The sequence below is a fragment of the Amycolatopsis sp. NPDC051903 genome, from assembly GCF_044452505.1.
Lineage (GTDB): Bacteria > Actinomycetota > Actinomycetes > Mycobacteriales > Pseudonocardiaceae > Amycolatopsis.
The window spans coordinates 678917-732674 of record NZ_JBITBT010000002.1 but is presented as its reverse complement, the minus strand read 5'-3'; the positions used below and the strand labels follow the sequence as shown (position 1 = coordinate 732674).

At 72.0% G+C, this 53758-nt stretch carries 54 protein-coding genes (1 of these 54 only partly in view); 36 read left to right on the top strand and 18 right to left on the bottom strand.

Annotated elements, in window-relative coordinates:
- A partial coding sequence (locus tag ACIA77_RS07645; RefSeq protein ID WP_395884979.1) for an IclR family transcriptional regulator occupies window positions 1-828 on the top strand: 828 nt, incomplete at its 5' end.
- 6 nt (window positions 829-834) lie between these two features.
- Here the strand turns inward: ACIA77_RS07645 and ACIA77_RS07640 are convergent.
- Together ACIA77_RS07640 and ACIA77_RS07635 are read right to left on the bottom strand one after the other, a co-directional pair.
- On the bottom strand, window positions 835-2409 hold the full coding sequence (locus tag ACIA77_RS07640; protein WP_395884978.1) for a tannase/feruloyl esterase family alpha/beta hydrolase: 1575 nt from the start codon (window positions 2407-2409) through the stop codon (window positions 835-837).
- Window positions 2410-2591: 182 nt separating this feature from the next.
- Window positions 2592-3656: a YeiH family protein gene (locus ACIA77_RS07635; protein ID WP_395884977.1), complete on the bottom strand. Its 1065-nt coding sequence runs from the start codon at window positions 3654-3656 to the stop codon at window positions 2592-2594.
- A gap of 130 nt (window positions 3657-3786) precedes the next feature.
- Here ACIA77_RS07635 and ACIA77_RS07630 point away from each other — a divergent pair, with 130 nt between their 5' ends.
- Entirely contained in the window at window positions 3787-4542 is a 756-nt protein-coding gene (locus tag ACIA77_RS07630; protein ID WP_395884976.1) for a GntR family transcriptional regulator, read from the top strand.
- On the opposite strand, the gene ACIA77_RS07625 is transcribed toward ACIA77_RS07630, so the two are convergent.
- The gene (locus ACIA77_RS07625) at window positions 4529-5341 is read right to left on the bottom strand and encodes an IclR family transcriptional regulator (RefSeq protein ID WP_395884975.1); all 813 of its coding nucleotides are present in this window, start codon (window positions 5339-5341) and stop codon (window positions 4529-4531) included. The two genes, ACIA77_RS07630 and ACIA77_RS07625, sit on opposite strands and share 14 nt — an antisense overlap.
- A gap of 110 nt (window positions 5342-5451) precedes the next feature.
- Between ACIA77_RS07625 and ACIA77_RS07620 the strand changes: the two genes are divergently transcribed.
- The 10 genes from ACIA77_RS07620 (at window position 5452) to ACIA77_RS07575 (ending at window position 14561) form a co-directional block, all read left to right on the top strand.
- A complete protein-coding gene (locus ACIA77_RS07620; RefSeq protein WP_395884974.1) occupies window positions 5452-6627 on the top strand; it encodes an FAD-dependent monooxygenase in 1176 nt (391 codons plus the stop codon).
- 37 nt (window positions 6628-6664) lie between these two features.
- Window positions 6665-7678, top strand: a complete 1014-nt coding sequence (locus ACIA77_RS07615; RefSeq protein ID WP_395884973.1) for a dihydrodipicolinate synthase family protein — start codon at window positions 6665-6667, stop codon at window positions 7676-7678.
- Window positions 7679-7707: 29 nt separating this feature from the next.
- Window positions 7708-9111: an MFS transporter gene (locus ACIA77_RS07610; RefSeq protein WP_395884972.1), complete on the top strand. Its 1404-nt coding sequence runs from the start codon at window positions 7708-7710 to the stop codon at window positions 9109-9111.
- A gap of 159 nt (window positions 9112-9270) precedes the next feature.
- Window positions 9271-10665 (top strand): Rieske 2Fe-2S domain-containing protein, encoded by a 1395-nt coding sequence (locus tag ACIA77_RS07605; RefSeq protein WP_395884971.1) that lies wholly within the window; start codon window positions 9271-9273, stop codon window positions 10663-10665.
- On the top strand, window positions 10662-11258 hold the full coding sequence (locus ACIA77_RS07600) for a 3-phenylpropionate/cinnamic acid dioxygenase subunit beta (protein ID WP_395884970.1): 597 nt from the start codon (window positions 10662-10664) through the stop codon (window positions 11256-11258). Before ACIA77_RS07605 ends, ACIA77_RS07600 begins: the two co-directional genes overlap by 4 nt.
- Complete coding sequence (locus ACIA77_RS07595) at window positions 11255-11566, top strand: hypothetical protein (RefSeq protein ID WP_395884969.1); 312 nt, start codon at window positions 11255-11257, stop codon at window positions 11564-11566. Before ACIA77_RS07600 ends, ACIA77_RS07595 begins: the two co-directional genes overlap by 4 nt.
- The gene (hcaB, locus tag ACIA77_RS07590; RefSeq protein WP_395884968.1) at window positions 11563-12366 is read left to right on the top strand and encodes a 3-(cis-5,6-dihydroxycyclohexa-1,3-dien-1-yl)propanoate dehydrogenase; all 804 of its coding nucleotides are present in this window, start codon (window positions 11563-11565) and stop codon (window positions 12364-12366) included. Before ACIA77_RS07595 ends, hcaB begins: the two co-directional genes overlap by 4 nt.
- Before the next feature lie 55 nt (window positions 12367-12421).
- Entirely contained in the window at window positions 12422-12619 is a 198-nt protein-coding gene (locus ACIA77_RS07585) for a ferredoxin (protein ID WP_395884967.1), read from the top strand.
- The gene (locus ACIA77_RS07580) at window positions 12616-13839 is read left to right on the top strand and encodes an NAD(P)/FAD-dependent oxidoreductase (protein ID WP_395884966.1); all 1224 of its coding nucleotides are present in this window, start codon (window positions 12616-12618) and stop codon (window positions 13837-13839) included. Before ACIA77_RS07585 ends, ACIA77_RS07580 begins: the two co-directional genes overlap by 4 nt.
- The gene (locus tag ACIA77_RS07575; RefSeq protein ID WP_395884965.1) at window positions 13836-14561 is read left to right on the top strand and encodes a class II aldolase/adducin family protein; all 726 of its coding nucleotides are present in this window, start codon (window positions 13836-13838) and stop codon (window positions 14559-14561) included. Before ACIA77_RS07580 ends, ACIA77_RS07575 begins: the two co-directional genes overlap by 4 nt.
- Here ACIA77_RS07575 and ACIA77_RS07570 read toward each other — a convergent pair.
- A complete protein-coding gene (locus ACIA77_RS07570; RefSeq protein ID WP_395884964.1) occupies window positions 14558-15352 on the bottom strand; it encodes an IclR family transcriptional regulator in 795 nt (264 codons plus the stop codon). The two genes, ACIA77_RS07575 and ACIA77_RS07570, sit on opposite strands and share 4 nt — an antisense overlap.
- 284 nt (window positions 15353-15636) lie before the next feature.
- On the opposite strand from ACIA77_RS07570, the gene ACIA77_RS07565 reads away from it, so the two are divergent.
- Genes ACIA77_RS07565 through ACIA77_RS07535 form a run of 7 tightly spaced genes read left to right on the top strand, consistent with a single transcriptional unit; the run spans window position 15637 to window position 21822 of the window.
- Entirely contained in the window at window positions 15637-16824 is a 1188-nt protein-coding gene (locus tag ACIA77_RS07565) for an ABC transporter substrate-binding protein (RefSeq protein ID WP_395884963.1), read from the top strand.
- 8 nt (window positions 16825-16832) lie between these two features.
- Window positions 16833-17711: a branched-chain amino acid ABC transporter permease gene (locus ACIA77_RS07560; RefSeq protein WP_395884962.1), complete on the top strand. Its 879-nt coding sequence runs from the start codon at window positions 16833-16835 to the stop codon at window positions 17709-17711.
- Window positions 17708-18691: a branched-chain amino acid ABC transporter permease gene (locus tag ACIA77_RS07555; RefSeq protein WP_395884961.1), complete on the top strand. Its 984-nt coding sequence runs from the start codon at window positions 17708-17710 to the stop codon at window positions 18689-18691. Before ACIA77_RS07560 ends, ACIA77_RS07555 begins: the two co-directional genes overlap by 4 nt.
- Entirely contained in the window at window positions 18688-19461 is a 774-nt protein-coding gene (locus ACIA77_RS07550) for an ABC transporter ATP-binding protein (RefSeq protein WP_395884960.1), read from the top strand. Before ACIA77_RS07555 ends, ACIA77_RS07550 begins: the two co-directional genes overlap by 4 nt.
- The gene (locus ACIA77_RS07545) at window positions 19458-20216 is read left to right on the top strand and encodes an ABC transporter ATP-binding protein (protein ID WP_395884959.1); all 759 of its coding nucleotides are present in this window, start codon (window positions 19458-19460) and stop codon (window positions 20214-20216) included. The genes ACIA77_RS07550 and ACIA77_RS07545 overlap by 4 nt, the downstream gene beginning before the upstream one ends.
- A gap of 20 nt (window positions 20217-20236) precedes the next feature.
- Window positions 20237-20947: an alpha/beta fold hydrolase gene (locus ACIA77_RS07540; RefSeq protein ID WP_395884958.1), complete on the top strand. Its 711-nt coding sequence runs from the start codon at window positions 20237-20239 to the stop codon at window positions 20945-20947.
- A complete protein-coding gene (locus ACIA77_RS07535) occupies window positions 20944-21822 on the top strand; it encodes an alpha/beta fold hydrolase (RefSeq protein WP_395884957.1) in 879 nt (292 codons plus the stop codon). The genes ACIA77_RS07540 and ACIA77_RS07535 overlap by 4 nt, the downstream gene beginning before the upstream one ends.
- Here ACIA77_RS07535 and ACIA77_RS07530 read toward each other — a convergent pair.
- Window positions 21791-22903, bottom strand: a complete 1113-nt coding sequence (locus ACIA77_RS07530) for a hypothetical protein (RefSeq protein ID WP_395884956.1) — start codon at window positions 22901-22903, stop codon at window positions 21791-21793. The two genes, ACIA77_RS07535 and ACIA77_RS07530, sit on opposite strands and share 32 nt — an antisense overlap.
- Before the next feature lie 293 nt (window positions 22904-23196).
- On the opposite strand from ACIA77_RS07530, the gene ACIA77_RS07525 reads away from it, so the two are divergent.
- Both ACIA77_RS07525 and ACIA77_RS07520 read left to right on the top strand, forming a co-directional pair.
- Window positions 23197-24684 (top strand): alkaline phosphatase family protein, encoded by a 1488-nt coding sequence (locus ACIA77_RS07525; RefSeq protein ID WP_395884955.1) that lies wholly within the window; start codon window positions 23197-23199, stop codon window positions 24682-24684.
- A 104-nt stretch (window positions 24685-24788) separates the two neighbouring features.
- Complete coding sequence (locus ACIA77_RS07520; RefSeq protein WP_395884954.1) at window positions 24789-25169, top strand: hypothetical protein; 381 nt, start codon at window positions 24789-24791, stop codon at window positions 25167-25169.
- Here ACIA77_RS07520 and ACIA77_RS07515 read toward each other — a convergent pair.
- Window positions 25117-25500: a hypothetical protein gene (locus ACIA77_RS07515; RefSeq protein WP_395884953.1), complete on the bottom strand. Its 384-nt coding sequence runs from the start codon at window positions 25498-25500 to the stop codon at window positions 25117-25119. The genes ACIA77_RS07520 and ACIA77_RS07515 overlap by 53 nt on opposite strands.
- A 101-nt stretch (window positions 25501-25601) precedes the next feature.
- On the opposite strand from ACIA77_RS07515, the gene ACIA77_RS07510 reads away from it, so the two are divergent.
- Window positions 25602-26432, top strand: coding sequence for a helix-turn-helix transcriptional regulator (locus ACIA77_RS07510; RefSeq protein WP_395884952.1), 831 nt, complete (start codon window positions 25602-25604; stop codon window positions 26430-26432).
- Here the strand turns inward: ACIA77_RS07510 and ACIA77_RS07505 are convergent.
- Both ACIA77_RS07505 and ACIA77_RS07500 read right to left on the bottom strand, forming a co-directional pair.
- Complete coding sequence (locus ACIA77_RS07505; protein ID WP_395884951.1) at window positions 26429-27262, bottom strand: EamA family transporter; 834 nt, start codon at window positions 27260-27262, stop codon at window positions 26429-26431. The two genes, ACIA77_RS07510 and ACIA77_RS07505, sit on opposite strands and share 4 nt — an antisense overlap.
- 113 nt (window positions 27263-27375) lie before the next feature.
- Entirely contained in the window at window positions 27376-28266 is an 891-nt protein-coding gene (locus ACIA77_RS07500; RefSeq protein ID WP_395884950.1) for an oxidoreductase, read from the bottom strand.
- A 263-nt stretch (window positions 28267-28529) separates the two neighbouring features.
- Between ACIA77_RS07500 and ACIA77_RS07495 the strand changes: the two genes are divergently transcribed.
- From ACIA77_RS07495 to ACIA77_RS07465, 7 genes are all read left to right on the top strand, one after another.
- Window positions 28530-29864, top strand: a complete 1335-nt coding sequence (locus ACIA77_RS07495) for a purine-cytosine permease family protein (RefSeq protein ID WP_395884949.1) — start codon at window positions 28530-28532, stop codon at window positions 29862-29864.
- 23 nt (window positions 29865-29887) lie between these two features.
- A complete protein-coding gene (locus ACIA77_RS07490) occupies window positions 29888-31438 on the top strand; it encodes a hydantoinase/oxoprolinase N-terminal domain-containing protein (RefSeq protein ID WP_395884948.1) in 1551 nt (516 codons plus the stop codon).
- Window positions 31438-32508 (top strand): DUF917 domain-containing protein, encoded by a 1071-nt coding sequence (locus ACIA77_RS07485; protein WP_395884947.1) that lies wholly within the window; start codon window positions 31438-31440, stop codon window positions 32506-32508. The genes ACIA77_RS07490 and ACIA77_RS07485 overlap by 1 nt, the downstream gene beginning before the upstream one ends.
- Window positions 32505-33608, top strand: coding sequence for a DUF917 domain-containing protein (locus ACIA77_RS07480; RefSeq protein WP_395884946.1), 1104 nt, complete (start codon window positions 32505-32507; stop codon window positions 33606-33608). Before ACIA77_RS07485 ends, ACIA77_RS07480 begins: the two co-directional genes overlap by 4 nt.
- A 65-nt stretch (window positions 33609-33673) precedes the next feature.
- The gene (locus tag ACIA77_RS07475; protein ID WP_395884945.1) at window positions 33674-34744 is read left to right on the top strand and encodes a DUF917 domain-containing protein; all 1071 of its coding nucleotides are present in this window, start codon (window positions 33674-33676) and stop codon (window positions 34742-34744) included.
- The gene (locus tag ACIA77_RS07470; RefSeq protein ID WP_395884944.1) at window positions 34738-36237 is read left to right on the top strand and encodes a helix-turn-helix domain-containing protein; all 1500 of its coding nucleotides are present in this window, start codon (window positions 34738-34740) and stop codon (window positions 36235-36237) included. The genes ACIA77_RS07475 and ACIA77_RS07470 overlap by 7 nt, the downstream gene beginning before the upstream one ends.
- A 140-nt stretch (window positions 36238-36377) precedes the next feature.
- Entirely contained in the window at window positions 36378-36956 is a 579-nt protein-coding gene (locus ACIA77_RS07465; RefSeq protein WP_395884943.1) for a dihydrofolate reductase family protein, read from the top strand.
- Window positions 36957-37033: 77 nt separating this feature from the next.
- Here ACIA77_RS07465 and ACIA77_RS07460 read toward each other — a convergent pair whose 3' ends face one another.
- Complete coding sequence (locus tag ACIA77_RS07460; RefSeq protein ID WP_395884942.1) at window positions 37034-37558, bottom strand: CHAP domain-containing protein; 525 nt, start codon at window positions 37556-37558, stop codon at window positions 37034-37036.
- A gap of 162 nt (window positions 37559-37720) precedes the next feature.
- Entirely contained in the window at window positions 37721-38608 is an 888-nt protein-coding gene (locus ACIA77_RS07455) for an XRE family transcriptional regulator (RefSeq protein ID WP_395884941.1), read from the bottom strand.
- A 140-nt stretch (window positions 38609-38748) separates the two neighbouring features.
- Between ACIA77_RS07455 and ACIA77_RS07450 the strand changes: the two genes are divergently transcribed.
- On the top strand, window positions 38749-39699 hold the full coding sequence (locus ACIA77_RS07450; protein ID WP_395884940.1) for a DUF3152 domain-containing protein: 951 nt from the start codon (window positions 38749-38751) through the stop codon (window positions 39697-39699).
- 27 nt (window positions 39700-39726) lie between these two features.
- Here the strand turns inward: ACIA77_RS07450 and ACIA77_RS07445 are convergent, their stop codons facing one another.
- The gene (locus tag ACIA77_RS07445) at window positions 39727-40104 is read right to left on the bottom strand and encodes a hypothetical protein (protein WP_395884939.1); all 378 of its coding nucleotides are present in this window, start codon (window positions 40102-40104) and stop codon (window positions 39727-39729) included.
- Between the two features lie 115 nt (window positions 40105-40219).
- On the bottom strand, window positions 40220-41062 hold the full coding sequence (locus tag ACIA77_RS07440; RefSeq protein ID WP_395884938.1) for a sigma-70 family RNA polymerase sigma factor: 843 nt from the start codon (window positions 41060-41062) through the stop codon (window positions 40220-40222).
- A gap of 67 nt (window positions 41063-41129) precedes the next feature.
- Here ACIA77_RS07440 and ACIA77_RS07435 point away from each other — a divergent pair, with 67 nt between their 5' ends.
- Window positions 41130-41783, top strand: coding sequence for an FMN-dependent NADH-azoreductase (locus ACIA77_RS07435; protein WP_395884937.1), 654 nt, complete (start codon window positions 41130-41132; stop codon window positions 41781-41783).
- 50 nt (window positions 41784-41833) lie between these two features.
- On the opposite strand, the gene ACIA77_RS07430 is transcribed toward ACIA77_RS07435, so the two are convergent.
- The 4 genes from ACIA77_RS07430 to ACIA77_RS07415 form a co-directional block, all read right to left on the bottom strand.
- Window positions 41834-44491: a glycoside hydrolase family 3 protein gene (locus ACIA77_RS07430; protein WP_395884936.1), complete on the bottom strand. Its 2658-nt coding sequence runs from the start codon at window positions 44489-44491 to the stop codon at window positions 41834-41836.
- Window positions 44492-44707: 216 nt separating this feature from the next.
- Complete coding sequence (locus tag ACIA77_RS07425; RefSeq protein ID WP_395884935.1) at window positions 44708-44854, bottom strand: hypothetical protein; 147 nt, start codon at window positions 44852-44854, stop codon at window positions 44708-44710.
- 24 nt (window positions 44855-44878) lie between these two features.
- On the bottom strand, window positions 44879-45625 hold the full coding sequence (locus ACIA77_RS07420; protein ID WP_395884934.1) for an acetamidase/formamidase family protein: 747 nt from the start codon (window positions 45623-45625) through the stop codon (window positions 44879-44881).
- Window positions 45626-45852: 227 nt separating this feature from the next.
- Window positions 45853-46680 (bottom strand): DUF4436 family protein, encoded by an 828-nt coding sequence (locus tag ACIA77_RS07415; RefSeq protein ID WP_395884933.1) that lies wholly within the window; start codon window positions 46678-46680, stop codon window positions 45853-45855.
- A gap of 284 nt (window positions 46681-46964) precedes the next feature.
- Here ACIA77_RS07415 and ACIA77_RS07410 point away from each other — a divergent pair, with 284 nt between their 5' ends.
- The 3 genes from ACIA77_RS07410 to ACIA77_RS07400 are packed head-to-tail and all read left to right on the top strand — an operon-like array spanning window position 46965 to window position 49373.
- Entirely contained in the window at window positions 46965-48023 is a 1059-nt protein-coding gene (locus ACIA77_RS07410) for an agarase (protein WP_395884932.1), read from the top strand.
- On the top strand, window positions 48016-48576 hold the full coding sequence (locus ACIA77_RS07405; protein WP_395884931.1) for a TetR/AcrR family transcriptional regulator: 561 nt from the start codon (window positions 48016-48018) through the stop codon (window positions 48574-48576). Before ACIA77_RS07410 ends, ACIA77_RS07405 begins: the two co-directional genes overlap by 8 nt.
- A gap of 50 nt (window positions 48577-48626) precedes the next feature.
- A complete protein-coding gene (locus ACIA77_RS07400; protein WP_395884930.1) occupies window positions 48627-49373 on the top strand; it encodes a dienelactone hydrolase family protein in 747 nt (248 codons plus the stop codon).
- A gap of 57 nt (window positions 49374-49430) precedes the next feature.
- Here ACIA77_RS07400 and ACIA77_RS07395 read toward each other — a convergent pair whose 3' ends face one another.
- The gene (locus tag ACIA77_RS07395; RefSeq protein ID WP_395884929.1) at window positions 49431-49697 is read right to left on the bottom strand and encodes a GlsB/YeaQ/YmgE family stress response membrane protein; all 267 of its coding nucleotides are present in this window, start codon (window positions 49695-49697) and stop codon (window positions 49431-49433) included.
- A gap of 263 nt (window positions 49698-49960) precedes the next feature.
- Here ACIA77_RS07395 and ACIA77_RS07390 point away from each other — a divergent pair, with 263 nt between their 5' ends.
- The gene (locus tag ACIA77_RS07390) at window positions 49961-51202 is read left to right on the top strand and encodes an acetyl-CoA carboxylase biotin carboxylase subunit family protein (protein WP_395884928.1); all 1242 of its coding nucleotides are present in this window, start codon (window positions 49961-49963) and stop codon (window positions 51200-51202) included.
- A gap of 29 nt (window positions 51203-51231) precedes the next feature.
- Complete coding sequence (locus tag ACIA77_RS07385; protein ID WP_395884927.1) at window positions 51232-53253, top strand: hypothetical protein; 2022 nt, start codon at window positions 51232-51234, stop codon at window positions 53251-53253.
- Here ACIA77_RS07385 and ACIA77_RS07380 read toward each other — a convergent pair.
- A protein-coding gene (locus ACIA77_RS07380) for an SDR family NAD(P)-dependent oxidoreductase (protein WP_395884926.1) crosses the window boundary here: on the bottom strand, window positions 53247-53758 show its 3' portion. 208 nt of this gene lie beyond the right edge of the window; the window shows 512 of its 720 coding nt (coding positions 209-720); its start codon lies off the right edge, out of view — the gene reads right to left on this strand; it ends in the stop codon at window positions 53247-53249. The two genes, ACIA77_RS07385 and ACIA77_RS07380, sit on opposite strands and share 7 nt — an antisense overlap.

Sequence of the window (53758 nt, the reverse complement as noted above, 5' to 3'; positions counted from 1 at the left end):
GATCCATTCCGAACGCGATGCCGAGATCACCTGCACAACTACATGATCAACGATCAGCGCGACCGAGCTCAAACCGGGTTACGAGACATCACTTACCCCGTGGAGTCCGCCGACAACGTCCTCCAGCTGCTGCTCCTGCTGGCCGAACGGCAGCAGGTGCGCGTGACCGACGCGGCCGAGCTCCTCGGCGTCGCGCGCTCGACCGCGCACCGCTTGCTCGGCGCGCTGAGCTACCGCGGGTTCGCGGTGCAGGACGTGCGCAAGGCCTACCGGCCCGGCCCCGCCTTCGACCGGATCGCCCTGTCGGGACGGTCCACTCCGGACTTGCGCGCGGTGCTGCACAAGCACGTCCAGGGGCTGCACGAGCAGGTGGGGGAGACGTGCCACCTGATGGTGCTGGAGGGCAACGGCGTTCGCTTCGTCGACTGCGTCGAAGCCACGCACGTGCTGCGCATCGGCGCCCGCACCGGCATGCTCCTGCCGGCCCACTGCACGTCCGGCGGCAAGGCCCTGCTCGCCGAACTCTCCGGCGACGAACTGCGTGCGCTGTACCCGCGTGACTTCCTCGACTCACCCGCCGGCCCCGCGATGCGCCGCGAAGCTCTGCAACGCCAGCTGGCGACGGTTCGCCGCCGCGGTTACGCCACCAACTTCGAGGAGAGCGAACGCGGCATCGTCGCGGTCGGCGTCTGCGTGCGCGACAGCGCGGGCCGCGCGGTGGCCGGTCTGGCGACGGCCGTGCCTTTGGCGCGGTGCACGCGCGCCGACGTGCCGGTTCTGGCGAAGGCCGTCCGGGCCGCCGCCGAAGCGGCGACCGCGGACCCGTGACCTGCCTCAGCGGAAGTCCTTCGCGCAGGTGAAGTTGCGCGCCTGGTCGGGATCACCGCCGCGGTAGCGGGCGACCATCGGGAACGCGCAGATCGGCCGCGTCATGACGACCTGGCCCGTCGCGTCGGTCTTCGCGCCGTCGAGCTGCGCCGGCGCCTTGCCGTGCTCGACCCAGTCGACGACCGCCTGGAACTGGTTCACCGGCGCCGCACCGGCACCGCCACCGCAGTGCGCGACGCCGGGTGCGAAGAAGAACCGCAGGAACCGGTCCGTCTGCCGGGGCCCGCCCGTCGCCGCCTGCACGCGCCGCACGTAGTCGAGGTCGCCCAGCTGGTACACGAGCTGGTCGTAGGTGCCCGACCACATCACGATCCGCCCGCCCGCGCCCTCGAACGCCCCCAGGTCCGGCGCGGCCGCCGACGTCACGTCCAGGTCCGCGAACTCCGATGACGACTGCTGGAAGAACCCGAGGAACTGCTCGTAGGTCATGGTGTGCCAGTCGAAACCGGGGTCGCGCGTGAGGAAGTACCGGTACCACTCGTCCGAAGAGCCGAACGGGCTGCCGTCGGTCGTCCCGTCGGGGGAGGTCACCGTGTTGTCCAGCCCGCTGAACGAAGCGCCCGGCTGCAAACCGAACCACAGTGGAGCGCCCTTCGCGTCGACCGGTCCCTGCCAGATCTTGGTCACGATGTCCGCGTCGGTCGCGGTCACGGTGCCGCAGGGCGTGACCGTGCCGATCACCCGGCGCGCGTCGAAGTGACAGCCTTGCCAGTCGCTGATGATGCCGTCCGCGACGCCGTCGAGCTCGTCGCACGCCGCGGTGGCCGCGGCGTTGAACGCGGCCAGTTTGCACTGCGGCACGAAGTCGCCGGCCAGCCGCATCTGCAGCTCACCCCACATCTGGGCGGCGCGCAGCTGGGCCGAGTTGATGGCAGGCGAGCCCGCGGAAATCCCGTTGTAGTCGTGGGGGTAGCGCTGCGCCTCGATGAGTCCCTGGCGACCGCCCGTGGAGCACCCGCTGAAGTACGAGTACTGCGGCTGCCGTCCGTAGTAGGCGCCGGTCAGCTGCTTGGCCAGCACCGTCATCTCGTGGATGCCGAGGTAGCCGAAGTCGTCGATGCCCTGCCAGTTCGGCGTGCCGTCGGGATGAAGCGCGAAACTGCCCGACGCCCCGGCGTGCCCGGTGTCCGAACCCGCGGTGACGTACCCGGCGGCCAGGGCCGTCGCGTCCGGGTTGGCCGGATCGCCCCCGCTGAACCCGCCCCCGCCGATCCCCTCGAACCGCCCGTTCCACCCGCTGACCGGCAGGAACACGCCGACTTTCACGCTGTCGGCGTATGCGGGCGGGTTCGTGACGCTCGCCTGCACGTCGCAGTACGCCGGCGTGGCACCCGACGCCGCCACCACTGTCGCGCTGGTGATGGTGGTGTCCGGGAACTTCGCCGCCACCAGGCTTTCGCACGACCGCTGGGGCGGGTGCGCCACCTGCCCGGACGCCTGTGCGCCCGCCGCCGTTGCCGTCGCCGAGACCACCGCCAGCACGACGGCGCCGATGCGTCTCCACCGCTGGATCTTCCCCACTCCGGACCTCCGACAGTCCTCAGTGGACGCCGGAGTAATCGCCGGCGTCCTCGCCCGCAGCCATCGAGCGATGAGGTTAAGCGCGTGAGGTGCGAGCGAACGGAGAGCGGCGAGAAGTTCTTCTGTGCGGAACGCGAACCGGGCCGATCCGACCCTGATGGCCTACAACGGCCGACGGCGGCTCAGAGGGAGCCGGTGGCGGCCTGCAGGCCGAGGCTCGTGGCGGCGACGGCGATCCACAGCAGCCCGCCGAGCAGCAGCGGGCGGGGGCCGGCGCGGCGCATGTCGGCCAGGCGCAGGGAAAGCCCGATGCCCGCCAGCGCGGTCGTGATGAGGAACGTGCCCAGCGTGGACAGCGCGGGGTGCCAGGATTCGGGCACGACACCGAGGCTGTCGAGCGCGGCGGCGGCGATGAAGCCGAGCAGGAACAGCGGGACGATGCGGCGCCACGGCATCGTGCGGATGCTGAACTCCCCGGAACCCGCGCTCTGCCGCGCTTCGCGGCGGGCGGTGAGGAACGCCAGCACGATGACGATCGGGATGAGCGTGAGCGTGCGGGTCAGTTTGACGACGATGCCGTACGAACCGGCGTCCCCGCCGTAGGCGAAGGAGGCGGCGACGACCGAGGAGGTGTCGTTGATCGCCGTGCCGGCCCACAGGCCGAAGTTGTGCGAGCTCATGCCGAGCAGGTGGCCCAGCGGCGGGAACAGCAGCACGGCGGCGATGTTGAAGGTGAAGATCGTGCCGATGGCGTAGGCGACGTCGGTTTGCTTCGGCTTGATGACGGCGGTGGTGGCGGCGATCGCGGACGCGCCGCAGATGCCCGTGCCCACGCCGATGAGGGTGCGGGTGTCGCCCTTCACCCCGAGCCAGCGGCCCATTAGCCACGCCCCGCCGAGGGCGACGGTGAGGGTGCCGAGCATGACGGGCAGCGATTGCACGCCGACGCGGACCACCTGCTGCAGGGAAAGGCCGGTGCCGAGCACGACGATCGACAGCTGCAGCACGGGCTTCGACGCCACGCCGTAGCCCGGTGCCCACCGCTGAGCGCGCAGTCCCGGTACGACGGCCGCGGCCAGCGCGCCGAGCAGGATGCCGAACACGGGGCCGCCGACGATGGGGACGAGCAGCCCCAGCGCGGTGGCGACGCCGGCGACGACCAGCGCCACCAGCAGTCCGGGAGCGACTTCGCGCACGCGGGTCCGGGCGGGGTGCGGGTCGACGGCCCGGTCCTGGGTGGCGGTCACCGGCTCGCCCGTTCGTTCGCGTGCCCCATCGGCGCTCCCTCCACGGCGGCAAATGTACGTACATTGAACGTAGACTATGTCCGCACATTTGGCTACGGGTAGTGTCGGGCCAGACAGCCCGGAGGAACCGATGGCCCCACGAACGCTGAGCCGGTCCGGCTCCGAGCCGCTCTGGCGCCAGCTCCAGCGCGAGCTGCTGACCAGGCTCGACGCCGGTGAGTTCACCGACCAGTTCCCCGGTGAGCTCGCGCTCGCCGAGGAGTACGGCGTCAGCCGGCACACCGTGCGCCAGGCGCTGCGCCAGCTGCGTGCCGACGGCGTGGTGGTGGCCGAGCGCGGCCGGCAGCCGCGGGTCGCTCCGCCGGCTGAGATCGCGCAGCCGCTGGGTGCGCTCTACAGCCTCTTCACCTCCGTCGAGGCGGCCGGCCTCGCGCAGCACAGCATCGTGCGCACCTTCGACGTGCGAGCCGACGCGCTCGTCGCAGAACGGCTCAGCCTCGAGGCCTCGACTCCGCTCGTCTACCTCGAACGCCTCCGCCTGGCGGGCGACGAACCGCTCGCGCTGGACCGCGTCTGGCTCCCGGCCGAGGTCGCGAAACCGTTGCTGCAGGCCGATTTCACGCACACCAGCCTCTACAACGAGCTCGCCCGCTGCACCGGGATCCGCCTCGACCACGGGCGCGAAGAAGTGCACGCCGTCATCCCCACCGCCGCCGAACGCACGCAGCTGGCCTGCGCCCACGACGTCGCGGCTTTCGCCATCAACCGCTTGAGCCACTCGAAGGGCCGTCCGGTGGAGTGGCGCCACACCCTCGTCCGCGGCGACCGCTACGCGCTGACGGCCGAGTTCTCCGCCGCCGGGTACCGGCTGGTCAGCCAGACCTGACGGCGCCGCGCACCGGGAGGTCGGCGTCGCGCACGCCGATCCCCGGCCGCCAGCCGAGCCGGCGCGAGATGCTGAACGCGCTGGCCAGCACGGGCGCCACGGCCGTGGACAGGTCGAGTGAGCCCGTGCGCACGACCACCGAGAGCGCCGCGACGACGCGGCCGTGGCCGTCGGTGATGCGGGCGCCCACGGAGTCCGCGCCCTCGGTCATCTCGCCGCGCACCGCGGCGGTGCCGGAACGCCGGCAGGCCGTCAGCTCGGCCCGCAGGTCCGCGGGATCGGTGACGGTCCGCGCCGTGAACCGCGCCGGCCCCGCGGCGAGGTAGGCCTCGATCAGCGTGCGCCCGGCGTGCGCGAGCAGCACCTTCCCGACGGCCGAGCTGTGCAGCGGCAGCCGCCCGCCGACGTGGGAGGCCAGGTCGACGGCGTCGCGCGCGGAGAAGCGTTCGACCACCACGGCTTCGTGGCCTTCGAGGACGGCGAGCTGCACGTGCTGGTGGAGCGCGGCGTGCAGGTCCTCGAGGAACGGCAGCGCGACGGTGCGCAGCGGCACCGACAGCGGCGCGAGCGTGCCCAGCTCCCACAGGCGCAGGCCGACGGTGAAGCGGCCGTCCGGCGTGCGGTCCAGCGCGCCGGCGGTGCGGAGCTCGTGCACGAGCCGCCGGACCGTCGCGTGGGGGAGCCCGGTGCGGCGGGTCAGGTCCGCGAGGGTCAGGGCGCTGTCCTCGGGCGTGAAGGTGAACAGCACTTGCAGCAGCCGGGAGCTGACACTGCGGCCGGGTTCGGTCGTGCGGGGCATGGTGCTCGCAGCTTACGCGGATTGTCCATTGGATGAACATCGACGTTCCTGGGTGGGCGCCGGTGCGGTCACACTCACCGGCACCTGAACACGACTGGAGGGAAACGCCGGTGTCTGAGCTGCGGATCGCCATCGTCGGAGGGGGTATCGGGGGGCTGGCGGCCGCCGCGTTCCTCACCCGGGCCGGGCTGGGGTGCACGGTCTACGAGCAGGCAGCCGAGCTCGGCGAGGTCGGTGCGGGGCTCGTCGCGAGCCCCAACCTCGTGCGCCTCCTGCGCCGGCTCGGGGTCGTGGACGAACTGCTCGCGCGGGCCGTGGCGATCGACGTCGGGTGGGAGTTCCGCCGCTGGGCCGACGGGCGCGTCCTGTCCGCGGAAAACCTCGCCGAGGCCTGCGAACGGCGCTACGGAGAGCGCACGTACACCGTGCACCGCGCGGATCTGCTCGGAGTCGTCCACAGCGCGGTGCCGCCGGACACGATCCGGCTCGGCGCGAAGTGCGTGGGCCTCGAGGTCTCGGACGACGGCGCGGTCCTGTCGTTCGCCGACGGCACCACCACGACCGCCGACGTCGTGATCGGCGCCGACGGCGTGCACTCGACGATCCGCAACGCCCTGCTCGGCCCGTCACCCGCGGCGTTCTCGGGCCTGTGCGCGTTCCGGGCCCTCGTCCCGGCCGCCGACGCGCCCGCGTTCGCCCTCCGCACGGCCCACACCCTGTGGCTCGGGCCCGGCCACCACCTCGTCCACTACCCGATCTCGGCGGGCAAGCTCATCAACATCGTCGCCTTCGCCCCGGCCGGCGAGGACGTCGTCGAATCCTGGAGCGCCACCGCGACCCACCCGGAGTTCGCGGCCGAGTTCGAGGGCTGGGACCCGCGCCTGCGCGAGCTCATCGCCGCGGCCGGCACCCCGGGCCGCTGGGCGCTGCTGGATCGCGCGCCGCTGGCGCGCTGGAGCCACGGTCCCGTGACGTTGCTGGGCGACGCCGCCCACCCCATGTTCCCGTTCTTCGCCCAGGGCGCCGCGCAGGCGATCGAAGACGCCGCTGCCCTCGCGGTGTGCCTCGCGTCCGACCGCACCGATCCGGTCCGCGCGCTGGGGCGTTACCAGGACGCCCGCCGCGACCGCACCGCGCGCCTCCAGACGGTGTCCCACGAGCGCGAGCACCTCAACCACCTCCCCGACGGCCCCGAGCAACAAGCCCGCGACGAGGCGTTGTCGGGGCAGGACCCGCTGGCCGCCAACGCCTGGATCTACGGCCACGATGCCGAACTCGTCCCCTGACAGTCCTTTGTGGACCCCGGAAAGATCGGAAAACCGCATGACCGAGTACACCCCGTTCCGGCAGCTGTTCATCACGCCGGTGCTGCCGTTCCTGCGCGACGGCTCGATCGACGAAGCCGGCTACCGCGCGCTGTTGCGCCGGTTCCTGACGCCGGAGAACCTCGACGCGGGCGTCGCGATCGTCGCGAACCCCGAAGCGGGCGAGATCTACACACTCGACCGCGCCGAGCGCAACCGCGTCGTCGAGCTCACCCTCGAAGAAGTGGCTGGCCGGACGCCGGTGCTGGGCGGGGTCGCGCACGTGACGACCGCCGGCATGGTCGAATGCGCGAAGGACGTCCAGGCCGCGGGTGTCGACGGCCTGTTCATCCTCCCGCCGATCGGGTCGGCCGACATCACGCTGTCGTGGAACGCCGACGCCTACCCGGAAGTGTTCCTCGACGTCCTCACGGCGATCGCGGACGCGGTCGACCTGCCGCAGGTGATCCACCCGGTCGGCCAGTTCTCGGCCCGCTACGGCCCGGGCCTGTCGGCGGACGTCACGCGGCAGATCATCGCCGCGGTGCCGCAGGTCGTCGGCTGGAAGATGACCTACAACTACGACGGGTTCCGCGAGATCGCCGGCGTGCTGCGCGCGGCCGGTCGGCCGGTCGGGATCTACGGCGCGGTCGGGAAGTACTTCCACGAGAACCTCGCCAACGACACGCTCGACGGCACCAGCGCCGGGTCGTTCAACTTCGCGCTGGAGCGGATGGTCGAGCACATCTCGGCGTGGCGCAAGGGAGACGTCGCCCGGGCCACCGAGATCTGGCGCGGCGGCCTCGCGGCGTTGCAGGACTACATCTTCTCCGACTTCGGGCGCCTCCACATCCGGTACAAGGCGGCCACGTGGCTGCGCGGGTTCATCGGCAACCCGCTGATGCGCCCGCCGGTGCCGGCCCCGCGCCGGCAGGAGATCGCGGACCTCACCCGGCTGCTGCGCGGTGCCGACCTCACGACCCGCCCGGACGACGAGATCTCGCGGCTGGCGGTGGAATTCGGCCTCAAGTAGCCCTCGGCTTCGTGCAACGGAGAACAGTCATGACGAGATCCCAGCTCCCGGCCGGCGTGCTGCCCGGCCCGGACCGGGCGCGCGCGGCGGCCGGGATCGCCGCGCGCGTCGACCGCATCCCCGCCGGCCGGTTCCACGCCCGGCTCGCCTCGCTCGTCGGCGTCGGGACCTTCTTCGACGGGTTCGACGCCATCTCCCTCGCCGTGCTCCTGCCGGTGGTGGTCAAGGGGTTCGGCATCAGCCTGGCCCAGGCCGGCCTGATCATCAGCGCCGGTTACCTCGGGCAGTTCGCCGGCGCGATCGCCGTCGGCCTGCTCAGCGACCGCATCGGGCGCCGGCGCGCGTTCCTGCTGTCGCTCTCGATCATCAGCGTGCTCGCGGTGTTCTGCGCGTTCGCGTGGAGTGCGCAGAGCCTGCTGGTGTTCCGGCTGCTGCAGGGGATCGGGCTCGGCGCCGAGGTCCCGATCGCCGGCACGATCATCAACGAGTTCCTCGGCCGCGCGAACCGCGGCCGGATCGGCGTCGTCTACCAGTCGCTGTTCAGCTGGGGACTGTTCTTCGCGCCGCTGATCGCGCTGCTGCTCACGTCGTCGCTCGGGCCCGGCACCGGGTGGCGGGTGCTGCTCGGCCTCGGTGCGCTGCCGCTGATCGTCGTCGTCATCGGGTTCTTCGCGCTGCCGGAATCGCCGCGCTGGCTGGCGCAGCAGGGCCGGCTCGCCGAAGCGGACGCCGTGGTGGCGCGGATGGAGGCCGGGAAGGACCTGCCCGCGCCCGCTGCCGCCCCGGTCGCCGAAGACCGGGCCTTCAGCCCCGGTGAAGTCCTGCGCGGCCGGTACGGGCGCCGCACGCTCCTGCTGATCGTCCTGTGGTTCCTGGCTTTTTTCGTGACCTACGGCTACTCGTCGTGGCTCCCCACGATCTACGTGTCGGTGGGGAAGCTGAGCGCCACGTACTCGCTGACGCTGACCGTGGTCCTCGGCGCGATCCAGGTGCTGATGTGTTACGTCGTCGCCTGGTGCGTCGAGCACCTGGGCCGCAAGCGGTCCCTCGCCTACGGGTTCGGGCTGGCGGTGGCCGGCGGGTTGTTCGGCTTCTTGAACATCGTCGTGCTGGACAACACGACCTGGCCCTACCTCTTCGCCACCGGCATCGTCATCGGCGTCGGGATCATCTTCCCGGCAACCTCGCTGTACGTGTACACCGGCGAGCTCTACCCGACCCGGATGCGCGGCTTCGCGACCTCCCTGACGAGCAGCTTCGCCCGGCTGGCCAGCATCGTGTCGCCCCTGGTCTTCGGTTTTCTCCTCGGCGCGCCCGGCGGCGCCGGCCTGGTGTTCGCCGTCCTCGGCGGGGCCGCGCTGATCGGCACGCTCACCACGGCGTTCGCGGGCATCGAGACCCGCGCGAAGAGCCTCGAGGAACTCTCGGCCTGACTTGTCCGCCGTAGCCGGCACTGCCCTCCTCGCGTCGACCGGCAAGACGACTCCCCGCCGTCTTGCCGGTTGACGTGTCGTCTCTTCTCCTGCTCTACTGAGTAGAGCGTAGTTCTGCTAGACAGAGACCGGCCAGCGATGGCCTGAGGAGAGTCGACGATGACGGACCAGTCCGGCACCCTGTCCGACGTGCGGCGGGGCATGATCCCGGCCCACATCTACAACGACCGGGAGATCTTCGAGCTCGAACGGGAGCGCGTGTTCGGCCGGGCGTGGCTCTTCGTGGCCCACGAATCGGAGATCGCGAAGCCGGGCGACTACGTGGTGCGGCGCGTGCTGGACGACTCGTTCATCGTCACCCGCGACGAGAAGGGCGAGATCCGCGCCCACTTCAACATGTGTCTGCATCGCGGGATGCAGGTCTGTCGTGCGGAGATGGGGAACGCGTCGCACTTCCGCTGCCCCTACCACGGCTGGTCCTACCGCAACGACGGGCGCATCGTGGGCCTGCCGTTCCACCAGGAGGCCTACGGCGGTGAGGCCGGGTTCAAGCGCAAGGGCCAGCGGCTGCTGCCCGCGCCGAACCTGGACACCTACAACGGCCTGATCTTCGTGAGCCTCGACCCGGACGCCGAACCCCTGGCGGACTTCCTCGGCGACTTCCGGTTCTACCTGGACTTCTACACCAAGCAGAGCGCCAGCGGCATCGAACTGCGCGGCCCGCAGCGGTGGCGCGTGAAGGCGAACTGGAAGATCGGCGCGGAGAACTTCGCCGGCGACATGTACCACACGCCGCAGACCCACACGTCCGTCGTCGAGATCGGGCTGTTCCGCGAACCCAAGGCGGAGAAGCGCAAGGACGGCGCCACCTACTGGGCCGGCAACGGCGGCGGCACCACCTACAAGCTGCCACCGGGCGGGTTCGACGAGCGCACGCGCTACGTCGGCTACCCGCAGGAGATGGTCGACCGCATGAAGACCACGTTCACCGAGCAGCAGCAACGCGTGATCGGCGAGGACGGCTTCATGATCTCCGCCGCGTCGGTGTTCCCGAACCTCTCGTTCGTGCACAACTGGCCGCGGGTCGCCGACTCCGACGACGTGCTGCCCTTCATCTCGATCCGCCAGTGGCAGCCCATCAGCGAGAACGAGACCGAGGTCCTGTCCTGGTTCGCCGTCGACGCCGAGGCGCCCGAGGAGTACAAGGCGCTGTCCTACAAGGCCTACTTGATGTGCTTCGGTTCCACCGGCATGTTCGAGCAGGACGACGTCGAGAACTGGGTCTCGCTCACCAACACCGCCGCCGGCTCGATGGCGCGGCGGCTCAAGCTCAACAGCCGCATGGGCATCCTCGAGGACGACACGGAAGTCGTCCCCGCCCTCACCCCCGAGCAGTTCCACGGCCCGGGCACCGCCCACACCGGCTACGGCGAGTACAACCAGCGCGAACTGCTCACCCGCTGGGCCGACCACCTCGACCGGCCGGTCAAGGCGCCCACAGCGCTGGAAGTCGGCTCCGAGAACGCCCGGAACGCGGCGGAGGTGCAGGCATGACGACCGGCACGACGAACCCCGGAACCCACTCCAGCCGCTCGGCGCTCGGTGCCCACGCGTCGCGCGTGCAGCGCACCGGACGGCCCCTGCGGTTCGACGACGCCCGCCACCTGCAGGCGCACCAGTGGCTCGTGGACGAGGCCTGGCTGCTCGACACCCAGGACTACGAGCAGTGGCTCACCCTGCTCACCGACGACATCCACTACCTGATGCCGGTGCGCGTCACCACCGCGCTCGGCGCCGGCTTCGACACCGCACCCGGCATGGCCCACTTCGACGAAGACAAGTACTCGCTCTCCCGCCGCGTCGCGCGGTTCCTCACCGAGCACGCCTGGACCGAGGACCCGCCGTCGCGGCTGCGCCACCACCTGTCGAACGTGCGCACGTTCGCCGCCGACGACCCGGACCACCTCGTCGTGGAATCGGCGACACTCCTGTTCCGCAGCCGCGGCGACGTGCTGCCCGGCTCGATCGTCTCGGCCGGCCGCGAGGACCTGCTGCGCCGCGGACCCGGCGGCTGGCAACTGGCGCGGCGCACGATCCTCGTGGACGACTCCGTGATCCGCATGCAGAACCTGGCGATCTTCCTGTGACGCTGCACTGGGAAGGCGAGGCCGAGGACGCCCGCGCGGCGGCCGCGGCTGCCGCGGACCACGACGAACTGGTCGCGCACACCACCGGCGAGGTCATCCGGCTCGGCAACGAGTTCGCGGAGATCGTGGTGCGGCGCGTCGAAACCCGCAACGGCGCCCGGCTGCTGGTCGAGTCACCCAAATCGGGCCAGTGGGTGGCACTGTGCCCGCTGGAGCTGGAAGCGCTGACCTGGCAGAACACCGAGACGTTCTCCGCCATGATCGGGCACCCCTTCGGCCCGCTCGTGCCGGCGGAGGAGGAATCGTGACGGGCTGGCTGGACGGTCGCCGCGCGCTCGTCGTCGGCGCCGGCTCCGGGATCGGGCGTGCGGTGGTCGACGCGTTCCGCGAGGAAGGCGCGCGCGTGGCCGTGCTCGAACGCGACGCGGCCAAGGCGAAGGCGCTCGCGGCCGGGGCGCCGGACGTGCCGGTCACCGTCGGGGACGCCACCACGCGCGCGGCCAACGACGCGGCGGTCGCGGCCGCGGTCACGGCGTTCGGCGGGCTGGACGTGCTGGTCAGCTGCGTGGGCGTGTTCGACTTCTACCGCAGCATCGAGGACCTCGACCCCGACGTGCTCGACGACGCGTTCGACGAGATGTTCCGCACCAACGTCAAGAGCCACCTGCACTCGGTGAAGGCCGCGCTGCCGGAGCTGAAGCGCTCGGGCCACGGGGTGGTGCTGCTGACCGAGTCGACGTCGTCGTACTACCCGGGCCGCGGCGGCGTGCTCTACCTGTCCTCGAAGTTCGCCGTGCGCGGGCTCGTCACCGCGCTCGCGCACGACCTCGCGCCCGAGGTCCGCGTGAACGGCGTCGCGCCCGGCGGCACCCTCGGCACCGACCTGCGCGGCCTGCCGAGCCTCGGCACGGCCGGGCGCAGTCTCGGCGACACCCCGCGCCGCGCCGAAGAACTCGCCGCGCGCGTCCCGCTGCACGTGGCGCTCAGCGGCGAAGACCACGCGTGGAGCTACGTGTTCCTCGCGTCCGACCGCGCCCGCGGCATCACCGGGCACGCCGTCCACCCCGACGGCGGCATCGGGGTGTCCGCGCCGCGCAAACGATCCTGAACGACTGCGTCGAATGATCCTGAACGACCGTGTCGATGATCCTGAACGGAAACCCATGGCCAAACTCACCGCCGACACCGGCCTCTGCCAGGGCTACGGCAACTGCCTCACCACCGCCGCCGACGTCTACGACATCGACGACGACGGCAAGGTGGTCCTGCTGACCGAAACCATCCCCGACGCCGACCGCGCCCGCGTCGAAGCGGCCGCGCGCAGCTGCCCCGTCAAGGCGCTGGGCGTGGTGGACGGATGAGCGGCACCGTCGTGATCGTCGGCGCGTCGGTCGGCGGCGTGCGCACGGCGCAGGCGCTGCGGGCGGAAGGACACGAAGGCCGGATCGTCCTCATCGGAGCCGAGCCGCACCTGCCCTACGACAAACCGCCGCTGTCCAAGCAGTTCCTCTCCGGCGCGTGGGAGCACGAGCGGCTCGCGCTGCTGACCGAGCAGGACGCGGCCGCCGCCGGGATCGAGCTGCGGCTCGGCGTGGCGGCGACCGGGCTCGATCCAGCGGCCCGCGTTGTCGAACTGGCCGACGGCACCCGGGTCGCCTACGACACGCTGGTCGTGGCCACCGGTGCCGAGGCGAGGCCGTCACCGTGGCCGGCCCCGGGGGTCCACGTCCTGCGGTCCCTTGTGGACGGTGCGGGACTGCGGGCCGCGCTCGCCGAGGACGGCCCGGTCGTGGTTGTCGGGGGCGGGTTCATCGGCGCCGAGGTCGCGGCCACGGCCCACGCCGCGGGCCAGATGGTGACGATCGTCGACCCGCTGCCGGCCCCGATCGCGAGGGTGCTCGGCGACGAGGTGGGCCGGCTGGTCAGCGACGTGCACCGCCGCCACGGCGTCGAAACCCGCTTCGGCACCGGCGTCCGCGACGTCACCGGTCGCGCCGGCGCGCTCGAGGTGAAGCTCACCGACGGATCGGTGCTGCCGGCCGGCACGGTGGTGGTCGGCATCGGCGCGGTCCCGGCGGTCGGCTGGCTGGCCGGTTCCGGCCTGGAGCTGGACGACGGGCTCGTGTGCGACGAGTACTGCCGCGCCACCGGGCACCCGGAGATCTTCGGCGTCGGCGACGTCGCGCGCTGGTTCCACGGCGGTCACGGTGAACACGTGCGCGTCGAGCACTGGACGAACGCGGTCGAGCAGGCCGCCGGCGTGGCCCGCACCATCACCCACCCCGCGGCGCCGGTGGCGTACCGGCCGACCGAATACGTGTGGAGCGACCAGTACGACTGGAAGATCCAGATCGCCGGGCGGCCGCAGCGGGCCGACGGGTTCGAGCTGGCGGGCGATCCGGCGGCCGACCCGCCGCGGTTCGCCGCGCTCTACCGCAGCGGCGGCGAGCTCTCGGCCGTGGTCACCGTCAACTGGCCCAAGCTGCTCGTCACCGCGCGGCGCCTCATCACCGCGGGTACCCCCTACGAGGAAGGACTTTCCGTGCTGGACAAGCTGATCACGCCGGTGGGTGCGGCATGAGCGCGTACGCGGAGCAGCGGCAGCTGGTGTCCGACGCCTGCCGCGTGCTCGCCGCCCGCGGCCTCGCCGAAGGGTTCCTCGGGCACATTTCCCTGCGCGTGGACGAGAATCGCCTACTCGTGCGCTGCCGGGGACCGCGCGAGCGCGGGCTCGCCTGGACGACACCCGAGGACATCCGGCTCGTCGACCTCGACGGCGCGGCCGCGGCGCCGGGGGAGCTGGACGACTGGTCCGTGCCCAACGAGCTGCCACTGCACACGGAGGTGCTGCGCACCGATCCGGCGGTCACCGCCGTCGTCCACGCGCACCCGCCGGCGGTCGTCGCGGCCGACCTGGCGGGGCTGGCGATCCGGCCCATCGTCGGCGCGTACGACATCCCCGGCGCCAAGCTCGCGGCCGGCGGCGTGCCCGTGTACCCGCGCGGCGTGCTGGTGCGGAACCGCACGCTGGCGGGGGAGATGGTGGCCGCGATGGCGGGCCGTCCGGTGGTGCTGCTGCGCGGGCACGGGCTCACCAGCAGCGGCGGATCGGTGCAGGAAGCCGTGCTGCGGGCGCTGTCGGCCGACACGATCGCGCGGATGGCGTTGTCCGTGGTGAGCGCGGGCGGGCGGCTCGCCGACCTGCCGCCCGAGGACCTGGCCGAACTGCCGGACCTCGGCCCGGCGTTCAACGAAGGCGTCGCGTGGAGCCACGAGCTGGCGCGCCTCGGCACGCCGGGTTAGTGCAGCAGCGGCGCGGCCTCGACGATCGTCTCCTTGAGCCGCTCGCCGATAAGCCGCACTTCCGCGCGCGAGAGCCGCCCCACCGGCAGCGACACGTTGATCGCGAGCCGCACCGGGAGGTTCCCGGCGGGGAAGGCGACGGCGACCGACGCGACGCCTTCTTCGCTTTCCTCGTTGCTGGTCGCGTACCCGCGCCGGCGCACACCGTCGATCTCCAGCTCCAGCTCGCTGCGGGTGCCGATCGAGTTGGGCGTGAGCGTCTCCAGCTGTTCGTCGGGGTACATGCGGCGCAGGTCCTCGGTGGAGAACTCCGCCAGCAGCGCCTTGCCCGTCGACGTGCAGTTGGCCGGCATCGCCTGCCCGAGCCGCGACGCGACCCGCACCGCGCGAGGGCTTTCGAGGGCTTCGATGAACCGCACCGTGGTGCCGTCGAGGATCGCGAGGTGCACGGTTTCGGCGAGCTCGCTGTTGAGCTTCTCCAGGAACGGCCGCAGCGTCTCGCGCACGTCGAACCGTTGCAGGATCGCGAACGCGACGGCGGTGAGCGACGTGCCCGGCCGGTACGCCTTCGTGCGCGAGTCCTGCCGGATGAAGCCGCGGTACTGCAGCATCGCCAGCAGCCGGTGCGCGGTGGAGGACGCCACCCCCAGGTACTCCGCCACGTCCGTCATCCGCAGCTCGGGGCGATCCCCCAGCAGCAGGAGGATTCGAAGAGCCTTGTCCACCGAATCGATCGGGTACTGCGGCGCGGGCGAATGGGCACCGGCGGCGTCGAGAGCAGGCTTCTTCATAGCAGAAGCGTACGGCAACCGGACGATCCGGCGGAGCGGTGATCAGCTTCTCCGGTCCGGACGGACATTCGCGGGCGAGCAGTTTTCGATCGCTCCTTCGTTGCGGTGGGCGGCCAAACCCGGACGGTTCGGGGCGGAGACGGGGTCCGCGCTCGGGAGACGCCGCCGGGGCGTTGCCGCGCCCCGGGTCCCGCCCTCCGGCCGGTTGCCCGTGCTTCTTGACCCTGACCACAACCTCTGTTAGACAGAGCGCGCTTCTTCATCGCAGAAGAAACTGGTGAACCATGACCGTTGCTGTTCAGTTCTCCTCGCCGCGAGAGTCCCCACCGCGGCGCCGTCTCGGCGCCCTGATCGCAGCGATCGCCCTCGGGGCCGCCGGGTGCTCCGCGTCGGCCGCGTCCGGGGATTCCGGCGCGTACACCCTGGGGCTCATCACCAGCCAGACCGGGACCGGCAGCCAGCTCGGTGTCGGTGAGCTGCAGGGCGCGCAGCTGGCGGTGGACCAGATCAACGCCCGCGGCGGCGTCAACGGGAAGCAGCTGAAACTGCGCACCGCCGACGACCAGAGCAACCCCGCCCAGGCCGTGCTGCAGACCCGCAAGATGCTGGGCGGTGTCGACGCGCTCGTCGGGCCGTCGCTGTCCGGGCCGTGCCAGGCCGTGATCCCGCTGGCCACCAGCGCGCAGCTGATCGACTACTGCCTTTCGCCCGGCGTGAAGCCGAAACCCGGCTCGTACCAGTGGTCGGCCAGCGCCCCGACCGACACGCTCGCCGACCGGCTGCTGGCCTACTGGAAGGGTCAGGGCCTCACCCGCGTCGGGCTGATCTACACCACCGACGCGAGCGGTCTCGACGGCGCGCACGCCGTCCAGCAAGCCGCCGCGCACACCGGGGTTTCCGTGGTGGGGCAGGCGAGTTACAGCCCCAGCGCGGTTTCGGTGACGTCGCAGCTGCAGGCCGCCACTGCCGGCAAACCGCAGGCGCTCGTGGTCTGGAGCAGCGGCGCGGCCGCGGGCGTCGCGTTCAAGGGCATCGACCAGATGGGCCTGAAGCTCCCCGTCGCCACCACCGACGGCAACCTCACCTACGCCTTCCTGCGCCGCATCGCCGACTACACGCCGGACACGCTGCTGATCCCGGCGACGCGCGATTTCTGGTGGCAGCAGCAGAACCCGAGCACCGCGGTGCAGCAGCTGGAACGCGGCTACCACGACGAGTTCCGCGCCCGCTACGGCGCCGACCCCGACTTCGGCCCGGGCGTCGCCTACGACGGGGTGCTCCTCGTCGCGCAGGCACTGGAGAAGGCGCACGGCGACGCGACCCAAGCCCGCGACGCGCTGGAGAGCCTGCGCGGGGTGTCCGGCGTCGTCGGCACCTACACCTTCGCCCGGAACGACCACCGTGGCATCGACGCCGAGGACGTCGGCATCGTGCGCGCGGTGAACGGCCGGCTGACCTTCGTCGGGAGATGAGCTCGACCATGACCGGACTGATCCAGGTCCTCATCGGCGGTCTCGCCGACGGGGCCGTGTACGCGCTGATCGCGCTGGGCGTCTCGCTCGTCTACTCGATCAGCCGCATCATCAACCTGGCGCAGGGCGGCTTCGTCGTCCTCGCCGCGCTCCTGGCGGTGTCGATCCAGCAGTGGCTGGGGGTGCCGCCGCTGGTCACCGTCGTGATCGTGGTGCCGCTGTTCGCGCTGCTGATGGCCGGCGTCGAACGCGTCGTGATGGCACCCGCCGCCGCGCGGGCCACGCCGGACCGGATGCTGCTCGTCACCGTCGGCGTGCTGCAGGCGATCGGCGGGCTGCTGCTGCTCGCGTGGGGCAACCTGCCCTACACGATGCAGCCGTTCAGCGGGGACACGGCGATCACGATCGGCGGGGTCCGCATCGTTTCGCAGTACCTCTGGATCATCGGCGCGCTCGTCCTCACGGTCGTCGCGCTGTGGTTCCTGGTGCAGCGCACGAATCTCGGCTTGACGATGCGCGCCACGGCGAGCAACCCCGAAGCCGCTTCGTTGCAGGGCATCAACGTCGGGCGCGTGCGGCTGCTCGCGTTCAGCATCGCCGGAGCGATGGCCGCGCTCGCCGGCACGACGGTCATCCCGGCGACGTTCCTGCAGTTCTCCACCGTCACGCCGTACGCGGTCGCCGGGTTCATCGCGGCGGTCGCGGGCGGGCTCGGCAGCACGGCCGGCGCCGTCGTCGGTGGGCTGGTCCTCGGACTGCTGCAAGGACTGTTCAGCCGCTACACCAGCGGTGACCTCGCGCAGGTGATCGCGATGGCGGTGCTCATCGTGCTCCTGCTCGTGCGACCGACCGGGCTGCTGGGGAAGACGAGCGAGGTGCGCCGATGACCACGCAGGAACAAACCACTCCCGCCACCGCGATCCCGTCGCGAGCCCGGCCGGGCCGTTCGCCCGCACGCCTGGCCCTGGCGGCGCTCGGCGTGGTCGTCGCGCTCGTGCTGCCGCTGCTCGTGCCCGGCTGGCTGGGGCTGCTCGTGATCGCCGGGATCTTCTTCCTGATCGTGCTCGGGCTCAACCTGCTCATGGGCTACGCGGGGCAGGTTTCGCTGGGACAGACGCTGTTCATGGCACTGGGTGGCTACGGCGCGGGCCTGCTCACGCTGCGCTGGCACTGGCCGACGCTCGTCGCGATGGTCGTCATGGCGATCGTCTCCGCCGGCGTCGCGGCCGGGCTCGGCACGGTGTTCCTGCGGCTGCGCGGCTACTACCTCGCGCTCGCGACGCTCGGGCTGGCCGTGATCACGGAGTCGCTCGCGTCCGGGCTCACCGGGTTCACCGGCGGACCGTCGGGGCTGGTGGGCGTACCGAGCCTGCGGCTGGGCACGTTCGACCTCTTCAGCGACCAGGCGAACTACTACCTGCTGCTCGTGGTGTGCGGGCTCGGCGCGTGGTTCGTCGGCAACCTGCAGCGGTCCCAGACCGGCCGCGCGCTGTCGGCGATCGCCGCCGACCCCGCGGCCGCGACGATGCTCGGCATCAACGCGTCGCGCTACAAGACCAGCGCATTCGTCGTCTCCGCCGTCTACGCCTCGCTCGGCGGCAGCCTCTACGCGTACTACCTGCGGTTCATCTCGCCGGAAGTCGTCGGCGTGACGGTGGCGCTGAGCATCGTGATCATGCTCGCGCTGGGCGGCGCCCGCACGATCGTCGGGCCGCTGCTGGGCGCGCTCGTGATCCAAGGGCTGCCGGAGGTCGGGCAGAGCTTCGCGTCGTGGTCGCCGTTCGTGGCCGGCGTCGTGCTCATCCTCGTGATCACCTACCTGCCCCGGGGGATCTGGGGCACCGTCAAGAAGGCGGCGCAGCGATGACGAACGAGACCCCGCTGCTGGCCGTCCACGGCCTGACCCGCCGCTTCGGCGGGGTCACGGCTGTCGACGACGTCAGCTTCACCGTCGCGGAGGGCACGGTGCGGGCCATCATCGGCCCGAACGGTGCCGGCAAGACGACGCTGCTGGACCTGATGACCGGCTTCACCGCGCCCGACGCGGGCCGGGTCGAGTTCGCCGGCCGCGACATCACCGGCATCCGGCCGCACCGGCTGCCCGCGCTCGGTCTCGCGCGCACGTTCCAGTCCGCGCGCCTGGTGGGCACGTTGACGGTGCGTGAGAACGTGATGCTCGGCGGCTACCGGTTCACCCGCGCGCGGTTCCTGTCCGACGGGCTGCGGCTGCCGCGGACCCGCCGCGAGGAACGCGCGCTCGGCCGGCGCGCGGACGAGCTGCTGGAGTTCCTGGAACTCGGCGCGTTCGCGGACCGGCCGGCGGGGGAGCTGCCGGCCGGCGCGCAGCGGCTCGTCGAGGTCGCGCGCGGTCTCGCGGGCGGTCCGACCTTGCTGCTGCTGGACGAACCGGCCGCGGGCCTCGACGACACGGAGACCGGCGAGCTCGCGGCGGCGCTGCGCGCGGTGTGCGCCGGCGGGATTTCGCTCGTGGTGATCGAGCACAACATCGAGCTCGTGATGACCGTCAGCGACCACGTCACCGTTCTGGACGCGGGGCGCGTGATCGCCGACGACGTGCCGCAGCGGGTGCAGGCCGACCCCGCCGTGATCGAGGCCTACCTGGGAGCGAAGCCATGAACCTGACCGTGCGCGGGCTCGACGCCCGCTACGGCTCCACCCGCGTGCTGCACGACGTCTCGTGCGAGGTGCCCGACGGCACGATGGTCGCGATGATCGGCGCCAACGGCGCGGGCAAGACCACGCTGCTGAAGTGCATCGCCGGCCTGCACCGCCCGGCGAAGGGTGAGATCACGCTCGGCGGTTCGCCGGTCACCGGCCTCGCCGCGCACCACGTGGCCCGTCGCGGTGTGTGCCTGGTTCCGGCCGGGCGGCAGCTGTTCGGGGACCTGACCGTCGTGGAAAACCTCCAGGTCGGGCTGGGCCGCCGCGGCGGGGCGGAGCGGCTGGACCGGGCGTACGCGCTGTTCCCGGTGCTGCGGGACTTCGCGGACCGCCAGTCGGGCCTGCTGTCGGGTGGGCAGCAGCAGATGCTGGCCATCGCGCGCGCTCTGGTGCGGGAGCCGGAGGTGCTGCTGCTGGACGAGCCGTCGCTGGGGATCGCGCCGCTGCTCGTCACGGAAATCCTCGGGGTGCTGCGGCAACTCGCCCGCGACGGCGTCACGATCCTGCTCGCGGAACAGAACGCCGCGGCGGCGCTCGCGATCGCCGACCACGGTGTCGTGATGGAGAACGGGACCATCACCCGCACCGACACGGCCGCGGCGCTGCTCGCCGACGAGGACGTGAGCCGGCACTACCTCGGCACCTCCGCCGATCCCGTCTCGGTCGGCCACGCGCGTGCTCTGCCGGCCGGTTTGCGGCAGCCACTGTAGTCCACAATGGAGGATCGGCCATGAAGCTCGTTCTGGTGCACGGCGGCTGGCAGGGCGGCTGGGCGTGGGACGCCGTCGCCGGCGAACTGCGGGCAGCCGGCCACGAGGTGTTCGCACCCACGCTGCGCGGCCTGGAGGACGGTCCGGTGGACCGCGCCGGCGTCACCCTCACCACGATGGTCGACGACCTGGTCCGGCAGCTGGCGGCCTTCGACCGGTTCGTCCTCGTCGGCCACAGCGGCGGCGGCCCGGTGATCCAGCTCGTCACGGAACGCCTGGCCGGGCGCGTCGAGCGCACGGTGTTCGTCGACGCGTGGGTGCTGCTCGACGGCGAGTGCATCAACGGCGTGCTGCCGGCCGAGCTCGTCTCCGGAGTGCGTGCGCTGGCCGAGCAGTCCGCCGACAACACCATCGACCTGCCGCCCGCGCTGTGGTCGGCGTCGTTCATGCAGGACGCCGACGCGGCCACCGCGGACGCCGTCACCGCGCGCCTGGTGCCCACGCCGTTCGGCTGGTTCACCGAACCGGTGCGGCTTTCGCGGTTCTTCACCTCGGGGGTGCCGAGCAGTTACGTGTACCTGCGGGAGGACCAGGCCGTGCCGCAGTCCGTGTACCAGGCCGCGGCGGCTCGCCTGGCGGACCCGCGGATCGTCTCGTGCGCGGGCAGCCACGAAGCCATGCTGACCAACCCGGGTGAGCTCGCCGCCGCGCTGCTGAAGGCAACCGCGTGAGCTTTTCGGGCTCGCTGTACTACGACGAGCTGCTCCCGGACGGCCCGCCGGCGGCCACCGCCGTGCTCGTCCACGGCGGCAGCCTCACCGGCGCCTGCTACCTGTCCACTCCGGACGGACGCCCGGGCTGGGCGCCGACGTTCGCCGCCCGCGGTTACCGCGTGCTGGTGCCGGACTGGCCCGGCACCGGCCGCAGCGCCACGATCGCGCCGGACGACGTGACGGGCGCCGTGGTGTGCGCTGCCCTCGCGCGGCTGCTGGAGGAGCAGGAGGCGCCGGTGGTGCTCGTCGTGCACTCCATGTCCGGGCCGTTCGGGTTCCGCTTGCTGGCCACGCATTCGGCGCGCCTGTCCGCCCTCGTCGCGCTCGCCCCGGGCCCACCCGGCGACATCCAGCCGGAACCCACCGTGCTCCGGTCCACTCCCGGCGAACTCGAAATCCAGGGTGAGTACCTCCGCTGGCGCCTGCCCCGCAGCGGTCTCTGGTGGCCCACCGAGGCGTTCGCGCGCACCAAGATGATCGGCGCCAGCACCCGGTTCCCGTCCGGCTCCTTCGACGCGTTCCGCCGCCAGCTCGTCCCCGTCCCCGCCGGGCTGCTCGCCGAACGCCAGAACGTCGACGGCCGCCAGCTGCGCACCACCGGCCCCGTGCCCGGCACCCCCGCCCTCGTCCTGACCGGCGACCACGACACCGACCACCCCCGCGAAGCCGACGCGGCCACTGCTCGCTGGCTGACGGACCTCGGCGCCACCGTCACGCACCGCTACCTCGACGACCCGGCCCACACGGGCAACGGCCACCTGCTGATGAGCGAGGACAACAGCGAAGAACTCGCCGAACTGGTCATCGACTGGTTGACGGAACAGACTCGCTGACCGGCTGCGCCGGAATCCTTTCCCGCCACGGAAGCGGGTCGGCGGTGACCACGGTCCACGCGTGCAGATTTCGGGGTTTGGCCAGCACAACGGAGCTCTCCGTGACCTGGTCGTGGACGAACAGCGCGTGGCTGCACGCTTCGTGCCAGGCACTGATGCGTTGCTCGCGGGTCGCCGCGTGGCTCGCGATCTCGGCACTCAGACCGAGCAGGCAGTGCGCCGAGTGCAGGAACGCGGCGGCCTTTGGCTCGTCGGCGTGCTCGAGCTCGAGTGGGGTGCGCCCTTCGCAGACCATGCAGGCGCACGGCCACAGCTGGTCGATCGCCGGGGTGTTCGTGAAGATGCGCCGACACGTTTCGTACTTGTGGTAGCCGAGCAGTGCCGGCACGAACACCGAATCTCCGGACACGAGGTGCGGCCGGCCCGCCCTGATGGGGTAGAGGTGGCGCAGCGAGCTGGTGGTGCCCATCGCGGCGGCGTGCGCGCTGTGGCAGAGCGCGCCGATCGCGGAGAGGTCGCACCGCAACAGGAGCACGGGGACAACACTCGCCTCGAGTAGCTGGATGACACCGCGGACGACGAACTGAGTGCCGAAGGGGTCGGTGCCGTGCTCAAGGACCAAAGCCACCGGGACGGCGTGCCGGTTGATCTCGGTGACGAGGGCGGTGGCGATCGCCGCGGTCGCGAACCACCGGGCAGCCAGGGGGAGCACGGCGACAGCCGGTTCGGGCTGCCGGGCGGCGGATCGCAGGATCGTGCGGAGGCCGGTGAGGTTGCGCGGTGCGAGGTAACCCGAGTCGGTCAGCGGGAGCAGACCCGATTCGCGCTGGCGCCGGCACCACGCGGGATGCGTGCCGCTGCCCGCGCTGATCCGCCGATTGCCGGAGTACCGGTCGGCGTCACACAGGATCGGGCCGGTGAACTGCCGGTCGTGCAGGTACCGCACAGCGGCTTCCGGTGCCGTGCTCGTCAGCACGATCCCGGTGTCGTGCTCGCGGCCGAGTTCCAGGACCGCATCGAGCTGCGACGGCCGGCACTGGATCAGGAGCTTTCCGGCGAGCTGCTCCAGCGCATGATCCACCTCTCCACCGTGAACGATGACTCGATCACCTGTCACCGGTGCTCACCCCGATGCCGCGCGGGACGGCACTGGCGGCGTAGCAGTCGTTCACCCAGGGCAGGCACGGTGATTCTTGTGGGTGGTCCCGCAACCGGCAAACGCCGCAAACCACCCAACGGCTGTCCGGACAGGATCCTCGAGCCGTTCAACCGAAGTTCAGTCCCGGGTCACGCGGCGGAACACCCCGCGCTCAACCGGCGCGACAACTCTGGCCGGGTTCCCACCACGGTTCCCCGAAGCCGGAAGGATTTTCGATGAGCAGCTCCCCGGAGCCCGGAAACGGTCTGACCCGCCGCAGAGTCCTCGGTGCCGCCGCGGCGGGTGGGCTGGCGGCCGCCGCGACGGTGTTGCCGCCGAACGTGCGCAGTGCGCTGGCGTCGCCGCGGCCGAACGGGGCGAAGCTGGGTGACATCAAGCACGTCGTGATGCTGATGCAGGAGAACCGCAGCTTCGACCACTACTTCGGGACCCTGTCGGGGGTTCGCGGCTTCGACGACCCGCACGCGCTGCGGCTGCCGAACGGCCAGTCGGTGTTCCACCAGCCCGATCCGTCCAATCCGGACGGTTACCTGCTGCCGTACCGGCTGAACACGAAGATCAGCGCGGCGCAGGCGATCCCGTCGACCAGCCACGCGTGGGGCGTGCAGCACCAGGCGTGGAACGGCGGCAAGATGGACAACTGGCTGCCCGCCCACCTCGCGGCCGACGGCGCCACCAAGGGCCCCTACACGATGGGCTACTTCACGCGCGAGGACATCCCGTTCCAGTACGCGCTGGCCGACGCGTTCACCATCTGCGACGCCTACCACTGCTCGGTCCTCGGCCCCACCTGGCCGAACCGCTACATGTGGCTCTCGGGAACGATCGACGCCGACGCGCAGTTCGGCGGCCCGTCGCTCGAGACCGGCAAGGTGCCCGACGGCCACTTCACCTTCAAGACCTACCCCGAGCGGCTCACGGAAGCGGGCGTCAGCTGGAAGGTCTACCACTCGCCGGGCGGCGCGACGGGTCTCCCGCCGTTCTCCGCGATCAAGCAGTACCACGACGCCCAGCCCGGCGACCCGCTCTACGAGCAGGCCATGAAGACCACGCCGCTGGGCCAGTTCGAGTACGACGCGATGAACGACCAGCTGCCCACCGTCAGCTGGCTGCTGCCGCCCAGCGCCTACGACGAGCACCCGGCCAACCTGCCCGCCGCGGGCGCCACGTTCGTCGCGAGCAAGATCGACGCCATCGCCGCCAACCCGGAGGTCTGGGCCAAGACGGTGTTCATCCTGTCCTACGACGAGAACGACGGCCTCTTCGACCACGTCCTGCCGCCCACACCGCCCGACGGCACACCCGGCGAGTTCGTCACGGCCACCTCACCCAGCGGCATCAAGGGCGGCGGCCTGCCCACCGGCCTCGGCTACCGCGTGCCCTGCATCGTCGTCTCGCCCTGGACAGCGGGCGGCTGGGTCAGCTCGGAGACGTTCGACCACACCTCCCAGCTGCGGCTGCTGGAGCAGGTCACGGGCGTCGCGGAGCCCAACATCTCCGCGTGGCGCCGCGAGACCGTCGGGGACCTGACGTCGGTCTTCCGCTTCACCGACTCCCGCAAGGCGCCGCCCGTCCTGCCAGACACGTCGGGCGCGTACACGCTCGCACAGTACGAGGTGGCCCAGCTCCCGAAGCCGACGGCGCCGACGAGCGGGCAGGAGGTGCCGCACCAGGAACGCGGGCACCGGCCCCATGTGGGCTGAAATCCGGTTGCGCCGCCGGGGAAGGTGAACCCGGCAGGGGCTCGGCACGCCGGCCTGCTTTCCCGAGCTCCTGCCTCGGCGGAATTTGAGTGGGAGAGTGGCCGATGCAGGTGAAGAACTCGGAAGTCTTGGACATCTGGTTGCGGATCGCCGCCGATGAGCGCGTGTCGCGACGAGGGGACGCGCTTGCCGGGCGTGGCATCACCGTCGACGCGCTGGCGACGATGTGGGCCCTCGAGGTGGGGAAGCCGTCATTACCGGGCTTGGCACTGGCCGACCTCCTGATCGAGTTCGGCAACCTCATCGACCGGCTCGCTGAGCTGTGGCGTTCCTCCGACGACGATTCCGTGCCGCGGTTGATGTTCGAGGACCGGCTCGAGGACCTCGTGGTGGCCATGGAGTCGTGGCTCGTCGCGCGGCAAGACACCTGGGCTAGCTCGTCGCGCGGCGGAGGGCGTCGACGGTGGTTTCCGGGGACGTGTTGAAGCAGAACACGATGCCGGGGACCAGCTGGGCGAGGAGGTTCACCACGCGCTCGAACAGCAGCGTGTGCTCCGCCGCCATCCGCACGGCCCCGCCGATCATGGCGACGCGCAGCGGGTTCGCGGTCACCACGGCGCGGACCCGCTTCTCCGCCTCGTCCGGGTCGGCGGGAACCAGGCAGGAGACGACGTCGAAGCCCGCTTCGCGCAGTGCCGCTTCGGCGCCGGCGATGCGGGTCAGCAGGGTCCCCTCGTCGAGCCCGGGGTGGCGGCTGTAGTCGAGGTCGCTCGGGTGCAGGCCGAGCGAAAGGATTCCGGTGACGGGCGAGCTCATCACCCCAGCCTGGTGGCCGGGCGCCGGCGGGGCCAGGGCCGTCGCCGCCTGGGATCGGCGGTACCACTCCCGGCGACGGCGGTTCGGGCACGATGGGGCAGGTGGACAGAGCCGAACTGGCCGCCGTCTTGCGGACGGCGCGGGGGCGCGTCAAGCCGGGCGACGTGGGGTTGCCCGCGGGGCCGCGCAGGCAGGTGCCGGGGCTGCGGCGGGAAGAGGTCGCGCAGCTGGCGGGCCTCGGGGTGGACTACGTGGTGCGGCTGGAGCAGGGCCGGGGCCCGAAGCCCTCGCCGCAGGTGCTGGCGGCCTTGGCGAGGGCGTTGCGCCTCGGTGCGGACGACCGCGACACCTTGTTCCGCCTCGCCGGCTCCGAACCACCGCAGGCGGGGCGGGTGCCGATGCTGGTGCGGTCGAGCGTGCTGCGCCTGCTCGACCGCATGGCCGAACCCGCGCTGGTGCTGTCGGCGAAGTCGGACGTGCTGGCGTGGAACCCGCTGGCCGCCGCGTTGTTCGGGGACTTCTCGGCGATCCCGCCGGCGCGGCGCAACCTCATCCGCCAGCGGTTCCTCGGCACGGGCGTCGGCCGGGTCGAGACGTCCGCGGACACGCCGGAAGCCGCCGAGTGCGTCGGGTGCCTGCGGACGGCCCAGGCGCGGTACCCGGACGACCCCGATCTGGCCCGCCTCGTCGCCGACCTGCGCGCCGGCAGCCCGAGGTTCGCGGCGCTGTGGCAGACCGGCCGCTCGGGGCGGCTCAGACCGGGCAGCACGACGATCCGCCACGCCGAACTCGGTCCGGTCACCCTCGACTGCGACGTCCTGCTCGAACCCGAGACGGACCAAGCTGTGCTCGTCTACTCGGCGAACCCCGGCACGCGCGAAGCCGAAGCGCTGGACCTGCTGCGGGTGACCGGCCTCGAGCAGTTCACCTAGCCCAGCGCGATCGCGGTGACGCCGGCCGCGGCGATGAGGAGGCCGGTGGCCTGCTTGCGGTTCCAGCGTTCGTGCAGGAGCAGCCGCGCGAGGATGATCGTGATCGCCGGGTACAGCGACGTGATCACGGCGACCACGGCCAGCTGCCCCGCGCCGGTCGCGGCGACGAACAGCAGGTTGGCCGCGCCGCCCAGGATGCCGCCGGCCGTGGCGGGCCAGAAGGCGCGTGGGAGGGACCCGCGCTGCGGCCGGAACCAGAACGCCACGACGATCAGCAGCACCGTCCCGACCGCCTGACCGGTCACGAGCGGCCAGGTGCCCGCACCCGTCCCCGCGCGGTCGAGGCCGATGAACAGCAGTGCGAACCCGGCCCCCGCGATAATCCCTTCCACCACCCCGGACCGCCGCCGCTGCGGCTCGTCGCCGACGTGCTGCGACACGAGCGCGATCGCCGGCAGCACGAGCACGATCCCGGCCCACGACAGCCACGACAGCCGGTCGCCCGTGGCGAAGCCGACGAGCGCGGGCAGCGCCGCCGCCAGCACCGCCGACACGGGCGCCACCACGCTCATCCGCGCCGTCGCCAGGCCCCGGTACAGCGCGAACGTCCCGACGGCCGTGCCCACTCCGCTCAGCGCGCCCCACAGCAGCTCGGCCGGAACCGGAAGCCGGGGCCCCGTCACCAGCACTGCGACGAGCCCGGCCAGCAGGCTCCACGGCTGCGCGAGCACCGCGATCGCGTTCGGATCACTGCGCCGCCCGCCGACGCCGGCGACGAAGTCGGAAGCGCCGTAGCTCAGCGCGGACAGCAACCCCAGGAGAACTCCCACCCACCCCATTGTGCCGACGGCCCGCGGTCACCGTGCGGCTCGCCGGGGCGGACCCTCGGCTACGCAGCGCCGACGGCGTCCCCGGCTCGTGAGCCGGTGCGGAACTCCCGAGGTCAGCCAGGTCCTTCGCCCGCGGCCGCGAGGAGGGGCACCACCAGTTCGCTGATCGGCGTCGGGATGCCGTGCGCGCGGCCGCGCCGCAGCACGACCCCGTTGCGGGTGTCCCATTCGAGCGGCCGGCCGGCTTCACGGTCGGCGAGGATGGAGGTGCCCATGTCGGCGGGGTAGGCCTGGAAGCTGTCGACGATCTCGCGCGGCACGTCGTCGCTCAGCGCCGCGCCCTCGGCCCTGGCGACCGCCAGGCACTCCCGGAGGTAGGCCAGGGACAGCTCGGCGATGTCGGCCCGGGTGAACATGCCGGAGCGGCGGCCCGTGAGGACCATCAGCCCGGCGACCGCGTTCTGCAGCAGTTTGCGCCACGCGACGGACGTGAAGTCAGCGGCCACGTCGATCGGGCACCGGGTGCCGCGCAGCGCCTCGAGCACCACGCCCGACGCCGGTGTGTCCGGCAGGGTGAGGCGCGCTTCGCCGCGCAGCCACACCGAACCGTCGGGTTGCGCCTGGGCGGGGATCCACACGACCGACGGGATGACGCGGGTGCCGGAGACGTGCGACGCGACCATCGCTTCCTGCTCGACGCCGTTCTGAAGCACACAGACAACGGTGTCCGCACCGCACAAGGCTTTCAGCCACGGGGCCGCCGCCTCGAGCTGCGTCGCCTTGACGGCGAGGAGCACGAGATCGACCACGCCGCCGGCCTGCGCCGGGTCGACCCGCACCGGCCCCGGCACGACGACGGGCCCTTCGTCCGTGTGCAGCTCGAGGTGGTCACGCGCGGTGCGGCCACAGAGCCGCGGTGCCCGGCCGGCCTCGTGCAGCGCCGCCGCCACGGTCGTGCCGATCGCCCCCGGACCCACGACCGCGACGGTTGGTTTCCCCGACATCATCAGCTCCCTCGAGTTGTCCCGGACGCCGTGCGGAACCGCCACGCCGTCGCCTTCGAACCACCGGAAACGGTTTAGCAAACGCCCCGGCCCGGGTTGACAGCCCGTCCGGGTCGATCATGCTGGACGCACCTCCGGAAGCCGCACCGGGTGTTGTGCACAGTCTCGACGACCGGACTGTGCACATCGCACCGTGACCTGCGCCACCCGGGCCACCTACGGTGCGGGGAACCGTTTCCCCCCATCCGGATTAGGAGGTCGGCGTGGCCTCAGCAGTCGGTGTCGACGACTACGCCCTGACGAGAGTGCCGGCGAGCGCCCGGTACTCGTGGTGGTCCGTCGCGGTCCAGCGGTTCGGCCAGGTGTCCGCCCTGTCGCAGTTCCTGCTCGGAGCCACGGTCGGCTTCGGCATGGGGTTCTGGCCGGCGGTGCTGGCCTTCACCCTCGGCTCGGTGATCCTCGAGCTCATCACGATCCTCGTGGGCGTCATCGGCGTCCGCGAAGGGCTGTCCACGTCCATGATCGCGCGCTGGACGGGCTTCGGCCGCGGCGGGTCGGCGCTCATCGGGCTGGCCATCGGGATCAGTCTCATCGGCTGGTTCGGCATCCAGTCGGCCGTGTCCGCCCAGGGACTCGTCTCGCTGATCGGCGGGCTGCCCGAATGGGCGTGGGCGCTGGTGTTCGGCCTGCTCGTCACCGCGATCGTGGTGCGCGGGTTCCACTCCATGGCCTGGACGGCCTACGTCACCGTCCCGGCGTTCCTCGTCCTCGTCGGCTGGTCGGTCATCTCCGAGCTGACCCGCCACGACGTCGGCGCGCTCGCTTCCTCCGCCCCGCCCGGGCCGGCGATGAGCCTGCTGCAGGGGACGACGCTCGTGGCCGGCGGCTTCATCGTCGGCGCCGTGATCACCCCGGACATGACGCGCTTCAACCGCACCACCGGCGACGTCGTGAAGCAGACGCTCGTCGGCATCACACTCGGCGAGTACGTGATCGGCCTGGCGGGTGTGCTGCTCGCGCACGCCGTCGGCAGCGCCGAGATCACCACGATCGTCACGTCGTCCGTCGGCTGGGTCGGGCTGCTCATCGTCATCGCCGGCACGATGAAGATCAACGACTGGAACCTGTACTCCTCCGGGCTCGGCGTCGTGAACTTCATCGGCACGGTCTCGAAGCGGCGCGCCCACCGCGGCCTCGTCACGGCCGTGCTCGGCCTCGTCGGCAGCGTGCTCGCCGCGGCCGGGATCCTCGGGAAGTTCACCGATTTCCTCACCGTGCTGGGCGTCGCGTTCCCGCCGATCGCCGGGATCATGGTCGCCGAGTACTTCGTGGTCAAGACGTGGCGCGGGCAGCTCGACGCCGCCCGCGCCCGCGGCACCGTGCCCGAGGACGCGCCGGTGTGGGTGCCGGCCACGATCGTCGTCTGGATCGCGGCGGCGTTGTTCGGCGAGTTCGTCGAATGGGGCCTGCCGAGCATCAACTCGCTCGTCGTGGCCTTCGTCCTCTACGTGCTCGCGGGCAAACTCGGCCTGGTGCGCGGCATCGGCAGCAGCCCGACCGCCGACGCCGAGCCGGTCCGCAGCACCCAATCCGCCTAGCGGCAAGCAAAGGAGAACATTTCGTGCGCATCGGCATCGACGTCGGCGGCACCAACACGGACGCCGTCCTGCTCGACGGCAGGCAGGTGCTCGCTTCCGTCAAGACCAGCACGACCGCCGACGTCACGTCCGGCATCGTCGCCGCGATCGCGGACCTGCAACGGCAGCGCGCGTTCGACCCGGCGGCGGTCCAGGCGGTGATGATCGGAACCACGCACTTCATCAACGCCCTCGTGGAGGCCCACCGCCTCGCGCCGACCGCGGCCGTGCGGCTGAGCCTGCCGGCCGGGGCGTCGCTGCCGCCGATGGTCGACTGGCCGCAGCGGCTCGTCGACGCCGTGTCCGGGCGCAGCTACCTCGTGCACGGCGGGCACGAGTTCGACGGCCGCCACATCGCGGAGCTCGACGAGAGCGAGCTGCGCAAAGCGGCCGAGGACATGGGGGAGGCCGGGGTGCGCAGCGTCGCGATCACCTCGGTCTTCTCCCCGGTCAACGCCGAGTTCGAGGCCCGCGCCGCGGAGATCATCGGAGCGCAGCTGCCCGAGGTCGCGATCTCGCTGTCGCACGAGATCGGCCGGATCGGGTTGCTGGAGCGGGAGAACGCGACCGTGATCAACGCGGCGCTGCGCGAGCTGGCCGCCCACATCGTCGACGGGCTGGCCGCGTCGGTCACCGGCGCGGGCATCACCGCGCCGCTGTACCTGAGCCAGAACGACGGCACCCTGATGGACGTCGACTTCGCCCGCCGCTACCCGGTGGCGACCTTCGCGTCCGGGCCGACCAACTCGATGCGCGGCGCCGCCGTGCTGTCCGGTTTGGACACCTGCGCGGTCGTCGACGTCGGCGGCACGACGAGCGACGTCGGCGTGCTGCGCCAAGGGTTCCCGCGCGAGGCGACCACCGACGTGAGCGTCGCCGGGATCCGCACCAACTTCCGCATGCCCGACGTGCTGTCCATCGGCATCGGCGGCGGCAGCCGGGTGTGCGGCGGCGCCGGCGACGTGACGGTCGGGCCCGATTCGGTCGGTTACGAGCTCACCTCGAAGGCCCTGGTCTTCGGCGGTGACACCCTGACCGCCACCGACATCGCCGTCGCCGCCGGTCGCGCCGAGATCGGTGATCCGAGCCTCGTCAAGCACCTGGACAAGAGCCTCGTGCGGGCCGCGCTCGACCGGATCGCCGCCGACGTGTCCGATGTGGTCGAACGCATGCGCACCTCGGCCGAGCCGCTGCCGGTGGTGGCCGTCGGCGGCGGGTCGATCCTGCTGCCCTCCGAGCTGACCGACGCCGGCGTGGTCCACCGGCCCGAGAACCACGCGGTGGCCAACGCGATCGGCGCGGCCATCGCGCAGATCGGCGGCGAGGTCGACCGCGTGTACGCGATCGAACCGGGGCGGCGCGAAGCCGTCGTCGAGGAGGCCAAGCAGGAGGCCGTCGACCGGGCCGTGGCCGCGGGGGCCTCACCCGCCTCGGTCGGCATCGTCGACTTCGACGAGGTCCCGATCCCGTACCTGCCCGGCAACGCCACGCGCATCCGCGTGAAGGCCGTCGGCGACCTGCAGCTGGGGGCGTGATGCGCGAGATCACCGAACGCGACCTGTCCGACGTCGCCCGCGGCGCCGCGATCCTCGGCACCGGCGGCGGGGGAGACCCGTACATCGGGCGCTTGCTGGCGCTGGCCGCCGTGCGCGAACACGGTCCGGTGCCGCTCGTACCGCTGAGCGAGGTGCCCGACGACGCGGTGGTGCTGCCCGTCGCGATGATGGGCGCCCCGACCGTGATGGTCGAGAAGCTGCCCTCGGCCGAGCAGGTCGGGCTCGCGGCCCGCACGCTCGCCGGGTACCTGGGCAAGGAGCTCACGCACATCGCGTGCGCCGAGGCCGGCGGGGTCAACTCGCTGATCCCCGTGGTCGCGGCCGCGCAGCTGGGCCTGCCGCTCGTCGACGCCGACGGGATGGGCCGCGCCTTCCCCGAACTGCAGATGGTGCTGCCCACCCTCTACGGCATCCGGGCGACCCCGATGTCCATCGCGGACGAGAAGGGCAACCGCGGCGTACTGGACACAGTGGACAACCACTGGGCCGAACGCCTCGCCCGCTCGGCCACGATCGACATGGGCTGTTCCGCGATGATCAGCAACTACGCCATGTCCGGGCCGCAGGCGCGCGAGTCGCTCGTGCCCGGCACGCTGAGCCTGTGCGCCGAACTGGGCGCGCTGGTGCGCACGGCCCGCGCGGAGCACGCCGACCCCGTCGCCGCCGTCGTCGCGCGGCTCGGCGGCCGCCGGCTGTTCACGGGGAAGGTGGTCGACGTCGAGCGCCGCACCATGACCGGCTTCGCGCGCGGGGAGGCGCGATTGTCCGGAATGGACGGCGACGCCGGGGCGGAACTCGTGCTGCGGTTCCAGAACGAGCACCTGGTGGCCGAGCGCGACGGGGTCGTGCGCGCGTCGGTCCCGGATCTGCTCTGCACGCTCGAGCGCGAGTCGGGTGAGGCCGTGACGACGGAGGGCCTGCGCTACGGCCAGCGGGTCGCGGTGATCGCCGCGCCCTCGGACCCGCGCTGGCACAGCCCGGAAGGCCTGGCGCTGGCCGGGCCCCGCTACTTCGGCTACGACATCGACCCGATCGGGGTGGCCGGGTGAGCTGGACCCTGACCGAGGACGACCTGCCCGACCTCGCGCGCGGCGCCGCCGTGCTCGGCACCGGCGGCGGGGGCGACCCGTACGTCGGCCGGCTGCTGGTGCGCGAAGCGATCCGGGCGCACGGCCCGATCACGGTGCTCGGCCCGGCCGAGGTGGCCGACGACGCGCTCGTGATCCCGACCGCGCAGATGGGCGCGCCGACCGTCGTCCACGAGAAGCTGCCCAGCGGCGGGGAACCCGTGCTGGCGCTGCGGACGCTGGAGCAGCACCTCGGCCGGCGGGCCGACGCGACGATGCCGATCGAGTGCGGCGGCATCAACTCGATGATCCCGCTGCTCGTCGGCGCCCGGCTCGGGCTGCCGGTGGTCGACGCCGACGGCATGGGCCGCGCGTTCCCGGAACTGCAGATGGAGACCTTCGGCGTCTACGGCGTGCCCGGTTCGCCGATGGCGATCGGCGGCGAACGCGGCGAGACCACCGTGATCGACACCGGCGCGGACAACAAGAGGATGGAGTGGCTCGCGCGCGGGATCACCATCCGCCTCGGCGGGGTGGCGCACATCGCCGAGTACGCGATGAGCGGCGCGGACGTCAAGCGCACGGCGGTGCCCAGCACGCTGTCGCTCGCGCTGACCGTGGGCCGGACGATCCGCGCGGCGCGCGAAGCCAACGAGGACCCGGTGGACCGGCTCGCCGCGGCGCTGCTGTCGACGCCGTACCAGCACCTGCGGGTGCTCTTCCGCGGCAAGGTGTCCGATGTGGAGCGACGGACCGAAGCCGGGTTCGCGCGCGGGCGCGCGGCGGCCGTCTCGTTCGACGGTGAGCTCAAGCTCGAGCTGCTGTTCCAGAACGAGAACCTGCTGGCCACTGTGGACGACGAAGTGCTGGCGGTGGTGCCGGACCTCATCTGCGTGCTCGAAGCGGCCACGGCCGAGCCGATCACCACGGAGACACTGCGCTACGGCCAGCGCGTCACCGTCGTCGGCATCTCGACGCCGGCGCTGATGCGGACCCCGGAGGCACTGGCCACGTTCGGGCCGCGGGCGTTCGGGCTGGCCCACGAGTTCGTCCCGGTCGAGGAGCGTGTGCGAGCGACGTGACCGCGGTTGCACGCCACCCCGACGGTGGCGACGCGCTGCCCTGGGCTCGTCTACTGTGGTCTTCCATGCGCATCACAGCCGGTGACGTGCCCGCCCTCGAACGCGGCGTCGCCCTGCTCGGCTCCGGCGGGGGCGGCGACACGGTCACCGCCGCGGTGCTGCTGCGCCGGCTGCTGGAAACCGGCGTCGAACCGGTCGTGCGCGCCGTCGGGGAGCTGCCGCCGGCCTCGCGGGTGGTGCCGGTCGGGGTCGTCGGCGCGACGGCCGCGTTCACCGAGAAGGTGCCCGGTGGTGACGAGTTCGCGTCGGCGGTCGGCGCGGTCGAGCGCTGGACGGGGGAGCGGGCCGACGCGGTGATGTCCATCGAGATCGGTGGCCTCAACGGGCTGGTGCCGCTCGTGGTGGCGGGGGAACTCGGCCTGTCGTACGTCGACGCGGACCTGTCCGGTCGGGGTCTGCCGCGGCTCGACCAGCTCGCCGTCGCCGCGACCGGCCGCGGGATCGCGCCCGCCGCGCTGGCCGAACCCGGCGGTCAGGTCGTGGTGCTCGCCGCCGGGACGGACCAGGAGATCGAACGCGGGGCGCGGGCGTTCGTCGCCACGTCCGGCGGCTGGGCGGCGCTCGCGCTGGCCCCGATCCCGGCGGGCGAGCTGGCGGCGTGCTCGGTGCTCGGCACGACGTCGGCCGCCCTCGCACTCGGGCGACGGGCGCTGGCGGCGGGGGAGAGCCCGGCGCGCGACCGGCTGGCGGCCGCGGTCGACGGCGCGGTACTGGCGCGCGGGCGCGTACTGGAAGTGGCCCGGCACGTGGGACCGGGCCGGCACGGCAGCCCGGGCTTCGGCCGCGGCAGCGTCACGCTCGCCGACCACCCGGGCGGCGAGCTGCTGCGGCTGGAGATGGAGAACGAATACCTGCTGGCGCTGCGCGACGGCCTCCCGGTGGCGTCCACTCCGGACGTGCTCGCGGTCGTCGACCACCGCACCGGTGTCCCCCTGCCTTGCGACGCGATCCGCGTGGGTCTCGAGGTCGACGTCGTCCGGCTGGCCGCGGCGCGCTTCTGGACCGATCCGCAGCGGCTGCCGGTGCTGCAGCCGCGCGCGTACGGCATCGACTGCGATCCGGTGCTCACGTGCTGACCCTGCGCCGGGTGCTCACCCTCCCGTCGTGGTCCGGCGCGGTCCGGGTACTGGCCGGGTCCGCTGGGCTGGACCGTCCACTGGAGACGGTGCGCGCCGCGGTGGACACCGCGCACACCCCGGCGGCCGGCGAGCTGGTCGTGGTCGTGCGGCCGGTCGCGGGCACGGACTGGCAGATCGACGCGCTGCTGCGGCGCTGCGCGGACGCCGGTTCGGTCGGTGTGGTGCTGTCCGGCACCGAGCCGGCGGCGGCGTCGCGGCGGCTGGCCGACCGGCTCGCCGTCCCGCTGCTGCTCACCGGCGCCCCGCCACTCGACCTGCTCGTCGACGCCCGGTTGCTGCTCGCCGCGCCCGGGCTCGACCGCGCGGAACTGGTACTGGCCACGCACCGCGCCCTCGGTGAACGGGTGCGCACCCCGGAGGAGGTCGTGGCGGTTCTGCGGCGCCTGCTGCGGGCGCCGGTGGCCGTGCTGGACGACCGCGGGGAACCGCTGGCGGGCGAACTGGCCGAGGCCGGGCGGATCCGGCTCGGTGAACCCGTGCCCCAGCGCGTGGACCTGACCGGCGGCGTGCTGCTGGCCCACCCGGCGGCGACCGTCTGGGTCGCAGCCGCGCTGCCGGCCGCGGACGCCGCTCGGGCGGACATCGTGCCCCCCGCGCTCGCCGTTGCGGCCGAGGCCGTGCACCGCTGGCTGCTGGGCAACCGGCTCGAACTGGAACGCGACGCCCGCTCGCGCACCGCGTTGCTGGGTGACCTGCTGCGCCTGGACGGCGAACCGGGCGCGGACCTGCGCCGCCGCGCCGCCGACGCGGGCTGGCGCCTCGGCGGCTGGCACGTGGGCCTTTACGTCGGCGTTCCGACGGCGGTGGATACGGTGGCGCGCACCCAGGAAGTCGTCCGTGCGCTGCGGGCCGAGGACGTCTCCGCCGTCGTCGTCGAACACGGCGACGGCTGGACCGGCTGGGTCACCTTCGACCAGGAACCGACCGCCGAACGCGTCCGCGCTCTCGCGACGCACCTCCAGACCGCGCAGCGGACGCTGCGCCGCACCCTCGGCGCGCACCTGGGCGTCGGCCGCCCGCACCCCCGGCCCGAGGGCCTCGCCACGACCGTCGCCGAAGCCACCGACGCCGCGCGCCTCGCCGCCACCCGCCCGGAAACCGGTCACTTCCTCCACGTCGACCAGCTGGGCATGGCGCAGCTGCTCCTCGAGTGGACCCGCACCGACACCTTCGAACCCGCGGCCCGCGCGCTCGTCGCGCCGTTGCGCGACGCCCCCGGTGATCTGCTGCGGACACTCGCCGCGTACCTCGACGCGGAGTCGTCCCTCGCCGAGACGGCGGCGGTGCTGGGTGTGCACCGCAACACCGTGGCCGCGCGGGTGGCGCGGATCGAATCGCTGCTGGGGGTGGACCTCTCGCGGCCGGACGAACGGCTGGCGCTCCAGCTCGCTTCGCGGGCGGTGATCCTGTCCGATCCTCCGCCTTCGTGAGGTGAAGGTGGCGAGCGTGGCCCGCGAATTCTTTTTCGCGAGGGTGTCGGATGGCGCGTAGTGCCTTCGTAGCCAGGGTGGGAGACGGTCGTTCCCGGTCCGTCTCCGCACACCCGATTCGACTGCGCGAGGAGACCATCATGACCGCCACCTACACCTTCGACGTCTTCACCAGCCTCGACGGCTTCGGCTCCCACACCGGTGACTGGGGCGGCTACTGGGGCAAGCAGGGCCCGGAACTGCTCCAGCGCCGCCTCGCCTCGTACGACCACCCGCAGCGGATGGTCTTCGGGGCCACCACGTACCGGTCGTTCGCGGAGCTGCTCGCCCCGGGCAGCGAGTTTTCCGAGGCCCTCGACCCGTGGGTCGCGCGGATGCGGAACCTGCCGGCCACGGTCGTGTCGAGCACCCTGCGCGAGCCGCTCGACTGGCCCGACGCGACCGTCGTGAGCGGCGACGCCGTCGAGCTCGTCAAGCGGCTCAAGGAGGAGTCCGCCGTGCCGTTGCGCTCGCACGGCAGCCTGTCGCTCAACCACGCGCTGATGGCCGCCGGCCTCGTCGACCGCGTCCAGGTGACGGTTTTCCCGGTGATCACCGGGAAAACCGGCGCGGGCCCGGTCTTCCGGGGTGCGGCCGACTTCGACCTCGAGCTGCTCGAGAGCCGGACGCTCGACGGGCACACGCAGGAGCTCGTCTACCGGCCCGCGCTGCGCGGCTGAGGCGGGCGCGCTCCCGGGACCGGTGTGTCCGAAGTGGACCGGCCGGACGGCGGGAAGGCGCCGTCCGGCCGGAGGACTCAGCCGGAGAAGTGGATGTACCGGAAGTCGCGGGTGCTGATGTCGTGCACGAGGTAGTGGCCGTCGCCCGCCCAGTTGTAGTCCTCGACGGTCGCGGTGGAGCCGTGGACGGAGTCGACGACGGCGACGTGGCCGTAGCGGCCCGCGTCGGTCTGGGCGATGGCGCCCGGGGCCGGCGTGTTGTCGACGCGGTAGCCGTGTTCGCGCGCGTTGTCGTCCCAGTACTTGGCGTCGCCGTAGTTGTTGGCGCTGGCGCCGTGGCGCGAGATGGTGAAGGCGGCCCACGAGACGCACTCGCGGTTGTACATGTTCCAGTCGTCGACGACCGAGTCCTGGGGGATGTTGCGCCACTTCGCGGGGTAGTTGTCGCCGATGACGTTGACCCGCGCCGACGGCGCGAGCGTGCCCAGCTGCGCGGCCATGGACAGCGGGGCGGCCGTCGCGGCGGGTGCGCCGACCGCGGTCAGGGCCGCCGCGGCGGCCAGGGTGGTCAGGGTGGTCAGGATCCGGGGGAGACGGCGCATGGCAGTGCCTTTCCGGGTGCACGGGTGGGGTGGGGAGGACGTGGCGGACGGTAACCAGCCCTCGACCCTGCGTGCCAGGCTCAAGTGGACACCCGGTGAACACCGCGGTGGATCCGCAGGTCGGCGGGTCGTGTTCACAGAATTGGCGACGCCGGGGCAGCGTCACCACGTCCAGCACGCGCCCCGGATCCCCGGCCGCACGTCGCGCGTCGCGAACGTGACGGCGTGCGTCATCCCCGTTCGCAGGGGCGCACCGGTGCGGCGGGGTCCGTCGGGGCCCCGCCGTTCGAACGACCGCACCTGCCGCGGCAGCCGCAGGCCGAACTGGACCTGGCACACGTACTCGGGCACGGGTCGCGTGAAGCGCCGGCCGTACTCGCGGGCCGGCGTGCCCGGCGGCAGCACGATCTCGTACTCGACGGCCGTGACCTCCCCGGCGGCGAGCACGCGGTCCAGCAGCAGCTCCCCGGCCGTCATGCCGGTCTCCCGATCCACGCGCACCCGTCCGACGCGCGCGAAGCGCACGCCCTGGTAACGCGGGTCGGCGGGCAGCGGCCCATCGGCCTGGTGGTAGGTCATCATGCGGTCGACGCCGTCCATCCTGGCTTCCGCGACGAGCCGCACCCGCAGCGCGCGCTCGGCGCCCTCGTCGTCGATCGCGACGCGGTCGTGCACGGACCAGAACGCGAGCTGCCCGTCCGGCGGCGGTTTGAGCTCCGCGGTCAGCGGCCGCAGATCCGGCCACAGCCGCCGCCGCTCCACGCGGTCCGGCGGGTGCCCGAGCCACCGCCCGCGCGGTGCTTTCGGGCCGAGCAGCGACGTCAGCGAGCCGGGGGAGAGCGCCAGCACGGCTTCGAGCTGCGTCACGGCGACCAGTGACGTCTCGCGCTCCGGGCGGGACCGGCCGCGGCGCCAGTAGGACAGCGCCGAGCGCGACAGCGTCACGCCGCGCGCGGCGAGGTGGTGCCGGAGCCGGTCGAGGGACAGCCCGGAATCTTCGATCGCGGCGTCCAGCGTGACCGCGAACGAACCGGGGTGCTGCGCAGACACGCGACCAGCATGATCACGAGAAGCGGGCTGCGGAACCCGCCGAAAGTCCTGTGACCGGCACCGGCCGAACTGGTCTCAACCTTTGCGGGGCCTCACCCGTCCGATCGGGAGGAAGAGCCACCGAAGAGCTGGGGAAGTGCGTGCCGCAGGGCGAAGACCGCGGCGGGGAACCGCTGCGCGCGTCGTGGAAACCGTTGCCGGAGCGGGAACTCGTCAGGGGGAAGGGGCTCCTGCGCGCCTACGGCCCGCGGGTGTCCGCGGTGCCGGTGCTGCTCGTGCTCACCGTGCTCGTGGTGGTGAACACCGCGACGACACCGGCACCCTCCACCGCCGCGCAACCGCCGCCCCGCGAGGTTCCGGCGGCCGCGCAGGAGGCGCCGGCCGAACCCGGCGTCGCGGAGAACCCGGCGAAGCCCGTCGACGTCACCGCCGCGACCGCCGAGCTCCCCGCCGGCGGGCCGTTCACGCAGACCGGGCAGGGCCAGTGGCACGTCGTGCCGGGCTCGGGCCCGAAGATCGGCACCGGCCGGCTCCACCGCTACACCGTCGAAGTCGAGAACGGCATCGACCCCGCCGCCTACGCCGGCGACGACAGCTTCGCCACCGCCGTGCAAGGCTTCCTGTCCGACGCGAAGAGCTGGACCGCCGACGGGAAGATCGCCCTGCAGCGTGTCGACAGCAGCGTCCCGGACCCCGACTTCCGCGTCAGCCTGACGACACCCGACACCACCCACCGCGCCGACGCCTGCGGCTTCTCCATCAAACACGAAGCGTCGTGCTACCGCCGCAGCATGCACCGCGTGCTGATCAACCTGTCGCGCTGGGTGCGCGGCGCGAAGGCGTACGGGGCGAACCTGACCGCCTATCGCGAGTACGCGATCAACCACGAGGTCGGCCACGCGCTGGGCCACTCCCACGTCGGCTGCGCCGGCACCGGTGAGCCCGCGCCCGTGATGATGCAGCAGACCTTCGGCGTCGCCGACGACTACGTCGCCGGCCTCAACAACGTGCCCGGCGGGGACCAGGGCGCAATCCCGGTGGATCACCGCGTGTGCGTCACGAACCCGTGGCCCTTCCCCCAGGGCCACTGAACCGTATAACGGTCTATACGGCGTGGGTCAGTACGGTGCCGTGGTGCACGCGGCCGGGCCGATCTCGTGCCACTTCCCGCCCTCGAGCGCGAAGAAGCGCAGGCAGACGAGCTCGCCCTTCGTCACCTGCTGGCCGACGTGGACGATCTGCGCCGCGGTGGTCCCGGACGACGACGGTCCGCGGTGCCAGCCGCGGCCGAAGACCTCGAAGTAGCCGTACTTCGCCTTGATCGGCTGCTGCCGCAGCGCGACGACCTGGTTGACGTACAGCCCGTCGCCGTCGGTGCTGTTGCAGAAGTTCGCCGTGCAGGCCTCCTCGGACTTCGCCGACGCCGGGCCGGCGAACGCGGTCGCGGCCAGTGCGGCGAGCGCGCCGGCCGCGGCGATCCTCTTCGCGGTGTTCATGGTCCCTCCGGAAGTCGCGCCCACGTCCGGAGTGACGTGGGGCCATCGGCGGGGACCTCGCGTCAGCATTCCACGAATGTTGCACTTCGAGTCAAAGTGTCACACCCTCGGGTGATCACGGCAGCAGAGCGATCTCCACCTTCCCGAGCCGGTCCGGGTCGGCGATGACCTCGTACGCCGTGACGCGCCCGGCCACCACGGTCACCTTCAGCGCGCCCGCCAGGCGGCCGGCGGGGGCCAGCACGAGCCCGACCGCACCGTCGACCAGGGCGAGTTCGGCCAGCGCGGCGCGCCGCGCGAAGACGCGCGTCCCGCGGGCCACCGCGTCGGCGCCGCGCAGGACGGCGGCAGCGCCCGGGGGCAGGGCGGCCGCGTCGGCGTGGCGGACGACGTCCGGAGCGAGCAGCGACAGCAGCGCGGCGAGGTCGCCGCCGCGGGCCGCGACGAGGAACGCTTCCACGACCTGGCGATCGCGCGCCAGTTCAGGTGCGGGCAGCGCCGGCGTGCCGCGCATCCGCAGGCGCGCGCGGCTGGCCAGCTTCTTCGTCGTCGCCGGCGTGCGGTCGAGGATCGGGCCGATGGCCCCGAACGGCACCGCGAACAAGTCGTGCAGCACGAACGCCACGCGTTCGGCGGGCTCCAGCGTCGCCAGGACCACCAGCAGCGCCCGGCCCACCTCGTCGGCCAGTTCGACGTCGTCCTCCGGGCCGGCGACGCCGCGGTCGGGCACGTGCTCGGTCGGTGTTTCGCGGCGGGCGCGCAGCAGGTCGAGGCAGATCCGCGAGACGACCGTGGTCAGCCAGGCCGCGAGGTTGTCCGGCTCGGGCGCGGCCGCCAGCCGCAGCCAGGATTCCTGCACGGCGTCCTCGGCTTCGGCCGCGGAGCCGAGCATCCGGCGCGCGAGCGCGCGCAGCCGGGGCCGTTCCGCTTCGAACCGGGCGGCGAGGGTCTCGGGCATCGGGTCACCTTTCCTCTTCCTCGTGCGTCGGGTGGGTGAGCGGAGCCGACCGGAGGAGAGGAACCGGATGACCGACATGCTAGCGCCCCTGCTGCGCATCGATTCGAGCGCCGACGGCGAGGAGTCCGTGACGCGGCGGCTGACCTCGCTGTTCGCGAAGCACTGGCCCGGCGAGGTGCGCCACCGCGACCTCGCCGCCGACCCCGTGCCGCCGATCCGCGAGGCCTACGCGCGCCTCGGCCGTCGCGTCGAACGCCGGGGGAGCGTGCCGCTGCCCGAGATCGCGGCGCTGGCTGCCGACGACGCCGAGCGTCACGAGTGGGCGCTGACCCTTCCGTTCGTCACGGAGGTGCGCGAGGCCGGCACGGTGCTGCTGGGGGTGCCGATGTACAACTTCTCCGTGCCCGCCTCGTTGAAGGTGTGGATCGACCGGCTGACCTTCCCCGGGGTGTTCGCGGATGCCTTGCGCGACACCAGGTTCGTGGTGGTCTGCGCTCGCGGCGGCGCCTACGGGCCCGGCGCCCCGCGCGAGGGCTGCGACTTCCAGGAGCCCTACCTGCGCACGTACCTGACCAACCTCGGCGTCGCGCCGGAGCACCTGACGTTCGTGATCGCCGAGCTCACCCGCGTCGCCGACATCCCGGTGCTCGCGGGGCTGGAGCACCTCGCCGAGGAGTCGTACGCCGCCGCCGAACGCCGCGTCCTGGAGCTGGTCGCGTGAAAACGGGCCGCCCGCGGGGAAAGTCCCGCGGGCGGCCCGTTTTCAGCGCGTCAGGTCAGATCCGAACACGTCAGCGCGTCCGGATCTAACGCTGCGCCGGGCGACCACCGCACGTTCGCGAACGAAGCCGAGAACGGGCCGTCGGTGTAGACCAGGAACGGCGTGTTGATGTTCTCGAAGTCCAGCCCGTTCGCGAAGCACGACAGCGGGATCTTCACCGTCGACTTCTGGCCCGCGGGCAGGTCCGTGAACAGCTTGGTGGCGTTGACCTCCGAGAAGCACGGGTAGACGCAGTGCATGCTCACCACCGTGCGGTTCACCGGCGGCGAATTCACGATCACGTCGAATTCGAGCGCACCGTCGGCGTTGAGGTACCCGCGCAGGTCGCTGGTCTGCGGGCTCTGCAGGTACAGCTGCGCCGCACCCGTGCCGGTCCACGTCGTCTTGAGGCCGTCGGCCTGCACGTTGACGTCGGCCGGGGTCACCGAGATCTCGGGGTGCTCCGCGGTCCCGTCGGGGCCGATCTCCGTGCCGCCCCAGTTCGAGGCCGAGCCGAGGTAGCTCTTGTAGGGCGCGACGTCGGTGCGGTCGAAGATCGGCAGGTCTTCCGTCGCGGTACCGCCACCCCCGGTCGACCCACACGTCGTGGGGCCTTCGGTCTCGTCCAGCTTGCCGATGGTGGCGCGCTGGCCGGTCTTGAGGCCGTAGCCGAGCTTGAACAGCGGGTCGTAGTCCGGGCTCCACGGGTTGAGCGGCGTCTGGCACGCGCTGCGCGGCCAGGAGTACGACAGCTTGCCCTGGTAACCCGTGCCGTCCTTGCCCTTGACCATCATGTCCGCGACGCCGCCGCCCTCGGTGCCGGGCAGCCAGGCCGCGACGAACGCGTCGGAGCGGTTGATCTCCTTGTTCAGGTACAGCGGCCGGCCGCCGACGTACACGGTCACGACGGGCACGCCCTTGCCGCTGACCTTGTCCAGCACGGCGAGGTCCTCGGGGTAGAGCTTCGCGGCCTCCAGCGACTTGCGCTGCAGGTCACCCACGCCCTCGGCGTACGGCGTCTCGCCGATCACCGCGATCACCGCGTCGTAGCCGGCCGGGTCGACGTCGCCGGTGGCGTCGAAGGTCACGTTGGCGTCGCCGAGGTCTTCCTTGAGCCCGCCCAGGATCGAGGTGGCGTTGGGGAAGTCGGCGTTGGTGTTGCCCGTGCCCTGCCACGACAGCGTCCAGCCGCCGGTCTGGTTCTGGATGCTGTCGGCGGTCTTGCCGACGACCAGCACCTTCGACTTGGGCTTGAGCGGCAGCACGTTCCCGTTGTTCTTCAACAGGGTCTGCGATTCGCGCACGGCGTCGCGGGCGAGCCACTTGTCCGTGAGCGCCTCGTCGGAGTTCGCGTACGAGCGGTCCGACGGCTTCTGCTCGTCGAGGATCCCGGCGCGCAGCTTCACGCGCAGGATGCGGGTGACGGCGTCGTCGATGCGCGTCATCGGGATCTGGCCGTCGCGGACCTGCGCGACGGTGTTGGTGATGAAGGCCTTCCAGTCGTTGGGGACCATCACGAGGTCGATGCCGGCGTTGATCGCCTGCGGGCAGCTCGAGTTGGTGCAGCCGGTGACCTGGCCGATGCCGTTCCAGTCGGACACGACGAGACCGTCGAAGCCCATCTTGCCCTTGAGGATCTGGTTCAGCGCCTTGTCGCTGCCGTGAATCTTGCCCTCGTTGATGCCGAGGTCGGCGTTGGTCCAGCTGTTGAACGACGCCATCACGGTCTGGGTGCCGGCGGCGAGCGCGCCGTAGTAGCCCTGGCCGTGGATGTTGATCATATCCGCTTCGGACGAGGGGTTCACACCCTGGTCCTGGCCCTTGATCGTGCCGCCGTCACCGATGTAGTGCTTGGCGGTGGCGATCACGCCGTTGTAGTCGATGCGCTTGGTGGCGCCGTCCTGCAGGCCGTTGATGGCTTCGTAGCCGTACGCGCGAGTGATGCGCGGGTCCTCGGAGAAGCCTTCGTACGTGCGGCCCCAGCGGTCGTCCTGCACGACGGCCAGCGTCGGCGCGAACGCCCAGTCCTGGCCGGTGGCGCGGATCTGGCGCGCGGTGGCGTTCTCGACGTTGCGCACCAGGCACGGGTCGTGGGCGGCGCCGAGCGCGATGTTCTGCGGGAAGACGGTGGCGCCGTAGACGTTGTTGTTTCCGTGCACGGCGTCGATGCCCCAGATCACCGGGATCTTCGTGCGGCTGGTCTTCGACGCGCTCCAGTAGCCGTCGGCGAGGTTCAGCCAGTCCTGCTGCGTGGCGTGCTTGTTGCCGCCGGGCCAGGAGCCGCCGCCGTTGAGCACGGAGCCGATCGCGTACTGCTTGACCTCCGCGGGCGTGATCGCGTTGATCTCGGCCTGGGTCATCTGCCCGACCTTCTCCTCCAGCGTCATGCCGGAGAGGATCTGCGCGATGCGGGCTTCGTCCTTCGGGTTCTTCTTCAGCTTGCTGTCGACCTTCGGCCAGTCCGAAAGCGTCGGCAGGGAGTCTTCGATGCGCGCGCAGCCGTTCTTGTCGAGCGCGGGCTGCCCGATCTCGGGCTGGGTCGCGGCCGGGGTGTCCGCGACGGCGGGAGCGGGCGCCGCGTGCGCGACGCCGCCCAGGAGGGTGAGGCTCGCTAGCGCGGCGAACGTGGTTCTGCGGGCCCGGGACCACCCGGGGGATCTTCTGGCCATCGACAGTCCGTTCTGCGGAGGGCGGCGGGAAGGGCCCAGAAGGGCCCTGGCGATCCTCACCGGACAAACAGGATGGCGTCAATAGGTTCAGACCCTACGGAAGTCTGTTAATTCTCGACTCGAATTAAGGTCTGATCGAGGAATGCTCACGGCTGGACCAGACCAGTGCGCAGGGGCAGGGTTCCGTGTCCGCGCAGGCAGGGTTCGCCGCGGGGCTCAGCGGATCGCGCCGGTGGGCAGTAGCGCGTGCACGCCCCACGTCTCGTTCGCGATCTGCGTGACGCGCAGGTCGACTACGGGGCTCGCGAGCGCCAGCGCCGTCGGGCGGTCGAGGTCGTAGAGCGACTGCAGCCACGTGAGCATCGCGCCGAGCGCGTCCGCGGTGGCCTAGTTGAGGTCCGCGGAGAAGCCGAACGTGATCCGGCCGGCCGGGGTCTCGGCGTGGATGCCGGGCACCGGCCGTCCGGTGACGACGTCGAGCGTGAGCTCCGTGGTCATCGGGCACTCGATGGCCGTGCCGCCGACCTCGCCGTCGCCCTGCGCCGCGTGCCCGTCGCCGACGTGCAGGTTCGCGCCGGGGACCGTGACCGGCAGGAACAGCGTGGAGCCGGCCACGAGCTCGCGGCAGTCGAGGTTGCCCCCGCCCTCGGCCCGCGGCGGGATCGTCGAGTGGTCGCCCGGTTCGGCGGGCGGCAGGCCGATGACGCCGAGGAAGGGCGCCAGCGCCACCGTGTGGCCGAGGGTGTTCGTGCCCTTGGCCCCGTCGAGCTCCCACAGCAGCTGCCCGCGCGGACCGCCGGCGACGCCCAGCTCGCGCGTGAGCCAGTTGTCCTTCGCCGCGGCGGTCGTCCAGCCCCATTCGCCGGGGCGCAGGGCGTCGAGCCGCACCGCGAGCACGGTGCCGGGTTCGGCGCCGCGCACGGCGATGGGACCGGTGAGGCAGTGCCCGCGGCTCGGGTCGAACATCCGCGGCCGCGCCTCCCCGGGCGTGCGCTGGCGCTCCAGGAACCCGTGGGCGTCGAGCGACCCGGCGACCACCGTGTCGCCCGCGTCGACGGTCAGGACGGGTGCGGTGTCCCGGCTGAAGGCGTCGATCGTCGTGGCGGGCGTGGGGTCGAGGTGGTGCCGGGCCATGCGGGTGCTCCCTGGGGTCGATGCGATCCCCGGATCTTGGCACGCCGCCCCGGTGTGCGGCGCCACCGCGTGAGCAACGCCGCCAGCCGGCCGTTGCGGGCGTCCGCCGTCCGGCGGTCGCGGGTGGTCTCGTGCTCCAGCTGCCAGGCCAGGTTGGGGGTGATCACGGCTCGTCTCCTGTCGTCGTCTTCGTAAGGACGACTCCCGGGTGGACCGGATTTCGACACCTAGGTCCGCTTTTCCGCGACAGACCCGGCGACCACCGACGTGAAGACACTCAGCGCGACGATCACCTCGGCCCACAGGAACGCCGTGTAATCGAGCAGTGAGCCGATCGGCGGCGAGCCGGGTGCCGCGTTGCGGAACGCGGCCAGCGCGAACAGCGACGCCGCCATGAACCCGAACGCGGGCCACACGAGCCCGCGTTCGCGGGCGATGAGGTGGCGAGCCCCGAGCGCCACCGCGGCGGCGATCGCCCACATCGCGAACATCATGAACAGCGCGAACACGAGCACGCTGGTGGCACGGGTGAGGCGGATCTCGAGGCCGGCACCGGCGTCGCCGGTGATCGACAGGCTGAACAGGCTGTCGACCTTGTCCAGGGTGAGCTGCACGGGCACCGGCTTGCCACCCTGCACGGCCGCGAACTGGATGCGGCTGTCGTAGCCGTCGAACGGGTAGTCGGTCACCGCGCCGCCGGTGAGCGCGATCGGCAGGTCGGTGCTCGCGATGCGCTCGTGGGCGGGGAACGTGTGGTCGCCGCGCAGGCTCGAGGAGTTCAGGAGCGTGAGGTCCGCCGTCGGCGCCGCCCCGTCGTCCTCGCCGAGGCTCCCGCGTGGCTGGACGAGCACCCGCACGGTGACCTCCCGCGCGACGGCGTCCACCTTCTGCACCGTGGCGTACACGTCGACGCGGTCGGGCTCGTCGGCGCCCACCGAGTGCCACGTGTCGCCCGCCGTGCGCTCCGCCGCGTGCACCCACACCCCGGCCCCCGCCGCGACGACGATGCCGGCCAGCACGACCCCCGCCGTCCACATCGGACTCCGCCACCTCATGGCGGTGATCGTGGCACCGCGGGCGGCGGAGTGCCCGTGCTCTCACGCCTCCGGGTGACTCCGGGGTCAGACGGGCGAGGAAACCGGGCCGACCCAGGCGCTCCAGCCGCGCTACGCCGCCACGTGGATGGCGGGCTGTGCACGCGCGACGGCGGTGATCCCGACCGCCGCCGGGAAGATCCTCGCCGCGTCGCCGCTGTACGGGGAGCACATCGACGCCCCGGATGGCGCCGATCACCCGTGACGAGGTTGAAGGGAGACGAACCGGTTCGTATCCTCAAGCCATGGCGTTCTTCACGGTGGCCGGGCGGCGGCAGTGGACTTTCCTGGATCCGGACGGCGAGCCGTTCCCGTCGATCGGCGTCGCGCACGCGCACGACACGAATCTGCGCTACGGGCACAACCAGGACATCTGGCGCGAACGCTACGGCGGCGACCGCGCGAAGTGGCTGCGCGACGGCCTCGGCCAGGACCTGCGCGCGTGGGGTTTCACCACCGTCGGCGCGACGGGGGAGTACATCAGCGGCACGGGCCTCGGCGTGACGGGCACGGTGGTCGACCTCGGGCACGCGGTGGACCTGCCCGGAGCGGAGGTCGCGGCGGCCGGGTTGCCGTACGTGCAGGCGTTGCGCGTGGCGGAGATCGAGTCGTGGAACGGGTATCCGGCGTTCCGCGATCCGCGCTCGGCGGCGTTCGCCGAGTACTGCGATCACCTGGCGCGCACGCTGTGCCGGCCGGACGATCCGTTGTTGCTCGGGTACTTCCTCGTCGACGGGCCGGCCTGGGCGGGTCATCCGACGGGCGCGGGCTGGGCCGGGCCGCTCGCGGAGATCGCCGAGGCGTACTACGCGACGGCCACCGCGGCGATCCGGCGCCACGATCCCGACCACCTGATCCTGGGTGACCGGTACGGGACGAAAGCGGGCGCGCCCGACGAAGTGCTCGACGCGGCCGCGAAGCACGTGGATGTGCTGTCGGTGCAGACGTTCCCGAAACCCGGCGGCCTCGACCGCGCGCTGGAGACGATCGAGCGCTGGCACACCCGCACCGGCCTGCCCGTGCTGGTCGCCGACACCGGCAACTGGTGCCCGACGCGCCTGAGCCCGCACCGCACCGGCAGCGTCCGCGACCAGGCCGAGCGCGCCGAGGGTTACGTCCGCACCGCCGAAACGCTCGCCGCGCTGGACTGGTGCCTGGGCTGGCACTGGTGCGCCTACGTGGAGAACCCGCAGCGCGGCTGGGGGCTCAAGGACCCGTGGGACGAACCGTACGAAGCGCTGACCGGCCCCGTCACCGAAGTGAACCGGCGCGTCACCGGCGCCTGGGCGGCCCGTCGTGCCTGACGAGACCCGCCGCAACCCGCGTGTGCACCGCGCCATCCTCGACGCCGCCTGGGACCTCACCGCGGCCGGCGGCTGGGCCGCGGTGAGCGTCGACGCGATCGCCGCCCGCGCCGGCGTCGGCAAGCGCACGGTGTACCGCTGGTGGCCGAGCAAGGCGGCCGTGGTGCTGGAGGCGTTCCTCGACCGCGCCCGCGCGAACCCGGTGAGCACGCGCGCCACCACCGCGGAAGGTCTGCTGCGCGCCCACGCCCGCCACTTCGTCGACCTCTACGTGGACACCGAACTCGGCCGCGTCTTCACCGGCCTGCTCGGCGCCGCCCAGCAGGACCCCGACCTCACCGCCCGCCTCGGCGAGCACTGGTTCGAGCCCCGCCGCGCCCCGCTGCGCACCTCCGCCGCAGCCGCCCTCCCGCCCGGCACCGACGTGGAGTTGTTGCTGGACTTGGTGTTCGCGCCTCTGCACTACCGGTTGCTCACCGGGCGCCGCCCGTTGGACCACGGGTATGCGGAGGCCGTCGTCACCGCGGTCCTGCGCGGCGGCGCGGGCGGCTGACGGCGTAGGTTGGCGATCGAGAGCCCGATTGCCTGATCGACAGGAGTGACATGCGCAAGGAGAAGGTGGACGTCCCGGCCGGTGACGGGGTCGCCGACTCGTACCTGGTGGTGCCGGACGGCGGGCCGCACCCCGGGGTTCTGCTGTTCATGGACGCGTTCGGGTTGCGGCCGCGCATCGAGGAGATGGCGGACCGCATCGCGGAGGCCGGTTACGCCGTCCTCGCGCCGAACCTGCTCTACCGCGGCGGGCGGTCGCCGCAGTTCGACCTTTCCGGGCTGGGCGACCCGGACAAGCGGGGTGAGATCTTCGGCAAGATCATGCCGCTGATCCAGGCGCTGGGCACGGACCACGCGATCCAGCGCGACGCCGAGAAGTACCTCGACTTCCTGGCCGCACAAGAGGGTGTCGCCGCGGGGCGGGTGGTGATCACCGGGTACTGCATGGGCGGGACGAACGCGCTGCGGGTGATCGAGGCGTTCCCGGACCGCGTCAAGGCCATCGCGGCGTTCCACGCGGGCGGCGTGGTCGCCGACGGGCCCGACAGCCCGCACCGGGGCGTCGGCTCGATCACCGGTGAGGTGTACTTCGGGCACGCCGACCAGGACCACTCGATGTCGCCCGAGCACATCAAGACGCTGGAGGCCGCGCTGGACGAGGCCGGTGTCACGTACCGCTCCGAGGTGTACGAGGGCGCGACCCACGGCTACACCATGTCCGACACCGCCGCCTACAGCGAGGCCGGCGAGAAGCGGCACTGGGAGAACCTGTTCGCGCTGCTGGAACGCGTGAAGTGAGCCGGCGGCGGGGGGGGGGGGGGGGGGGCCGCCCCCCCCCCCCCCCCCGCCGCGCGGTCAGTCGCGCCGGCTGCGGTGGAACAGCATCCGGTAGGCGACGAGGATGATCAGCGCGCCGAGGATGGCCAGGCCCCACGTGCGCAGGTCGAAGAACGTGCCGAGCTGCACGTGGAAGAGCGTCTTGCCGACCCAGCCGCCCACGAAGGCGCCGCCGATGCCGAGCAGGATCGTGATGATGCAGCCGCCGGGGTCCTTGCCCGGCATGAGCGCCTTCGCGATGAGGCCCGCGATCAGGCCCAGCACGATCCAGCTGATGATTCCCATGACTGTCCTCCCGGCCGCGGTGCGGCGTCGTCCTCCGGCGCGAACCGCGCGTTGGTGAGGGCACAGGATGGCAGGCGCCCGAACGGGTGGCGCGGCGAGTGGTCCCGACGTGACCTGGATCTCATCACGGCCACGGCGAATCTCCACAGTGGACACGCGCGGACGGCGCCGACCTCGCTCGATCGGCAGGCGGGGCGAACATCTGGGACCGTGGAGGGGAGAACCAGTCCGGTCCCGAGCACGCCGAAGGAGAGGAGCGGTCCATGACCCAGTCCGCACCGGTCACCAAGAATCCCGACAAAGGGTACCTGGCCGTGCTCGGCTGGAGTCTCAACGCGGTGGAAGCACTGGATCGCTTCGACCGCCGCTACGTCGTCGTCGCGCCGGACTGGGCCGAGGAGTACTGCGCCGAACACGACATCCCCTACCTGCCGTGGAACTTCGAGCGGCTCAACGACCGGTCGATGGAGATCGCCGAAACCCTCAAGGACGAAGGCGTCGACGTCGCCATCCCGCTGTTCGAGGAGACGGTGGAGTGGGCCGGCGCGATCAACTCCGTGCTGCTGGACAACCCGCGCCTGTTCGGCCAGGCCATGCTGCTGCGCGACAAGGCCCTGATGAAGCGCCGCGCGCAGCTCGGCGGCATCCGCGTCGGGATCTTCGAGGAAGCCCACGCGCGCGACGACGTGGTGCGGTTCCTCAAGCGCGTCAACCAGACGCTGCTCAAGCTCGACGGGGACCCCAACGACCCGATCCACCTCAAGGCGTTCGACAAGGCCGGCAGCATGGGCCACCGCGTGATCCGCACGCCCGACGAGATCGACATGATCCCGGACGAGGAGTTCCCGGTGCTCATGGAATCCCACCTCGACGGCTGGGAGTTCGCCGTCGAAGCGTGGATCCACAACGGAAAGATCAAGTTCCTCAACATCTCCGAGTACGTCACGCTGGGGTACTCGGTGTTCGTGCCCGCGACGCCGGAGCTGGAGCGCTACCGGCCGCAGATCACGGCGCAGATCGAGAAGCTCGTGAAGACCTTCGACATCGAGTTCGGGTTCGTGCACCCCGAGTACTTCGTGACCAGTGACGGCGAAATGTACTTCGGCGAGGTCGCCTACCGGCCGCCGGGCTTCAAGGTCTTCGAGCTGCTCGAACGCGCCTACGGCTTCAACGCCTACCAGGGCCTCGCCCTGGCCTTCGACCCGAAGACCACGGAGGAGGAGATCGACGCGTTCTTCCCGCGTGAGGTCGCGGACGCCACCGGGGTCGCCGGCTGCTTCGGGGTCTATCCTCGACGACGGGTCGTCAGCGAACTGCAGATCCCGGAGGAGACCGAGGACGACGACTACTACGAGTCCCACGACCTCTCGGCGCCGCTGGAGGAGACGGTGACCAAGCGGACCGCGTTCGGCACCCACTGGGGACTGCTGTACTTCTTCGGCGACGACGCCTACCGCATGCGCGACCTGTTGAAGAAGCAGGAAGAGCTCGACTTCTACGTCTGAGCACCCCCCGGGAGATCCGAGGAAAGCCAGTGAATCCCAACGTCGACGCCACGAGTGGCACCACCCTCGCCAAGCGGGCGGCTTCACTCGACGACGCCGTCCGGGCGATGGCCGAGACCCGAGACTTCGGCAAGCACGCGAAGCTGCGCCGGGTGCTGGAGGCGCTGCGGCGCGTGCTGCTGCAGCCCGGCGGCGCCGCGGCCGTCCAGCAGCGGGCGCAAGCCCTCGAGGAGGCCGGTCTGTACCTGGGCACCGACTGGGCGACGCCGGAGATCCTGCTGCCGGCCCTGGTCGGGCCTGGGCTGCACAGCGGCGACGCCGACACCGTGGTGATCGAAGCGACCAGCGAGCTGCGGATGCTCGCCGTCGCGCTGGGTGAGTACGAGCACCCCACGCTGCCGGCCGAGGACGCCCGCGCGTTCCTCTCGCAGGTGCTCGCGATGAACCTGGAACTGCTGTTCACCCCGCCGACCGAGGCCGAGCGGACCCATCAGGGCCGCACCGCGCAGCTCATCCGCGCCCTGTTCCGCCACGTCGCCGACGGGATCGGCTACGCGAGCGTGCTGGACAAGCTGGTCGAGGAGATCTGGCGGATCCTGCGCCAGCGCCCGATCCAGGTCGACCAGGTCCAGTCGCTGATCACGCGGATCGCCGTCTACCGCGGCGACCCCGACGTCGACCTGGGCGCGACGTCGGGCCAGGGCCTCGACCGGCTCATCACCAGCCTGTTCGGGACCACCGAGGCGTGCCGGGAAGACCCCGGTTTCGACGTCTTCCGCTCGCGGCTCGAGGCGATGGACGCCGGCGGCCTGCAGTACGAGGCGTCCGGCTTCGCCCGGGCGATGCACGACACCGGGCTGGTTTCGCCCTACCACGCGGAGCTGCTGCGGTTCGTGCGCCACGAGGGCGACTACCTCGTGGCCGAGGCGCTCGGGCTGTCCGACACCGGCCGCAACTGCCTGCTGCGCTACCGCGACCTCGTGCACCAGCTCATCGAGGAGGCGGTGCACCCGCAGACCGCGCAGTGCGTCTACGGGCTCGCGCTGCTGCTCGACCGCGGCATCCTGCACGAGCCACCGGTGGTGCCCGCGCTGTGGCGCCAGCTGGCGCTGACGCTCGGGCCGGCCGCGCGCGAGCGGCTGACGTCGGTGTTCGGCGCCGAGCCGGACGCGAAGGCGCGGCTGACCGCGGGCGTGCTGTCGATGCTGGGCCTGCCGCTCGGGGTGGGCCAGGGCGACAACCCGACCTGCCAGTCGGCGCGCGCGCTGTCGATGTGGGCGGCCAACGACCCGGACTACCTGCTGCAGGTGGTCGTGTGGGCCGCGCGCGACGACGAGGTCACGATGCACTTCGAGGGGCAGCCGATCTCGTCGCGCGAGAGTGAGGGCGGCGTGGCGCGCAAACTGCCCATGGACCTCGATCCCGTGTCGCTGCTGGTGGTGCCCCACCTCGACCGGATCTACGCCGAGATGGGCCGGCGCTGCGTCGACCGGCCCGGTGACCCGCACCGCTGGGTCAACCCCGAGTTCCACGGCTGGTGGGCGTTTCGCGGGTTCCACATCAACGTCGACGTCGCCACCGGCAACCTGATCGACCTCGACGAGTTCGTGCGCCACTTCCACGCGAGTTACCACCCGGCCTACAACGGCGACCAGCCGCTGATCCACCCGCAGCCGGCCGGGATCGCCGTCACCGACAGCGCGGCGCGCTACGTCGGCTGGCACGCGATCACGATCCTGCGGGTCGCGCCGGACCCGCAGGACGTGATGCGCGTGTACTTCTTCAACCCCAACAACGACAGCGGGCAGGACTGGGGCGACGGCGTGGTGGTGTCCACGGCGGGCAACGGAGAGCGGTTCGGCGAGGCCTCGCTGCCGTTCGACCAGTTCGCGTCCCGGCTCTACATCTTCCACGTCGACCCGCTCGAGCACGGCGAACCCGAGAAGGTCCCCGACGAGGACGTGGCGCGGATCCTCGGCTACGTCGAGCGCAGCTGGGGTGTCGACCGGCTGCCCGCGGGGAGCCTGCAGGCCGAGCCGCCGCCTCACTGAGCCAGGTAGCCGCCGTCCACGACGAGCTCCGAACCCGTCACGAAGCTGGATTCGTCGCTGGCCAGGAACAACGCGCCGTTCGCGACCTCCTGCGGGTCGCCGGCGCGGCCCATGGGGGTCTGGCCGATCACGAACTCGTTGATCTCCGGGTCCTGCGCTTCGGTGAGCGGGGTGCGGATGAAGCCGGGGTGCAATGAGTTGACGCGGATGTTCTCGCGCGCGTAGGTGATCGCCGCGCTCTTCGACATGTTGCGCACCGCGCCCTTGGTCGCGTGGTAGGCGTGGGCGCCCGCCACCGCGACGCTGCCCCAGATCGACGAGACGTTGATGATCGACCCGCCGCCGGCGCGCTGCATGTGCGGCACGACCTCGCGCATGCCGAGCCACACGCCGGTCTGGTTGACGGCCACGACCTGCTGCCACGACTCGACCGTGAGCTCGTGCAGCGATTCGTAGGCGATCACGCCGGCGTTGTTGGCCAGCACGTCGACGCGCCCGTGGCGGT

Excerpts from the sequence above, each read along its gene's own strand:
- ACIA77_RS07570 (WP_395884964.1), bottom strand. The coding sequence starts at position 15,352 with ATGAAGAAGCCTGCTCTCGACGCCGCCGGTGCCCATTCGCCCGCGCCG.
- ACIA77_RS07430 (WP_395884936.1), bottom strand. The coding sequence starts at position 44,491 with ATGGCCAGAAGATCCCCCGGGTGGTCCCGGGCCCGCAGAACCACGTTC.
- ACIA77_RS07425 (WP_395884935.1), bottom strand. The coding sequence starts at position 44,854 with ATGCTCACGTGGCTGCAGTCGCTCTACGACCTCGACCGCCCGACGGCG.
- ACIA77_RS07560 (WP_395884962.1), top strand. The coding sequence starts at position 16,833 with ATGACCGGACTGATCCAGGTCCTCATCGGCGGTCTCGCCGACGGGGCC.
- ACIA77_RS07500 (WP_395884950.1), bottom strand. The coding sequence starts at position 28,266 with ATGTCGGGGAAACCAACCGTCGCGGTCGTGGGTCCGGGGGCGATCGGC.
- ACIA77_RS07575 (WP_395884965.1), top strand. The coding sequence starts at position 13,836 with ATGAGCGCGTACGCGGAGCAGCGGCAGCTGGTGTCCGACGCCTGCCGC.
- ACIA77_RS07580 (WP_395884966.1), top strand. The coding sequence starts at position 12,616 with ATGAGCGGCACCGTCGTGATCGTCGGCGCGTCGGTCGGCGGCGTGCGC.
- ACIA77_RS07520 (WP_395884954.1), top strand. The coding sequence starts at position 24,789 with ATGCAGGTGAAGAACTCGGAAGTCTTGGACATCTGGTTGCGGATCGCC.
- ACIA77_RS07540 (WP_395884958.1), top strand. The coding sequence starts at position 20,237 with ATGAAGCTCGTTCTGGTGCACGGCGGCTGGCAGGGCGGCTGGGCGTGG.
- ACIA77_RS07625 (WP_395884975.1), bottom strand. The coding sequence starts at position 5,341 with ATGCCCCGCACGACCGAACCCGGCCGCAGTGTCAGCTCCCGGCTGCTG.
- ACIA77_RS07585 (WP_395884967.1), top strand. The coding sequence starts at position 12,422 with ATGGCCAAACTCACCGCCGACACCGGCCTCTGCCAGGGCTACGGCAAC.
- ACIA77_RS07390 (WP_395884928.1), top strand. The coding sequence starts at position 49,961 with ATGACCCAGTCCGCACCGGTCACCAAGAATCCCGACAAAGGGTACCTG.
- ACIA77_RS07515 (WP_395884953.1), bottom strand. The coding sequence starts at position 25,500 with ATGAGCTCGCCCGTCACCGGAATCCTTTCGCTCGGCCTGCACCCGAGC.
- ACIA77_RS07600 (WP_395884970.1), top strand. The coding sequence starts at position 10,662 with ATGACGACCGGCACGACGAACCCCGGAACCCACTCCAGCCGCTCGGCG.
- ACIA77_RS07610 (WP_395884972.1), top strand. The coding sequence starts at position 7,708 with ATGACGAGATCCCAGCTCCCGGCCGGCGTGCTGCCCGGCCCGGACCGG.
- ACIA77_RS07435 (WP_395884937.1), top strand. The coding sequence starts at position 41,130 with ATGACCGACATGCTAGCGCCCCTGCTGCGCATCGATTCGAGCGCCGAC.
- ACIA77_RS07395 (WP_395884929.1), bottom strand. The coding sequence starts at position 49,697 with ATGGGAATCATCAGCTGGATCGTGCTGGGCCTGATCGCGGGCCTCATC.
- ACIA77_RS07630 (WP_395884976.1), top strand. The coding sequence starts at position 3,787 with ATGGCCCCACGAACGCTGAGCCGGTCCGGCTCCGAGCCGCTCTGGCGC.
- ACIA77_RS07525 (WP_395884955.1), top strand. The coding sequence starts at position 23,197 with ATGAGCAGCTCCCCGGAGCCCGGAAACGGTCTGACCCGCCGCAGAGTC.
- ACIA77_RS07420 (WP_395884934.1), bottom strand. The coding sequence starts at position 45,625 with ATGGCCCGGCACCACCTCGACCCCACGCCCGCCACGACGATCGACGCC.
- ACIA77_RS07615 (WP_395884973.1), top strand. The coding sequence starts at position 6,665 with ATGACCGAGTACACCCCGTTCCGGCAGCTGTTCATCACGCCGGTGCTG.
- ACIA77_RS07545 (WP_395884959.1), top strand. The coding sequence starts at position 19,458 with ATGAACCTGACCGTGCGCGGGCTCGACGCCCGCTACGGCTCCACCCGC.
- ACIA77_RS07605 (WP_395884971.1), top strand. The coding sequence starts at position 9,271 with ATGACGGACCAGTCCGGCACCCTGTCCGACGTGCGGCGGGGCATGATC.
- ACIA77_RS07400 (WP_395884930.1), top strand. The coding sequence starts at position 48,627 with ATGCGCAAGGAGAAGGTGGACGTCCCGGCCGGTGACGGGGTCGCCGAC.
- ACIA77_RS07415 (WP_395884933.1), bottom strand. The coding sequence starts at position 46,680 with ATGAGGTGGCGGAGTCCGATGTGGACGGCGGGGGTCGTGCTGGCCGGC.
- ACIA77_RS07555 (WP_395884961.1), top strand. The coding sequence starts at position 17,708 with ATGACCACGCAGGAACAAACCACTCCCGCCACCGCGATCCCGTCGCGA.
- ACIA77_RS07485 (WP_395884947.1), top strand. The coding sequence starts at position 31,438 with ATGCGCGAGATCACCGAACGCGACCTGTCCGACGTCGCCCGCGGCGCC.
- ACIA77_RS07465 (WP_395884943.1), top strand. The coding sequence starts at position 36,378 with ATGACCGCCACCTACACCTTCGACGTCTTCACCAGCCTCGACGGCTTC.
- ACIA77_RS07460 (WP_395884942.1), bottom strand. The coding sequence starts at position 37,558 with ATGCGCCGTCTCCCCCGGATCCTGACCACCCTGACCACCCTGGCCGCC.
- ACIA77_RS07445 (WP_395884939.1), bottom strand. The coding sequence starts at position 40,104 with ATGAACACCGCGAAGAGGATCGCCGCGGCCGGCGCGCTCGCCGCACTG.
- ACIA77_RS07475 (WP_395884945.1), top strand. The coding sequence starts at position 33,674 with ATGCGCATCACAGCCGGTGACGTGCCCGCCCTCGAACGCGGCGTCGCC.
- ACIA77_RS07550 (WP_395884960.1), top strand. The coding sequence starts at position 18,688 with ATGACGAACGAGACCCCGCTGCTGGCCGTCCACGGCCTGACCCGCCGC.
- ACIA77_RS07410 (WP_395884932.1), top strand. The coding sequence starts at position 46,965 with ATGGCGTTCTTCACGGTGGCCGGGCGGCGGCAGTGGACTTTCCTGGAT.
- ACIA77_RS07440 (WP_395884938.1), bottom strand. The coding sequence starts at position 41,062 with ATGCCCGAGACCCTCGCCGCCCGGTTCGAAGCGGAACGGCCCCGGCTG.
- ACIA77_RS07565 (WP_395884963.1), top strand. The coding sequence starts at position 15,637 with ATGACCGTTGCTGTTCAGTTCTCCTCGCCGCGAGAGTCCCCACCGCGG.